The 57,671-nt window shown below is 71.0% G+C and carries 50 protein-coding genes and 2 tRNA genes (1 of these 52 running past the window's edge); 30 read left to right on the forward strand and 22 right to left on the reverse strand.

The genetic code is table 11. From position 1 onward, the window contains the following. Both B8W67_RS12110 and B8W67_RS12115 read right to left on the reverse strand, forming a co-directional pair. A partial coding sequence (locus B8W67_RS12110; protein ID WP_109561781.1) for a transglycosylase domain-containing protein occupies positions 1 to 2,461 on the reverse strand: 2,461 nt, incomplete at its 3' end. Positions 2,462 to 2,483: 22 nt separating this feature from the next. After that, entirely contained in the window at positions 2,484 to 2,909 is a 426-nt protein-coding gene (locus B8W67_RS12115; protein ID WP_069391615.1) for a DUF5318 domain-containing protein, read from the reverse strand. A 195-nt stretch (positions 2,910 to 3,104) separates the two neighbouring features. Between B8W67_RS12115 and B8W67_RS12120 the strand changes: the two genes are divergently transcribed. From B8W67_RS12120 to B8W67_RS12150, 7 genes are all read left to right on the forward strand, one after another. Then, on the forward strand, positions 3,105 to 3,647 hold the full coding sequence (locus B8W67_RS12120) for a PadR family transcriptional regulator (RefSeq protein ID WP_069391616.1): 543 nt from the start codon (positions 3,105 to 3,107) through the stop codon (positions 3,645 to 3,647). A 94-nt stretch (positions 3,648 to 3,741) separates the two neighbouring features. Next, entirely contained in the window at positions 3,742 to 4,836 is a 1,095-nt protein-coding gene (locus tag B8W67_RS12125) for an inositol-3-phosphate synthase (RefSeq protein WP_069391617.1), read from the forward strand. A gap of 99 nt (positions 4,837 to 4,935) precedes the next feature. Further along, positions 4,936 to 5,751, forward strand: coding sequence for an LLM class F420-dependent oxidoreductase (locus B8W67_RS12130; protein ID WP_069391618.1), 816 nt, complete (start codon positions 4,936 to 4,938; stop codon positions 5,749 to 5,751). Between the two features lie 55 nt (positions 5,752 to 5,806). Further along, complete coding sequence (locus B8W67_RS12135) at positions 5,807 to 7,516, forward strand: ABC transporter substrate-binding protein/permease (RefSeq protein WP_085304232.1); 1,710 nt, start codon at positions 5,807 to 5,809, stop codon at positions 7,514 to 7,516. Beyond that, on the forward strand, positions 7,513 to 8,244 hold the full coding sequence (locus B8W67_RS12140; RefSeq protein WP_069391619.1) for an amino acid ABC transporter ATP-binding protein: 732 nt from the start codon (positions 7,513 to 7,515) through the stop codon (positions 8,242 to 8,244). The genes B8W67_RS12135 and B8W67_RS12140 overlap by 4 nt, the downstream gene beginning before the upstream one ends. Before the next feature lie 149 nt (positions 8,245 to 8,393). Continuing rightward, positions 8,394 to 8,912, forward strand: a complete 519-nt coding sequence (locus tag B8W67_RS12145) for a MarR family winged helix-turn-helix transcriptional regulator (protein ID WP_069391620.1) — start codon at positions 8,394 to 8,396, stop codon at positions 8,910 to 8,912. 5 nt (positions 8,913 to 8,917) lie between these two features. Next, positions 8,918 to 9,589: an SDR family oxidoreductase gene (locus B8W67_RS12150; RefSeq protein ID WP_085304181.1), complete on the forward strand. Its 672-nt coding sequence runs from the start codon at positions 8,918 to 8,920 to the stop codon at positions 9,587 to 9,589. A 40-nt stretch (positions 9,590 to 9,629) separates the two neighbouring features. On the opposite strand, the gene leuS is transcribed toward B8W67_RS12150, so the two are convergent. Continuing rightward, the gene (leuS, locus tag B8W67_RS12155) at positions 9,630 to 12,518 is read right to left on the reverse strand and encodes a leucine--tRNA ligase (protein WP_085304183.1); all 2,889 of its coding nucleotides are present in this window, start codon (positions 12,516 to 12,518) and stop codon (positions 9,630 to 9,632) included. A gap of 208 nt (positions 12,519 to 12,726) precedes the next feature. On the opposite strand from leuS, the gene B8W67_RS12160 reads away from it, so the two are divergent. The 3 genes from B8W67_RS12160 to B8W67_RS12170 are packed head-to-tail and all read left to right on the forward strand — an operon-like array spanning position 12,727 to position 15,033. Continuing rightward, the gene (locus B8W67_RS12160; protein ID WP_085304234.1) at positions 12,727 to 13,692 is read left to right on the forward strand and encodes an LpqN/LpqT family lipoprotein; all 966 of its coding nucleotides are present in this window, start codon (positions 12,727 to 12,729) and stop codon (positions 13,690 to 13,692) included. Positions 13,693 to 13,717: 25 nt separating this feature from the next. Next, positions 13,718 to 14,065 carry a hypothetical protein gene (locus B8W67_RS12165; RefSeq protein ID WP_069391623.1) on the forward strand — a complete coding sequence of 116 codons (348 nt, stop codon included), beginning with the start codon at positions 13,718 to 13,720 and terminating at the stop codon, positions 14,063 to 14,065. 5 nt (positions 14,066 to 14,070) lie between these two features. Continuing rightward, positions 14,071 to 15,033, forward strand: coding sequence for a bile acid:sodium symporter family protein (locus B8W67_RS12170; protein ID WP_085304185.1), 963 nt, complete (start codon positions 14,071 to 14,073; stop codon positions 15,031 to 15,033). 132 nt (positions 15,034 to 15,165) lie between these two features. Here B8W67_RS12170 and B8W67_RS12175 read toward each other — a convergent pair whose 3' ends face one another. Next, a complete protein-coding gene (locus tag B8W67_RS12175; protein WP_069391625.1) occupies positions 15,166 to 15,771 on the reverse strand; it encodes a YqgE/AlgH family protein in 606 nt (201 codons plus the stop codon). A 118-nt stretch (positions 15,772 to 15,889) separates the two neighbouring features. Between B8W67_RS12175 and B8W67_RS12180 the strand changes: the two genes are divergently transcribed. Both B8W67_RS12180 and B8W67_RS12185 read left to right on the forward strand, forming a co-directional pair. After that, positions 15,890 to 17,164, forward strand: coding sequence for an MFS transporter (locus tag B8W67_RS12180; RefSeq protein WP_085304236.1), 1,275 nt, complete (start codon positions 15,890 to 15,892; stop codon positions 17,162 to 17,164). Between the two features lie 19 nt (positions 17,165 to 17,183). After that, positions 17,184 to 17,972 (forward strand): TIGR03084 family metal-binding protein, encoded by a 789-nt coding sequence (locus tag B8W67_RS12185; RefSeq protein ID WP_085304187.1) that lies wholly within the window; start codon positions 17,184 to 17,186, stop codon positions 17,970 to 17,972. An 18-nt stretch (positions 17,973 to 17,990) separates the two neighbouring features. Here B8W67_RS12185 and B8W67_RS12190 read toward each other — a convergent pair whose 3' ends face one another. Next, on the reverse strand, positions 17,991 to 19,442 hold the full coding sequence (locus B8W67_RS12190; protein WP_085304189.1) for a CCA tRNA nucleotidyltransferase: 1,452 nt from the start codon (positions 19,440 to 19,442) through the stop codon (positions 17,991 to 17,993). 80 nt (positions 19,443 to 19,522) lie between these two features. Between B8W67_RS12190 and B8W67_RS12195 the strand changes: the two genes are divergently transcribed. The 6 genes from B8W67_RS12195 (at position 19,523) to B8W67_RS12220 (ending at position 28,768) form a co-directional block, all read left to right on the forward strand. Next, positions 19,523 to 20,242, forward strand: coding sequence for an NUDIX hydrolase (locus tag B8W67_RS12195; protein ID WP_085304191.1), 720 nt, complete (start codon positions 19,523 to 19,525; stop codon positions 20,240 to 20,242). Further along, positions 20,239 to 22,599 (forward strand): hypothetical protein, encoded by a 2,361-nt coding sequence (locus B8W67_RS12200; protein WP_085304193.1) that lies wholly within the window; start codon positions 20,239 to 20,241, stop codon positions 22,597 to 22,599. Before B8W67_RS12195 ends, B8W67_RS12200 begins: the two co-directional genes overlap by 4 nt. Then, complete coding sequence (murJ, locus tag B8W67_RS12205; RefSeq protein ID WP_234806738.1) at positions 22,596 to 26,009, forward strand: murein biosynthesis integral membrane protein MurJ; 3,414 nt, start codon at positions 22,596 to 22,598, stop codon at positions 26,007 to 26,009. Before B8W67_RS12200 ends, murJ begins: the two co-directional genes overlap by 4 nt. A gap of 88 nt (positions 26,010 to 26,097) precedes the next feature. Then, positions 26,098 to 27,084, forward strand: a complete 987-nt coding sequence (gene trxB / locus B8W67_RS12210) for a thioredoxin-disulfide reductase (protein WP_085304195.1) — start codon at positions 26,098 to 26,100, stop codon at positions 27,082 to 27,084. After that, entirely contained in the window at positions 27,077 to 27,409 is a 333-nt protein-coding gene (gene trxA, locus B8W67_RS12215) for a thioredoxin (protein ID WP_085304197.1), read from the forward strand. Before trxB ends, trxA begins: the two co-directional genes overlap by 8 nt. Positions 27,410 to 27,553: 144 nt before the next feature. Continuing rightward, a complete protein-coding gene (locus B8W67_RS12220; protein ID WP_085304199.1) occupies positions 27,554 to 28,768 on the forward strand; it encodes an N-acetylmuramoyl-L-alanine amidase in 1,215 nt (404 codons plus the stop codon). On the opposite strand, the gene B8W67_RS12225 is transcribed toward B8W67_RS12220, so the two are convergent. The 9 genes from B8W67_RS12225 to rpmH all read right to left on the reverse strand — a co-directional run bounded on the left by B8W67_RS12225 (position 28,765) and on the right by rpmH (position 35,022). Next, complete coding sequence (locus B8W67_RS12225) at positions 28,765 to 29,547, reverse strand: acetyltransferase (protein WP_234806739.1); 783 nt, start codon at positions 29,545 to 29,547, stop codon at positions 28,765 to 28,767. The two genes, B8W67_RS12220 and B8W67_RS12225, sit on opposite strands and share 4 nt — an antisense overlap. A 230-nt stretch (positions 29,548 to 29,777) precedes the next feature. After that, positions 29,778 to 30,791, reverse strand: a complete 1,014-nt coding sequence (locus B8W67_RS12230; protein ID WP_085304200.1) for a ParB/RepB/Spo0J family partition protein — start codon at positions 30,789 to 30,791, stop codon at positions 29,778 to 29,780. Beyond that, positions 30,788 to 31,786 carry a ParA family protein gene (locus B8W67_RS12235; RefSeq protein ID WP_085304201.1) on the reverse strand — a complete coding sequence of 333 codons (999 nt, stop codon included), beginning with the start codon at positions 31,784 to 31,786 and terminating at the stop codon, positions 30,788 to 30,790. The genes B8W67_RS12230 and B8W67_RS12235 overlap by 4 nt, the downstream gene beginning before the upstream one ends. Next, positions 31,783 to 32,478 carry a 16S rRNA (guanine(527)-N(7))-methyltransferase RsmG gene (gene rsmG, locus B8W67_RS12240; RefSeq protein WP_085304240.1) on the reverse strand — a complete coding sequence of 232 codons (696 nt, stop codon included), beginning with the start codon at positions 32,476 to 32,478 and terminating at the stop codon, positions 31,783 to 31,785. Before rsmG ends, B8W67_RS12235 begins: the two co-directional genes overlap by 4 nt. 46 nt (positions 32,479 to 32,524) lie before the next feature. Then, the gene (locus B8W67_RS12245; RefSeq protein ID WP_085304242.1) at positions 32,525 to 33,073 is read right to left on the reverse strand and encodes a Jag family protein; all 549 of its coding nucleotides are present in this window, start codon (positions 33,071 to 33,073) and stop codon (positions 32,525 to 32,527) included. Between the two features lie 50 nt (positions 33,074 to 33,123). Next, on the reverse strand, positions 33,124 to 34,209 hold the full coding sequence (gene yidC / locus B8W67_RS12250; RefSeq protein ID WP_085304202.1) for a membrane protein insertase YidC: 1,086 nt from the start codon (positions 34,207 to 34,209) through the stop codon (positions 33,124 to 33,126). A 4-nt stretch (positions 34,210 to 34,213) separates the two neighbouring features. Next, complete coding sequence (gene yidD / locus B8W67_RS12255; RefSeq protein WP_207567703.1) at positions 34,214 to 34,447, reverse strand: membrane protein insertion efficiency factor YidD; 234 nt, start codon at positions 34,445 to 34,447, stop codon at positions 34,214 to 34,216. Positions 34,448 to 34,512: 65 nt separating this feature from the next. Next, entirely contained in the window at positions 34,513 to 34,875 is a 363-nt protein-coding gene (gene rnpA / locus B8W67_RS12260; RefSeq protein ID WP_085304204.1) for a ribonuclease P protein component, read from the reverse strand. A 3-nt stretch (positions 34,876 to 34,878) separates the two neighbouring features. Next, entirely contained in the window at positions 34,879 to 35,022 is a 144-nt protein-coding gene (gene rpmH / locus B8W67_RS12265) for a 50S ribosomal protein L34 (RefSeq protein ID WP_019735309.1), read from the reverse strand. Positions 35,023 to 35,627: 605 nt separating this feature from the next. Here rpmH and dnaA point away from each other — a divergent pair. From dnaA to B8W67_RS12310, 9 genes are all read left to right on the forward strand, one after another. After that, positions 35,628 to 37,073 carry a chromosomal replication initiator protein DnaA gene (gene dnaA / locus B8W67_RS12270; protein ID WP_085304205.1) on the forward strand — a complete coding sequence of 482 codons (1,446 nt, stop codon included), beginning with the start codon at positions 35,628 to 35,630 and terminating at the stop codon, positions 37,071 to 37,073. A 487-nt stretch (positions 37,074 to 37,560) separates the two neighbouring features. After that, complete coding sequence (gene dnaN, locus B8W67_RS12275) at positions 37,561 to 38,757, forward strand: DNA polymerase III subunit beta (protein WP_069391638.1); 1,197 nt, start codon at positions 37,561 to 37,563, stop codon at positions 38,755 to 38,757. A 17-nt stretch (positions 38,758 to 38,774) separates the two neighbouring features. Then, positions 38,775 to 39,938 carry a DNA replication/repair protein RecF gene (recF, locus tag B8W67_RS12280; protein WP_085304206.1) on the forward strand — a complete coding sequence of 388 codons (1,164 nt, stop codon included), beginning with the start codon at positions 38,775 to 38,777 and terminating at the stop codon, positions 39,936 to 39,938. Positions 39,939 to 40,006: 68 nt separating this feature from the next. After that, complete coding sequence (locus tag B8W67_RS12285; RefSeq protein ID WP_234806743.1) at positions 40,007 to 40,504, forward strand: DUF721 family protein; 498 nt, start codon at positions 40,007 to 40,009, stop codon at positions 40,502 to 40,504. A gap of 227 nt (positions 40,505 to 40,731) precedes the next feature. Beyond that, complete coding sequence (gyrB, locus tag B8W67_RS12290) at positions 40,732 to 42,759, forward strand: DNA topoisomerase (ATP-hydrolyzing) subunit B (protein WP_085304244.1); 2,028 nt, start codon at positions 40,732 to 40,734, stop codon at positions 42,757 to 42,759. Between the two features lie 68 nt (positions 42,760 to 42,827). Continuing rightward, complete coding sequence (gyrA, locus tag B8W67_RS12295) at positions 42,828 to 45,320, forward strand: DNA gyrase subunit A (protein ID WP_085304208.1); 2,493 nt, start codon at positions 42,828 to 42,830, stop codon at positions 45,318 to 45,320. 11 nt (positions 45,321 to 45,331) lie between these two features. Beyond that, on the forward strand, positions 45,332 to 46,117 hold the full coding sequence (locus B8W67_RS12300; RefSeq protein WP_085304209.1) for a DUF3566 domain-containing protein: 786 nt from the start codon (positions 45,332 to 45,334) through the stop codon (positions 46,115 to 46,117). 75 nt (positions 46,118 to 46,192) lie between these two features. Continuing rightward, positions 46,193 to 46,269 (forward strand) — tRNA-Ile (locus tag B8W67_RS12305). A gap of 140 nt (positions 46,270 to 46,409) precedes the next feature. Continuing rightward, positions 46,410 to 46,485: transfer RNA gene (locus B8W67_RS12310), tRNA-Ala, on the forward strand. 196 nt (positions 46,486 to 46,681) lie between these two features. Here the strand turns inward: B8W67_RS12310 and cwsA are convergent. Further along, positions 46,682 to 47,143 carry a cell wall synthesis protein CwsA gene (gene cwsA / locus B8W67_RS12315; protein WP_085304210.1) on the reverse strand — a complete coding sequence of 154 codons (462 nt, stop codon included), beginning with the start codon at positions 47,141 to 47,143 and terminating at the stop codon, positions 46,682 to 46,684. 155 nt (positions 47,144 to 47,298) lie between these two features. Between cwsA and B8W67_RS12320 the strand changes: the two genes are divergently transcribed. Beyond that, the gene (locus B8W67_RS12320) at positions 47,299 to 47,829 is read left to right on the forward strand and encodes a peptidylprolyl isomerase (RefSeq protein ID WP_085304212.1); all 531 of its coding nucleotides are present in this window, start codon (positions 47,299 to 47,301) and stop codon (positions 47,827 to 47,829) included. Between the two features lie 23 nt (positions 47,830 to 47,852). Here the strand turns inward: B8W67_RS12320 and B8W67_RS12325 are convergent, their stop codons facing one another. After that, positions 47,853 to 48,281 carry a PH domain-containing protein gene (locus B8W67_RS12325; RefSeq protein WP_085304214.1) on the reverse strand — a complete coding sequence of 143 codons (429 nt, stop codon included), beginning with the start codon at positions 48,279 to 48,281 and terminating at the stop codon, positions 47,853 to 47,855. A 126-nt stretch (positions 48,282 to 48,407) separates the two neighbouring features. Then, a complete protein-coding gene (crgA, locus tag B8W67_RS12330; RefSeq protein WP_069391646.1) occupies positions 48,408 to 48,689 on the reverse strand; it encodes a cell division protein CrgA in 282 nt (93 codons plus the stop codon). Between the two features lie 107 nt (positions 48,690 to 48,796). On the opposite strand from crgA, the gene B8W67_RS12335 reads away from it, so the two are divergent. Next, a complete protein-coding gene (locus B8W67_RS12335; RefSeq protein WP_085304216.1) occupies positions 48,797 to 49,570 on the forward strand; it encodes a DUF881 domain-containing protein in 774 nt (257 codons plus the stop codon). A 44-nt stretch (positions 49,571 to 49,614) separates the two neighbouring features. After that, entirely contained in the window at positions 49,615 to 50,301 is a 687-nt protein-coding gene (locus tag B8W67_RS12340) for an aminodeoxychorismate/anthranilate synthase component II (RefSeq protein WP_085304218.1), read from the forward strand. Here B8W67_RS12340 and pknB read toward each other — a convergent pair. The 5 genes in view from pknB to B8W67_RS12365 are tightly spaced (each overlapping or abutting the next) and all read right to left on the reverse strand, a layout consistent with a single transcriptional unit that may run on beyond the window. Then, positions 50,279 to 52,159 carry a Stk1 family PASTA domain-containing Ser/Thr kinase gene (gene pknB, locus B8W67_RS12345; protein WP_085304220.1) on the reverse strand — a complete coding sequence of 627 codons (1,881 nt, stop codon included), beginning with the start codon at positions 52,157 to 52,159 and terminating at the stop codon, positions 50,279 to 50,281. The genes B8W67_RS12340 and pknB overlap by 23 nt on opposite strands. Continuing rightward, positions 52,156 to 53,433 carry a serine/threonine-protein kinase gene (locus B8W67_RS12350; protein WP_085304222.1) on the reverse strand — a complete coding sequence of 426 codons (1,278 nt, stop codon included), beginning with the start codon at positions 53,431 to 53,433 and terminating at the stop codon, positions 52,156 to 52,158. The genes pknB and B8W67_RS12350 overlap by 4 nt, the downstream gene beginning before the upstream one ends. After that, entirely contained in the window at positions 53,430 to 54,905 is a 1,476-nt protein-coding gene (gene pbpA, locus B8W67_RS12355; RefSeq protein WP_085304224.1) for a D,D-transpeptidase PbpA, read from the reverse strand. The genes B8W67_RS12350 and pbpA overlap by 4 nt, the downstream gene beginning before the upstream one ends. Beyond that, the gene (locus B8W67_RS12360; protein WP_085304226.1) at positions 54,902 to 56,314 is read right to left on the reverse strand and encodes a peptidoglycan glycosyltransferase RodA; all 1,413 of its coding nucleotides are present in this window, start codon (positions 56,312 to 56,314) and stop codon (positions 54,902 to 54,904) included. Before B8W67_RS12360 ends, pbpA begins: the two co-directional genes overlap by 4 nt. After that, on the reverse strand, positions 56,311 to 57,671 hold the 3' portion of the coding sequence (locus tag B8W67_RS12365) for a PP2C family protein-serine/threonine phosphatase (RefSeq protein ID WP_085304228.1). It continues 115 nt past the right edge of the window; the window shows 1,361 of its 1,476 coding nt (coding positions 116-1,476); its start codon lies off the right edge, out of view; the stop codon is at positions 56,311 to 56,313. The genes B8W67_RS12360 and B8W67_RS12365 overlap by 4 nt, the downstream gene beginning before the upstream one ends.

Below are 57,671 nucleotides of genomic sequence, written 5' to 3' on the forward strand. Positions count from 1 at the left end.
GCTCGTCGCTGGGCGGCGGGGGCGGCGGCGGTGCGGCCGGCACCCCGGCGTAGCCGCCGACTTCCTCCGGCGTCGGGAACGACTCGGTGTCGGTGCCCTGCAGGGCGCCGTCCATGGTCGCCTTCCAGATGTCCGACGGCAGGCTCGACCCCCAGACCGGGGAGCCCCACTGGTTGACCAGCGGCTCGTCGTCCTTGACGGTGCCGACCCACACCGCGGTGGACAGCGACGGGGTGTAGCCGACCATCCAGGCGTCCTTGTTGTCCTTGCTGTCGCCGAGCTGCACGGTGCCGGTCTTGGCCGCCGAGGGCCGCCCGCCGGCCAGGTTGTGTCCGCGGGAGTACCCGGCGATCGGCACCATCGCGGCGGTGACGTTGTCGGCGACGGCCTTCTCGATGCGCTCCTCACCGGGGTTGTCGGCGGTCAACGCGTCGAAGAGCACCTGCCCGTCGGCGTTGACGACCTTCTCCACGAAGTGCGGGGCGTGATAGGTGCCGGAATCGGCGAGGGTGGCATAAGCCGACGCCATGTCGATGACCCGGGTCTGGTACTGGCCCAACACGATCCCGTTGTTCGGCGGCCCGCCCTCGCCGTCCTCGGACAGCGTGTGCGCCACCCCGGGGAAACTCTCGGCGATGCCGGCCCGGTGGGCGGCGTCGGCCACATCCTGCGGACCGTTCTTCAGCTTGAGCATCAGCCGGTAGTAGGAGGTGTTCAACGACCGCTTCAGCGCCTCGGCGATGTTGCAGGTGCCGCAGCCCTCGTTCTCCACGTTGGTGATCTCGATGCCGTTGACCGTCAGCGGGGAGCTGTCCACCTGGTAGCCCAGGCCCATCCCCTGCTCCAGCGCGGCCACCAGTGCGAACACCTTGAACGACGAGCCGGTCTGCAAGCCGGCCTGGGCGAAGTCGTAGCCGGTGGCCTCCGAGCCACCGTAGTAGGCGCGCACCGCCCCGTTGCGCGGATCGATGGAGACCACCGCCGCGCGCATGTCGGGGTCCTGACCGTCGAGATACTTCTCCACCGCGTCCTCGGCGGCCTGCTGGGCCTGCGGATCGATGGTGGTGGTGACCTGCAGCCCCTCGGTGTTGAGGGTCTGCTCGTCGATGTCGAACAGGTCGAGCAGCTCGGCGATGACCTGCCGTTCGATCAGGCCGTTGGGTCCGGTGGTCTGGTCCTCCGAGCGGGCCATCCCCGGCGGGATCGTCTCGGGGAACTGCTGGGCGGCGCGCTGCTCGGGGGTGAGCGCCTTGATCTGCACCATCCCGTCGAGCACCCAGCTCCACCGGTCCAGGGCGCCGTCGGGGTCGATCGCGGGATCCAGGGTGGAGGGCCGCTGGATCAGCGCCGCCAGCAGCGCCCCCTCGGCGACGGTGAGCTGTTCGACCGGCTTGTTGAAGTACGCCTTGGACGCCGCGGCGATCCCGTAGGAGCCGCGTCCGAAGTAGATGATGTTCAGGTAGGCCTCCAGGACGTCGTCCTTGGACCACTGGCCGGACATCTTGGTCGCGATGACCAGTTCCTTGGCCTTGCGGGTCAGCCCGCCCATCCCGGTGCGCTGGGCACCGACGAGCGCGTTTTTGACGTACTGCTGGGTGATCGTCGACCCACCCTGGGTGTAGCCGCCGAACAGGTTGTTCTTGATGGCCCGGCCGAACCCGCTGAGCGAGAAGCCCGGGTTGGTGTAGAAGTTGCGGTCCTCGGCGGCGATCACCGCGTTGCGGACGTGCTGGGGCACCTGGTCGATGTCGATGTCGACCCGGTTGCCCTCCGGCGGCACGATCTTGGCCAGTTCGCTGCCGTCGCTGGCCAGGATCGTCGACACCTGGTTGGTGCGGATGTCGCCGGGCTGGGGCACCTGCACGATCAGGTACGCCATCGCGAACGTCACGATCGGCAGCAGCACCGCCGCGGCCACCGCCAGATAGCAGGCCCGCCGGACCCAGCGCCACCGCACCCGCGCCCGCGACGGCGCCGCGCGCCGGCGATGCGGCGCCTCCCGCGGCGGCTCCCGGTCGTCGTCGGTGCGTCGGGACCGCCCGCGCGACGGCGGTGGCTCGTCGGGCGTGGGCGTAGCGGAGCGCGCGGCGCCCGCGGGGCGCCCCCCCGACACCGCATCGCGCGCCTCGCGCGCCTCCCGCGCCTCGCGCGTCGCGCCGTCCTCGGTGCGCGGTTCCTCCCGCGCGCCGGTGCGCCCGGCGGCACGGTGACGCTCGGCCAACGAGGGGGCGTTCAGCGCGGCGGTGACCGCCTCGATCGGGTCGCGCAGCTTCTCCGGCACCTCGTCGCCGACCCGCGGGATCAGCGAGGTCGGCCGGTCTTCCGGGGCGCGCCCGCGCGCGTGGTCCGGCCCCGGGGACCTGGACGGTCCGGTCGGCTCCGGTGGCTCGGGGGCCCGGTGGGCGCCGCCGCGGGGCTGCTCCCGGGGTCGGCGCGGCGGGGGCCGGTCGTCATCGTTCACTGGCGGGTCATTCGGTGGCGGGTTATTCACTGGCGGTACGCGCCCCGTTGCGGGCGGTCCGGGTGGTGCGCGAACCCTTCGGTGGCCGTACCGCGCCCAGCACGTACGACTTCACCAGATGATTCCAGCTGCACGTTCGGCATACCTCCACCACATGTACCGAGAACTCCGAGAATCGGGTCGCCAGCAACACCAACTCCTCGGCGCTGCGGGCCGAGCCCGACACCGCCCCGAGATGATCGCCGAACACCCAGGACACCAGCGTCAACTGCTCCTTGCGGCAGATCGGACAACTGACCGAGCTGGTCTTGCCGTGAAACTTCGCCGCCCGCAACAGGTAGGGGTTGGCGTCGCAGACGTCGGACACCCCGGTCCGCCCGGAGTACACCTCGGCCAGCAGCGCGCGCCGTTGAAGCGCGTAGTCCACCACCTGTCGCTGCAGTCGCACGCTGACTAGAGTACGTCGGTCACCGCCGTCGGGGATGCGGACCGCGGCGGTCCAGCGATGACGGCGCGCCGCGGCCCGGCTCAGCGGGACGCCGGCTCCCCACGACTTGGCTCGGGATATATCGGGGCGATACTATGGCGCGAGCTGTCGGGCGCACGGTGGAGCGCGGCAGCGGCGAATCAGGGAGGTGACTCGATGCTGGAGCTGGCCATTTTGGGCCTGCTGCTGGAGTCACCGATGCACGGCTACGAGCTACGCAAGCGGCTCACCGGCCTGCTGGGGGCGTTCCGCGCCTTCTCCTACGGCTCGCTGTACCCGGCGTTGCGCCGGATGCAGGCCGACGGGCTGATCGCCGAGAATGCTGCCCCCGCGGGCACCCCGGTGCGCCGGGCACGGCGGGTGTACCGGCTCACCGACGCCGGCCGGCAGCGATTCTCCGAGCTGGTGGCCGACACCAGCCCACAGAACTACACCGACGACGGCTTCGGCGTGCACCTGGCGTTCTTCAACCGCACGCCGGCGGAGGCGCGGATGCGCATCTTGGAAGGCCGGCGCCGCCAGGTGGAGGAACGCCGGGAAGGTCTGCGCGACGCCGTGGCGCGGGCCAGCGGCTCATTCGACCGCTACACCCGCCAGCTACACCAGCTGGGGTTGGAGTCGAGTGAACGCGAGGTGCGATGGCTCAACGAGCTGATCGCCGCCGAACGGGTTGCCCAGGGTCACGGCGATCAGCCCTGACCCGACCGGGCACCCGCCCGGCGCAACCGCCAACAACACAAGCAACGGTCGAGACCACCGGCCGCACGCAGAAGGTAGGAGAAGGAGAACGTCCATGAGTGAGCAAACCGGCGCGGTGGCGTCGACGGAGGTGCGGGTCGCCATTGTGGGCGTCGGTAACTGCGCGTCCTCGCTGGTGCAGGGCGTCCAGTACTACCGCGACGCCGACGAGAACTCCACGGTTCCCGGCCTGATGCATGTGCGGTTCGGTGCCTACCACGTGCGCGACGTGAAATTCGTCGCCGCGTTCGACGTCGACGCCAAGAAGGTCGGGTTCGACCTGTCCGAAGCGATCTTCGCCTCGGAGAACAACACCATCAAGCTGACCGACGTGCCGCCCACCGACGTGATCGTGCAGCGCGGCCCCACCCTCGACGGCATCGGCAAGTACTACGCCGACACCATCGAGCTCTCCGACACCGAACCGGTCGACGTGGTCAAGGCGCTGCGCGACGCGAAGGTCGACGTGCTGGTGTCCTACCTGCCGGTGGGCTCGGAGGAGGCCGACAAGTTCTACGCCCAGTGCGCCATCGACGCCGGGGTGGCGTTCGTCAACGCGCTGCCGGTGTTCATCGCCTCCGACCCGGAGTGGGCGGCGAAGTTCACCGAGGCGGGTGTGCCGATCGTCGGTGACGACATCAAGAGCCAGATCGGCGCCACCATCACCCACCGGGTGATGGCCAAGCTGTTCGAGGACCGCGGCGTGCAGCTGGACCGCACCATGCAGCTCAACGTCGGCGGCAACATGGACTTCCTGAACATGCTGGAGCGCGAGCGCCTGGAGTCGAAGAAGATCTCCAAAACCCAGGCGGTCACCTCCAACCTGCAGCGCGAGTTCAAGACCAACGACGTGCACATCGGCCCGAGCGACCACGTCGGCTGGCTCGACGACCGCAAGTGGGCCTACGTGCGCCTGGAGGGCCGCGCCTTCGGTGACGTGCCGCTGAACCTGGAGTACAAGCTCGAGGTGTGGGACTCGCCGAACTCGGCCGGGGTGATCATCGACGCGGTGCGCGCCGCCAAGATCGCCAAGGACCGCGGCATCGGCGGCCCGATCGTGCCGGCCTCGGCGTATCTGATGAAGAGCCCGCCGAAGCAGCTGCCCGACGACGTGGCCCGCGCCCAGCTCGAGGAGTTCATCACCGGCTGAGCCGGACCGCCGCGCGACCATCGGACGCCGGGTGCCCGTCGGGCGCCCGGCGTTCGTCGTCTGTTCGTGTCTGGGCGTGTCTGCTCGTACCGTGGGGACATGGTTTCTCCCGTGCCCGGCCCCCGGCCGCCCCGCATCGGGGTGCAGCTGCAGCCCGAGCAGGCCCCCGACTACGGGCTGATCCGTGACGCGGTGCGCCGCTGCGAAGACCTCGGCGTGGACGTCGCGTTCAACTGGGATCACTTCTTCCCGCTCTACGGCGACCCCGACGGCGCGCACTTCGAGTGCTGGACGATGCTGGCCGCCTGGGCGGAGCAGACCTCGCGCATCCAGATCGGCGCGCTGGTGACCTGCAACTCCTACCGCAACCCCGATCTGCTCGCCGACATGGCCCGCACCGTCGACCACATCAGCGGCGGGCGGCTGATCCTGGGGATCGGCGCCGGCTGGAACCACCGCGACTACCGCGAGTACGGCTACGAGTTCGGCACCCGGGGCAGCCGGATCGCCGACCTGGGGGCGGCGCTGCCGCGGATCACCGCACGGCTGGGCCGGCTCACCCCGGCGCCGGCCGGGCCGCTGCCGGTGCTCATCGGCGGCGACGGGGAACGCAAGACGCTGCGGCTGGTGGCCGAGCACGCCGACATCTGGCACAGCTTCGCCGACGCGACCCGGCACCGCCACAAGGCCGCGGTGCTCGCCGACCACTGCGCGGCGGTCGGGCGCGATCCGGCCGCCATCGAGTTCTCCGCGGCGGTCGGCGGCGACGTCGGCAGCACCGACGCGGCGGCGGTGACCGCCGAGGCCGACGCCCTCGCCGACGCGGGGGTCAGCCTGCTGACGATCGCGACCGCCGGGCCCGACTACGACCTGACCGGCGCGGCCGCCCTGTGCCGCTGGCGTGACCGCCGCTAGGCGGGCGCGCGCCCTGGCCGCGGTGGCGGCGGTGGCCGGGACGCTCGCCGCGCTGATGGCCGCGCCGGCCGCGCTCGCCGCGCCGGACCAGTGCGTGCCGCCCGGCGTGGCGAACGCCACCGCGGTGCCCCCCAACCTCACCGCCACCCCCGGCGAGCCGCACCGCGACACCCACACCACCGCCACCACCGTCGCCGTGGACTCCGTCGACGTCGCCGCGCTGGGACTGACCACCCCCGGCACGCTGACCGTCGGCAGCCTCTCGGATGCCCCGCCGACCAGCTGCATCGACGGCACCGGCCGGTTCAGCGGCTTCGACGACGAACTGCTGCGCGCGGTCGCGGCCAAACTGGGGCTGCGGGTGTCGTTCGTGGGCACCGATTTCGCCGGGCTGCTCGCCCAGGTCGCCGCGGGGCGCTTCGACGTCGGCTCGGCGTCGATCGCGGCCACCGAGGCCCGCCGGCGCACCGTCGGGTTCACCAACGGCTACGACTTCGGCTACTACGCGCTGGTGGTGCCGCCGGGCTCGGCGCTGACCGCGATGGACGACCTGCGGCCGGGCCTGCGGATCGGGGTGGTGCAGGGCACCATCCAGGACGCCTACGTCACCGACACCCTGGGGTTGGCGCCGGTGAAGTTCCCCGACTTCAACACCGTCTACGCCAGCCTGAAAACCGGTCAGCTCGACGCGTGGGTGGCCCCCGCCCAGCAGGCCGGGCAGTTGGTGCGCCCCGGCGACCCGGCGGTCATCGCCGCCACCACCGTCAGCGTCGACACGTTCGTGGCGTGGGCGGTCGCCGCGGGCAACCGCCCACTGATCGAGGCGCTCAACGCCGGGCTGGACGCGGTCATCGCCGACGGCACCTGGGCGCGGCTCTACACCGACTGGGTGCCGCGCGAACTGCCGCCGGGCTGGCGGCCGGGGTCGCGGGCCGCCGCGGCGCCGGCACTGCCGGACTTCGCCGCGATCGCCGCGCAACGACCGCACCGCGAACCCGGGGCGACGGCCCCCTCGACGCTGCGCCAGCTGCGCGACTCGTTCTTCGACTGGCAGCTCTACCGGGAGGCGTTCCCGGTGCTGCTGACCACCGGGCTGCCCAACACGCTGATCCTCACCGGGGCGGCGGCGGTGATCGGGCTGGTCGCCGGGCTGATGTTGGCTCTGGCCGCGATCGCCCCGACCCGCTGGCTGCGCTGGCCGGCCCGGATCTACACCGACATCTTCCGCGGCCTGCCCGAGGTGGTGATCATCCTGCTGATCGGGTTGGGGCTGGGCCCGGTGGTGGGCGGGCTGACCCACCACAACCCCTACCCGCTGGGCATCCTGGCGCTGGGGCTGATGGCCGCCGCCTACATCGGGGAGATCTTCCGCTCCGGGATCCAAAGCGTGGAGCCCGGCCAGATGGAGGCCGCCCGCGCCCTCGGATTCGGCTACGTCGGCGCGCTGCGGTTCGTGGTGGTGCCCCAGGGCATCCGCCGGGTGCTGCCCGCACTGGTCAACCAGTTCATCGCCCTGCTCAAAGCCTCCGCACTGGTGTATTTCCTGGGACTGTTGATCGAGCAGCGGGAACTGTTCCAGGTCGGCCGGGACCTCAACGCCGCCACCGGCAGCCTCTCCCCGCTGGTGGCCGCCGGCCTGTTCTATCTGGCGTTGACGATCCCGCTGACCCACCTGGTCAACGTCATCGACACCCGGATGCGCCGCGGCCGGCCGCGGGCACCGGATCCGGTGGCGCTGACGCCGGCCGGCCAGGAGATGACGTGAGCGCGGCGGTCTCGGTGAGCGGGCGCGACCTGCATCTGCGGCTGGGCGGGGCGGCGGTGCTGTGTGGGGTCGACATCGAGGTGCCCGCCGGCACCACCGCCGCGGTGATCGGGCCGTCCGGGTCGGGCAAATCCAGCCTGCTGCGCACCCTGAACCGGCTGCACGAACCCGACCGCGGCGACATCCTGCTCGACGGGCGCTCCGTGCTCGCCGAGAACCCCGACCGGCTGCGTCGGCGCATCGGGATGGTGTTCCAGCAGTTCAACCTCTTCCCACACCGCAGCGTGCTGCACAACGTCGCCCTCGGCCCGCGGCGCCTGCTCGGCCTGGACGCCGACGCCGCCGCCGAGCGGGCCCTGACCCACCTGGAGCGGGTGGGGTTGGGCGCCTATGCGTCGCGGCGCCCCGCGGCGCTCTCCGGCGGCCAGCAGCAGCGGGTGGCGATCGCGCGGGCCCTGGCGATGGACCCGCAGGTGATGCTCTTCGACGAGCCGACCTCGGCGCTGGACCCGGAGCTGGTCAAAGGGGTCCTGGCGCTCATCGCCGATCTCGCCGCCGACGGCATGACGATGATCGTGGTCACCCACGAGATGGGGTTCGCCGCCTCCAGCGCCGACCAGGTGGTGTTCATCGACGCCGGCCGGGTGGTGGAGGCCGGCGAGCCCGACGAGCTGTTCAGCCACGCCCGCACCGACCGGCTGCAGCGGTTCCTGTCCCAGGTGCTGTGAGCGTCACCGGGTACCGCCGGGCGCGACCCCAGCGCGACACCAGCGCGTCCCCAGCAGGTGACGGCGCGCCGTTGATCACCGTGAATACCGTCGGGCGCCTTTGAACACCTTGGCCCCGGGGCGGCCACCACCGGTTAAACTGGCTCATTATGGCAATGAGCGATGCCGCCCCACCGGAGGTGGCGGAGCTGGCCGAGGGACTGCACCGCACCCTGACCAAACTGTTCGCGATCCTGCGCCGCGGTGACACCAACCGCGACGCCACCGGGGATCTCACCTTGGCGCAGTTGTCGATCCTCTACACGCTGCTCGGCCAGGGCCCGATGCGGATGACCGAACTGGCCGCCCACGAACGGGTACGCACCCCCACCACCACCGTGGCGATCCGCCGCCTGGAGAAGATCGGCCTGGTCAAACGCTCCCGGGATCCCTCGGATCTACGGGCGGTGCTGGTCGACATCACCCCGGAGGGCCTGGCGGTGCACCACGAGTCGCTGGCGAACCGGCGCGCCGCGCTCTCGGCGATGCTCAGCCAGCTCAGCCAGGACGAGGTCGACGCGCTGGTCAACGCGCTGGCGCCGCTGGAGCGCCTCGCGGCCAGTGAGCCGACCCGCGGCGGGGTCGCCGGCTGCGACGAACCGGTGCGCCCCGACGCGCTCGGCGGCTAGCGGCGATGTCCCGGCCGACCGCGCTGATCACCGGTGCCAGCAGCGGCATCGGCGCCGCGATCGCCGCGGCGCTGGCCCCCACCCACGCCCTGGTGCTCGCCGGGCGGCCCTCGGCGCGGTTGAGCGCGGTCGCCGAGCGCCTCGACGCCGCGACCGTCGCGGCGGACCTCGCCGCGGTGGACTCCGGGATCGACCCGGCGACGCTGCCCGCCGACCTCGACGTGCTGGTCCACAACGCCGGGGTGGCGCTGCCGGCCCGGGTCGCCGAATCCGATGTGGCGCAGTGGCGCACCACGATGGAGGTCAACGTCGTCGGCGCCGTCGGGTTGACGCTGGCGCTGCTGCCGGCGCTGCGCCGCGCGGGCGGGCAGGTGGTGTTCATCAACTCCGGGTCGGGGCTGCGGTCCTCCCCCGGTCTGGCGTCGTACTCGGCGAGCAAGGCGGCGCTGCGGGCGTTCGCCGACTCGTTGCGCGAGGACGAACCGGCACTGCGGGTCACCAGTGTGCACCCGGGTCGCACCGACACCGCCATGCAGCGCGGGCTCGTCGACTACGAGGGCGGCGACTACGACCCGCAGCGGTTTCTGTCCCCGCAGACCGTCGCCGAGGTGGTGGCCAACGTCGTGGCCACCCCGCCCGACGGGCACGTGCACCAGGTGGTGCTGCGACCCCGCTGATGGTTTCACGGGAAACCGGCCCCCGGGGGCCGTGCGGTGGCTACACCACCAGGTTGACCAGTCGGCCGGGCACCACGATCACCTTCTTCGGGTCGGCGCCGCCCAAGAATCCCTGCACCTTCTCATCGGCGAGGGCGGCGGCCTGCACGGTGGCGGCGTCGGCGTCGGCGGCCACCGTGATCAGTCCCCGCTTCTTGCCGTTGACCTGCACCGGGTAGTCGACGGTGTCGGCCACCAGATACGCCGGGTCGGCCTGCGGGAACGGCCCGTGGGCCAGCGAGGTGTCGTGGCCCAGCCGCGCCCAGAGTTCCTCGGCCAGATGCGGGGCCAGCGGGGCCAACAGCAGCACCAGCGGTTCGATTGCGGCGCGGGCGTGCACCGCCTGCTTGGTCAGGTGGTTGGTGTACTCGATGAGCTTGGCGGCGGCGGTGTTGTTGCGCAGCGCCAGATAGTCCTCGGTGACCCCGGCGATGGTGCGGTGCAAAAGCCGCAGCGTCGCCTCGTCGAGGGCCTCCTGGGCGCCGCCGCGGGTCTCGCCGGTCTGCTCGTCGACGACCAGGCGCCACACCCGCTGCAGGAACCGGAACGCCCCGACGACGTCCTTGGTGGCCCACGGCCGGGACGCCTCCAGCGGACCCATCGACATCTCGTAGACCCGCAGGGTGTCCGCGCCGTAGTCGTCGCAGATCTGGTCCGGCGAGACCGAGTTCTTCAAACTCTTGCCCATCTTGCCGAACTCCTGGCGCACCGGGATCTCGCCGTCGGGGCCGGGGTAGACGAACCCGTCGTCGCGGGCCACGACGTCGTCGGCGGGCACGTACGTCCCGCGGGCGTCGGTGTAGGCGTAGGCCTGGATGTAGCCCTGGTTGACCAGCCGGCGGTACGGCTCGCGGGAGCTGACGTGGCCGAGGTCGTGGAGCACCTTGTGCCAGAACCGGGCGTAGAGCAGGTGCAGCACCGCGTGCTCGACCCCGCCGACGTAGAGGTCGACCCCGCCGGGGTCTGCCCCACCGTGTTCGGCGGGCCGCGGGCCCATCCAGTACGCCTCGTTCTCCGGGGCGCAGAACCGCTCGGTGTTGAGCGGGTCGACGTAGCGCAGCTCGTACCAGGAGCTGCCGGCCCACTGCGGCATCACGTTGGTGTCGCGGGTGTAGGACCGCAACCCGTCGCCGAGGTCGAGTTCGACGTGCACCCAGTCGGTGGCCTTGGCCAGCGGCGGGGCGGGCTCGCTGTCCGGGTCGTCGGGGTCGAACTGCACCGGCGCGTAGTCGGGGACCTCGGGCAGTTCCACCGGCAGTGCGGCGTCGTCGAGCGGGTACGGCCGCCCGGTGTCGTCGTAGACGATCGGGAACGGCTCGCCCCAGTAGCGTTGCCGGGCGAACAGCCAGTCGCGCAGCTTGTAGGTCACCCGCGGCCGCCCGCGGCCGGCCTGCTGCAGCCGCTCGGTGACCGCCGCCTTGGCCTCGGCGACCGTCATCCCGTCGAGGTAGCCGGAGTTGACCAGGGTGCCGTCGCCGGGGTGCGCGGCGGTGGCGACGTCCCCGCCGGTGATCACCTCGACGATCGGCAGCCCGAACGCGGTGGCGAACTCCCAGTCGCGCTGGTCGTGGCCGGGAACGGCCATGATCGCCCCGGTGCCGTAGCCGAGCAGCACATAGTCGGCGATGAAGACCGGGACCGACGCACCGTTGACCGGGTTGGTGGCCATGGCGCCGAGGAACACCCCGGTCTTGGTCTTGTTCTCCTGGCGCTCCAAGTCGGATTTCGCCGCGACGGCGCGCCGATAGGCGGCCACCGCCTCGCCCGGGGTGGCCGCCGAATACGTCCACGCCGGGTTCACCTCGTCGGGCCACGACTCGGCGGTGAGCTCGTCGACGAGCGGATGTTCCGGCGCCAGAACAAGATAGGTCGAACCGAACAGTGTGTCGGGTCGGGTGGTGAACACCTCGACGGCCCCGGCGGCGGTGTCGAAAAGCACCTCCGCTCCCGAGGAGCGGCCGATCCAGTTGCGCTGCATCGTCTTGACCTTCTCCGGCCAATCCAGGACGTCGAGGTCCTCCAGCAGCCGTTCGGAGTAGGCGGTGATGCGCATCATCCATTGCCGCAGCCGTTTCCGGAACACCGGGAAGTTTCCGCGCTCGCTGCGACCGTCGGCGGTGACCTCCTCGTTGGCCAGCACGGTGCCCAGCCCCGGGCACCAGTTCACCAGCGAGTCGGCGCGGTACACCAGCCGGTAGCCGTCGATCACATCGTGGCGCTCTTCGGCCGACAGCGCCGACCAATCCCGTCCGTCATCGAGAGCCCTTGTCCCGGAGTCCAGTTCGTCGATGAGGTCAGCGATCGGCCGGGCCTTGCCGACGGAGGTGTCGAACCAGGCGTTGTAGATCTGCAGGAAGATCCACTGCGTCCACCGGTAGAACTCCACATCGGTGGTCGACACGCCGCGGCGGGTGTCGTGACCGAAGCCGAGGCGGCCCACCTGTCGGCGGAAGTTCACGATGTTGGACTCGGTCCGGATGCGCGGGTGGGTGCCGGTCTGAGCGGCGTACTGCTCAGCGGGAAGACCGAAGGCATCGAATCCCAACGTGTGCAACACGTTCCGGCCGGTCATCCGGTGATAGCGGGCGTAGACGTCGGTGGCGATGTACCCGAGTGGATGTCCGACGTGCAGACCGTCGCCGGACGGGTAGGGGAACATGTCCTGGACGAACATCTTGTCCGCAGGCAGCGGCGCACCGTCGGCCGGCGCCAGCGCGCCCACCGGGTTGGCGACGTGGAACGTGCCGCGCCGGTCCCACTCCTGCTGCCAGGTCCGCTCGATGCGACCGGCCAGCTCCGCGGTGTAGCGATACGGCGGGGCCGCGGGGTCACTGGACGCGCCGGGGTCCGCTGCTGCGGCGTCCGGGCCCGTGCTCGACGATTCGGTCACGTCCCACAGGGTATAAGGGTCCCGCGAACGCCCCGGCGGGCCACGGGGGTCTCGATCCGGTTGCGGTCCGGTTCCCGGCCGATTCCGGGTTGATACCGGCTCGGTTCCAACCGCGGCGGACCCCTGCCGCCGCCGGCGCGGGCTGGTTAGCCTCGGCGCAGAACCCGGGGTGTCGGCCCCGATTCCGTTCGGAAGGACCGATGTCGAGATGTTGCACACCGCCCGCCGCTGGTCGGCCTCGACCGGGGTGCTCACCGCCGCGCTCGCCGCGACGCTGACGTTCGGCGGTATCGCCGCCGCCGATCCGGTGCCGGCACCCGTGCCGCCGCAGCCGGCCCCGTTGACCCCCGATCCCCTCGCCCAGCACACCCCCGCCACGGCGCCGGCCGCGCCGGCCGCACCGTCGCTGCCGCAGGGCGCCACCCCGGCCGCCCCGAAGATCCAGCCGCTGGTGCCGGCCACCTCCGACACGTTGCGCGACTACTTCGCCGGCCACGGGGTGGAGTTGCAGGTGCAGCAGGCCACCGGCTTCGACGCCCTGGACATCACGCTGCCGGTGCCGACCGGCTGGACCCGGGTGCCCGACCCGAACGTGCCGGACGCGTTCGTGGTGATCGCCAACCGCAACAGCGACTCGCTGTACACCTCCAACGCCGCGCTGGTGGTCTACCGCCTCGTCGGCGACTTCGATCCCCGCGAAGCGATCACCCACGGCAACATCGAGGCCCAGCAGCTGCCCGCGTGGCGCACCACCGACCAGGCGATCGCCGACTACGCCGGGCAGCCCGCGGCCCGCATCGAGGGCACGTTCCGCCAGAACGACATGACGTTGAACACCGCCCGGCGCACCATCATCGCCACCTCCGGGGCCGACCGGTATCTGGTGTCACTGTCGGTGACCAGCGCGGCCAACCTGGCGGTCGCCGACGCCACCGCCGCCGAGGCGATCCTCACCGGGTTCTCGGTGCGCCCGCCGGCCGACGCGACACCCGGCCCGGCGACCGCGCCCGGACCCACCGCACCGGCGGCGGCCGTACCGGGACCCACCGCACCGGCGGCGACGGCACCGGCGGCGGCCGTACCGGGGCACACCGCACCGGCGGCCGTACCCGCCGCCCCAGCGGCCCCAGCGGTAGCACCGGCCACGGTGCCGATGCCCACCCCGTCGCGCTAGGCGGCGGGCCTTCTATCCTTGGGTCATGCTGATCGCCACCGTCGTGTGCTGCGTTGCGGCGCTGCTGGTGGCCGCGCGCGGCGTGTGGACGTTGACCCGTCCGGACACCGGTGACCCCGTCCAGCGGGTGCTGCGGGCGGTGGCTCCCACCCAACTGGCCGCCGCCAGCATGCTCGCCATGGCCGGGGTGACCGCCGCGGTGGCCCCGACCGGCACCGCGGTGGCGGCGCTGGTCGTCGGGGTGCTCGGCGCCGCCGGCACCGTCGCGGCCGGTATCTGGCACTCCGCCCGCTACGCCGCGGCCGCCGAGGCCCGCCAGCAGGCCGACGGCTGTGCGGGGGCCTGCAGCGCCTGCACTCAGCCCTGCCACTAGCGCCGATGCGGTGGCTTCGGGCACTGCCCGTCGACACCTTCCTGCTGGCGCTGTTGGCCACCGTCGCGGTGGCCACCGTGGCGCCGGCCTCCGGCACCGCCGCCAGCGTGCTCGGCGGGGTCACCAAGGGCGCGATCGCACTGCTGTTCTGGCTCTACGGCACCCGGCTGTCCCCCGCCCAGGCCTGGCACGGCCTGCGGCACTGGCGGCTGCACCTGCTGGTGCTGGCGATCACCTTCGGGGTGTTCCCCGCGCTCGGGCTGGCCGCCGCGGTACTGGCGCCCACCGTGCTCACCGCCGAGCTCTACACCGGGCTGCTGTTTTTGACGCTGGTGCCCTCCACGGTGCAGTCCTCGATCGCGTTCACCTCGATCGCCCGCGGCAACGTGTCGGCCGCACTGGTGGCCGCCTCCATCTCCAACATCGTCGGGGTCGTCGCCACCCCGGTACTGGTGATGGCGCTGATGCACACCCGCGGCGCCCCGATCGATCCCGGCGTGCTCGGCGACATCGTGGTGCAGTTGCTGGTGCCGTTCGCCGCCGGTCAGCTGATGCGGCCGGCGGTGGCCGGCTGGATCGGCCGGCACGCGGCGATCACCAAACTGGTCGACCGCGGATCGATCCTGCTGGTGGTCTACACCGCGTTCTCCCTCGGCATGACCCGCCACATCTGGAGCAGTGTCGGGCCGTGGCGGGTGGTCGCCGTCGCGGTGGTGGCCACCGCCCTTTTGGCGGTGGTGCTGGCGGTGAGCACCGCGGCGGGACGGCTGGCCGGCTTCGACCGCGCCGACCGGATCGTCGTGCTGTTCTGCGGATCGAAGAAGTCGCTGGCCTCCGGGCTGCCGATGGCGCTGGTGCTGTTCCCGGCCGCCACGGTGGGCATCACGATGCTGCCGCTGATGCTGTTCCACCAGATCCAGCTGGTGGTGTGCGCGGTGATCGCCGCCCGGTTGGCCCGCCGCGCCTGAGCCCCCGGCGGCGCCAGGTGGCGGGGGCTAGCGGCGGGGGCTATCGGGGGGTGTGTGCAACCACGGCGGCGACACGCCCACGCCGATCACCGCCAGTGCACAAACCCCGCCCGGTCTGCCGACCGCGCGCGCTCAGTTGCGGCTGATGTCGATCGGGTGGCTGGCCAACAGCGCCAACGGCATCGGCTGACGGCGCAGCACCCGGGCCCACAGATCGGTTCCCGGCCCGACCAGCACATCCGCCGGCAGCGCCGAGAGCACGATCCAGTCGTCGCGGTGGATCTCATCCTCGAGTTGACCGATCGTCCAGCCCGCGTAGCCGGCGTAGATGCGGACCCCTTCGACCAGCGGGCCGATGGTCTCCGGGTCACTGTCGAGGTCGACCATCACCATCCGCCCGGCCACCGGCCGCAGGCCGGGCACCCCGGTGGCGTCGAGTCCGACCCGCAGCGTCGCCAGGCACAGCGCGGCGTCCCGTTTGACCGGCCCGCCGATGAACATCGTCTTCGGTTTGGCCACCAGATCCACCCACTGCGGCAGCACGTTGTACACCGCGGTCTCCGACGGCCGGTTGAGCACCACGCCCAGGGTGCCGCCGTCATTGTGTTCGACGATGTAGATCACGCTGCGCCGAAACGTCGGCTCCAGCAGGTCGGTGTTGGCCAGCAGCAGGGTGCCCGCCCGGATGCGTTGCGCCGCCGGCGCGACATAGTCCTCGGGGTCTTCGGGCTGGGCCACCTCCCCATAATGACATTGCCGGACCGTCGCGGCGGACAACCGGGCGCGTCCGATCGGGATAATTTGTACGGTGATTCCGGGCGGCCCCGCCCCGGCCCACATCGGAAGGCAGGTTCGGTTGACCCAGCCCCGCACCCCCGCCACGTTGTGGCGCACGGTGCGCGGCCTCGGCGACTTCTGGCGGCTGCTCAAACTGCGTGCCGCCAGCCAGTTCGGTGACGGACTGTTCCAGGCCGGGCTGGCCGGGGCGCTGCTGTTCAACCCCGAACGGGTCGCCGACCCCTGGGAGGTCGCCGGGGCGTTCGCGGTGCTGTTCCTGCCGTATTCGCTGCTCGGCCCGTTCGCCGGGGCACTGCTGGACCGGTGGGACCGGCGGTTGGTGCTCATCGGCGCCAACGCCGCGCGGCTGGTGCTGGTCGCCGGGATCGCGGTGCTGCTCGCCGTCGGGGCCGGTGAGGTGGCGGTGCTGTGCACCGCGCTGCTGGCCAACGGGTTCACCCGGTTCGTCAGCTCCGGGCTGTCGGCGGCGTTGCCGCACGTGGTGCCGCAGCGGCTGGTGGTGACGATGAACTCGGTGGCGGTGGCCACCGGAGCGGTCGCGGCGTTCCTCGGCGCCTATTTCATGCTGGTGCCCCGCCAGCTGATCGGCGCCGGCGACGCCGGCGCGGCCACCGTGATCGTCCTGGTCACCGTGCCGGTGGCCGCCGCACTGATCCTGGCGCTGCGGTTCCCGCCGCGGGTGCTCGGCCCGTTGCCGCTGACCGCCCCCGACACCCGGTCGGTGGTCTACGCGGTCGCGACCGGCTGGCTGGCCGGACTGCGCACCCTGCGGATCTACCCCACCGTGGCCGCCACCCTCTCCGGGCTGGTCGCCCACCGGATGGCGTTCGGGATCAACACCCTGCTGGTGCTGGTGCTGGTGCGCCACAGCGGCCCGCAGGCCACCGCCGGGCTCGCCGGGCTGGGCACCGCGGCGCTGTTCGGGGTCGCCACCGGCGGCGGCTCGTTCACCGCGACGCTGCTCACCCCGGCGATCGTCGGCCGGGTCGGGCGCTACGCCACCGGCAACGGCGCGCTGGCGGTGGCCACGGTGGTGCAACTGGCCGCCGTCGGCCTGCAGCTGCCGGTGTTGCTAAGCTGCGGTTTCGCCCTGGGGATGGCGGGGCAGACGGTGAAACTCTGCGCCGACTCGGCGATGCAGATCGACGTCGACGACACGCTGCGCGGCCACATCTTCGCCGTCCAGGACGCCCTGTTCTGGGTGGCGTTCGTCACCGCTATCGCCGCCGCCGCCTCGGTGATGCCCGCCGACGGTCACGCCCCGGCCCTGGTGGTGGTGGCCAGCGCGATGTACCTACTCGGGTTGGCCACGCACGCCGTGTTCGCCCGCTGACGGTGGTTAAGCTGACCCGATGGCAGGCCCCACCGTCTCCCCCGCCGCCGCCGTCGTCGCCGATCTGCGCGCCGAGAGCGACGACCTCGACGCACTGGTCGCACCGCTGACCGCCGCGGACTGGGCACAGCCGACCCCCGCACCCGGGTGGACGATCGCCCACCAGATCGGGCATCTGCTCTGGACCGACCGGGTCTCGGTGCTGGCCATCAGCGACGACGCCGCGTTCAACGACCAGCTGGCGGCGGCGATGGCCAACCCGACCGGCTTCGTCGACGACGGCGCCGCCGATGCGGCGGCGATGGCCCCCGACCGGCTGCTGCGGGCGTGGCGCGACACCCGCGCGCGGCTGCACGAGCTGCTGACCGGGGTGCCCGACGGACGCAAGCTGCCGTGGTTCGGCCCGCCGATGAGCGCGGCGTCGATGGCCACCGCCCGGTTGATGGAGACGTGGGCGCACGGGCTGGACGTGGCCGACGCCCTCGCGGTGGTGCGCCCGCCGACGGCGCGGCTGCAGTCGATCGCCCGGCTGGGGGTGCGGACCCGCGACTACGCCTACACCGTCAACGGGCTGGCCCCGCCGGCCGAGCCGTTCCACGTCGCGCTGCGCGGCCCCGACGGTGAGCTGTGGGCCTGGGGGCCGCCGGACGCCGCCCAGAAGGTCACCGGCTCCGCGGCGGATTTCTGTGCGCTGGTCACCCAGCGCCGGTCCCGCGCGGCGCTGGATCTACACGCCGAGGGCACCGACGCCGAGACGTGGCTGGGCATCGCCCAGGCGTTCGCCGGCCCGCCCGGGCCGGGACGCTGAGCCGGCGGCACACACGCTTTAGCCGGAATCGCGCTGGGCCCACCACGCCCGCAGCTCGGCGATCGCCTCGTCGCGCTGAAGCGGCCCGCGTTGCAGGCGCAGCTCCTTGAGGTGCCGCCACGCCTGCCCGACCTGCGGGCCGGCCGGGATGTCGAGGATCGCCATGATCTCGTTGCCGTCGAGGTCGGGGCGGACCCGCTGCAGATCCTCGGCGGCCGCCAGCGCCGCGATCCGCTGCTCGAGCTCGTCGTAGTTGGCCTGCAGCCGCGCCGCCCGCCGCTTGTTGCGGGTGGTGCAGTCGGCGCGCACCAGCTTGTGCAGCCGCGGCAGCAGCGGGCCGGCATCGGTGACATACCGCCGCACCGCCGAGTCGGTCCAGGCACCGTCGCCGTAGCCGTGGAACCGCAGATGCAGATACACCAGCTGGGAGATGTCGTGGATCATCTGCTTGGAGTATTTCAGCGCCCGCAGCCGCTTGCGGGCCATCTTCGCCCCCACCACCTCGTGGTGGTGGAAGCTCACTCCCCCGTCGGGTTCGTGGCGGCGGGTGGCCGGTTTGCCGATGTCGTGCAGCAGCGCCGCCCACCGCAGCACCAAATCGGGACCACCCTCGGGCCCGTCGTCCTCCAGGTCGATCGCCTGGCGCAGCACGGTCAACGAATGCTGGTAGACGTCCTTGTGCTGGTGATGCTCGTCGATCGCCATGCGCATGCCGCCGATCTCGGGCACCACCACATCACCGAGCCCGGTGCTGACGACCAGGTCGATACCGGCGACCGGATCCGCCCCGGCCAGCAGCTTGTCCAGTTCGGCGGCGACCCGTTCGGCGGTGATCCGGGCCAGTTGCGGGGCCATCGCGGTGATCGCCGCCCGCACCCGCGGGGCCACGGTCAGCCCCAGCTGGGAGACGAACCGGGCCGCACGCAGCATCCGCAGCGGGTCGTCGCCGAACGACTGCTCCGGCGCGGCGGGAGTGTCGAGCACCCGGGCGCGCAGGGCGACCAGCCCGCCCAACGGGTCATGGAAGTCCCCGGCGCCGTCGGCGGTGATGCGCACCGCCATCGCGTTGACGGTGAAGTCGCGGCGCACCAGGTCATCGTCGAGGCTGGTGCCGAAACGCACCTGCGGGTTGCGGGAGACCTGGTCGTAGCTGTCGGCGCGGAACGTGGTGATCTCCAGCCGTGCCGGACCCTTGCCGACCCCGACGGTGCCGAACTGGATGCCGGTGTCCCACAGCGCGTCGGCCCAGCCGCGCACCGCGGCCTGGATCTGCTCCGGGTGGGCGTCGGTGGTGAAATCCAGGTCGGGGCTGAGCCGGCCCAACAGCGCGTCGCGCACCGATCCCCCCACCAGGTACAGCTGGTGGCCCGCGGCGGCGAACCGCGCCCCCAGCTCCCGCAGCAGCGGGGCGTGCCGGTTGAGCGCGACGGCCGCGGCCAGCAGGTCGTCGTCGTGGGTGGGGTCGGACACGGGCTGAAAGCCTAGCCGGGCCTGCCGGGCGGCGGCGAGCGTCCCGGGTGGCGCCGCGGCGAACAGCTAATATCGCTGGGGTGTCGGAGGGCGAACAGGCGAAACCACGACGGCGCCGCAACCGGCGTCGCCGTCGTCGGCCCGTCGCTCCAGCCACCCCGGAGGCCACCGTCGAGAACAGCACCGTGCACCCGCGTGTGACGCGGCGGCGCGGCGAACGGTTGCGCACCGTGCACGAGACCTCCGCCGGCGGGCTGGTGGTCAACGGCATCGACCGGCCCCGCGCCGAACAGGTCGCCGCACTCATCGGCCGGCTCGACCGCCGCGGGCGGATGCTCTGGTCGTTGCCGAAGGGCCACATCGAGGTCGGCGAGACCGCCGAGCAGACCGCGATCCGGGAGGTCGCCGAGGAGACCGGCATCCAGGGCCGGGTGCTGGCGGCGTTGGGCAAAATCGACTACTGGTTCGTCACCGACGGGCGCCGGGTGCACAAAACGGTGCACCACTACCTGATGCGGTTTCACGGCGGGCAACTCTGCGACGACGACGTCGAGGTGGCCGAGGTGGCGTGGGTGCCGATCGCCGAACTGCGCAGCCGACTGGCCTACGCCGACGAACGCCGGCTCGCCGACGTGGCCGACCGGCTGCTCGACGCCCTGCACAGCGACGGGCAGGCCGCGCTGCCGCCGCTGCCGCCGTCGGCGCCGCGGCGGCGCCCGCAGACCCACTCCCACGCCCGCAGTCATCGTCCCGACAACCGCACCCCGCGCCGGAAGAGCGGTCGCGGTCCCAGCCCGTGAGGCGCCCCGCCTGGCTGCGTCTCGCCGTGATCGCCGGCATCGCGATCGGCCTGTTCGGTGTCGCCGCCGCCCCGGCGGTCGCCGACGACGCCCCCGACGCGATGTCGTTCGTGCAGGTGCAGATCGACACCGTCACCCCCGCGGTCGTCACCGCCGACAGCGGCCCGGAGCTCACCGTCGCCGGTCACGTCACCAACACCGGGGACCGACCGGTGCGCGACGTGATGGTCCGGCTCGAGCAGGCCGCCGCGGTGGGCACCGCCGCGGGCCTGCGCACCCCGCTGCGCGGCCAGCACGACCAGTTCGAGCCGGTCGCCGGGTTCCGCACCGTCGCCGCCGAACTGCAACGCGGCCAGAAGGCGTCCTTCACGTTGACCCGCCCGCTGGCCGCCGCCGACGGGGCCGTGCCCGACATCACCGACCCGGGCGTCTATCCGCTGTTGGTCAACGTCAACGCCACACCGGACTTCGGTGCGCCGGCCCGCCTCGACGACGCCCGGTTCCTGCTGCCGGTGCTCGCGGTGCCCACCGGCGGGGGCGCCGAACCCGACTCTTCGGCGTCCACCGGCGAGGACACCGGCGGGGCCGACACCGCGCACCCGGTGGCGCTGACCATGCTGTGGCCGCTGGCCGATCGGCCCCGGCTGGCGCCCGGGGTGCCCGGCGGCACTGTGCCGGTGCGGCTCACCGACGACGAGCTGGCCGCCTCGCTGGCACCCGGCGGTCGCCTCGACATCCTGCTGTCGACGGTGGAGTTCGCCACCAGTGCCGGCGCCGACCCGGGCGGCGCGGTCACCCGCAGCCTGTGCCTGGCGATCGACCCGGACCTGCTGGTCACCGTCAACGCCATGACCGGCGGCTACGTGGTGTCCGACCCCGACGATCCCGCCGCGACCCATCCGGGCGCCGGGCAGGCCGCGGCCACCGACTGGCTGACCCGGCTGCGGGCACTGGCCGGCCGGCTCTGCGTGACCCCGCTGCCCTACGCCCAGGCCGACCTCGGCGCCGTGCAGCGCGCCGGGGACAGCGGCCTGGCCACGATCGCCACCGCCGGCACCGCTGCGCTGGTCGACCAGCTGCTCGACATCACCACGGTGCGCGGGGCGATGCCGTTCAGTCAGGCGCCGTTGACCCGCGACGCCGCCGACCTGCTCGCCGGACAGGCCGAGACGGTGGCGCTGGCCGCCGCCCCCGACACCACCGGCACCGACACCACCGGCACCGACACCGCCGACGAGGGCGGCGCGCCGGCCGATCTGCACCCGCGGCGGCTGTCCCCGCGGGTGACGCTGGCCCCGTTCGACCCGGCGGTCGGGGCGGCGCTGGCCGCCCTCGGCACCACCCCGACCGCACCGACCTACCTCGACACCGCCGCCAACCGGGGGTTCAAACAGAACCTGCGCCACGACTCGGCGGTGGCCCGCCGCCAGGACAGCCTCGGCGCGCTGCTGTGGCGGATGCTGGCCACCGGGGTGACGCCGCGCACCGAACTGCTGGTGCCGCCGGCGAACTGGACGCTGCACCCCGACGACGCGCACGCGTTGCTGTCGACGCTGGCGATGGCGCTGCGCTCCGGGCTGGCGGTGCCGCGCCCCCTGCCGGAGCTGCTCACCGCCGCCCAGGCCACCACCGCCGCCCCGGGGGCGGCCGCGGTGCTGCCCGCGCACGTCGACCGGGGCCGTTTCGACACCGCGGTCACCGCCGCCATCGGCGAGCAGTCCCGTCGGCTGTGGGGCCTGACCGGGGCACTGACCACCGACCCGCGCACCGGGCTGACCGGGGTGGCCTACACCGCCCCGCTGCGCGAAGACATGCTGCGGGCGGTGAGCCAGGCCGTCCCGCCGGCGGCCCGGAACGAGCTCGCCCACCGTCAGTTGGGCGCCGTCACCGAGACGGTCACCAACCTCATCGGCGGGGTGACCGTGGTCAACCCCGGCGGCTCCTACACCCTGGCCACCGAGCACAGTCCGCTGCCGTTGGCGCTGCGCAACGATCTGGCGGTGCCGGTGCGGGTGCGGCTGCACCTGGACACCCCGCCGGGCATGACGGTCACCGACCTCGGCGAGATCGACCTGCCGCCGGGCTACCTGCCGCTGCGGGTGCCCATCGAGGTGCGGTTGAACCAGCGCGTCGCCGTCGATGCCGCGCTGAGCACCCCCGACGGGATGCCGCTGGGCCAGACGGTGCGGTTGTCGGTGCACGCCAACGCCTACGGCAAAGTGCTGTTCGCGATCACCCTGTCGGCCACCGCGGTGCTGGTGGTGCTGGCCGGGCGGCGGCTGTGGCACCGGTTCCGCGGCCAGCCCGACCGCGCCGACCTGCCCGAGCCGCGCCGCGGAAACGGCGCCCGGCCGTGACCGCCGCCACCCCCGCCGGGCAACCCCGCGCCGGAGCGCGCCCGGAGCTCACCGACGCGGCGGTGGTGTCGCGCTCCTGGGGCATGGCGCTGGCCACCCTGGTCAGCCGGATCACCGGGTTCGTCCGGATCGTTCTGCTGGCCGCGATCCTGGGGGCGGCGCTGTCCAGTGCGTTCTCGGTGGCCAACCAGCTGCCCAACCTCATCGCCGCGCTGGTGCTCGAGGCCACCTTCACCGCGATCTTCGTGCCGGTGCTGGCGCGCGCCGAACGCGATGACCCCGACGGCGGGGCCGCGTTCGTGCGTCGGCTGGTCACCGCGGCCACCGCCCTGCTGCTGGTCACCACGGTGGTCTCGGTCGCCGCCGCCCCGCAGCTGGTGCGTTTGATGCTCGGCGGCGACCCCCAGGTCAACGCCGCGTTGACCACGGCATTCGCCTATCTGCTGCTGCCGCAGGTGATCTTCTACGGGCTGTCGAGCGTGTTCATGGCGATCCTGAACAACCGCAACATTTTCGGCCCGCCCGCCTGGGCGCCGGTGCTCAACAACGTGGTGGCGATCGCCACCCTGGTGGCCTACCTGCTGGTGCCCGGGGAACTGTCGGTGGACCCGGTGCGGATGGGCAACCCCAAACTGTTGGTGCTCGGGGTGGGCACCACCTTGGGGGTGGTCGCCCAGGCGGTGGTGCTGCTGGTGGCGATCCGGCGCGAACACATCAGCCTGCGCCCGCTGTGGGGCATCGATGACCGGCTCAAACGGTTCGCCGCCATGGCCGCGGCGATGGTGGCCTACGTCCTGATCAGCCAGATCGGGCTGGTCGTCGGCAACCAGATCGCCAGCACCGCCGCTGCCTCCGGCCCGGCGATCTACAACTACACCTGGCTGGTGTTGATGCTGCCGTTCGGGATGATCGGGGTGACGGTGCTCACCGTGGTGATGCCGCGGTTGAGCCGCAACGCCGCCGCCGACAACATCCCCGCGGTGCTCGACGACTTCTCGCTGGCCACCCGGCTGACGATGATCACGCTGATCCCGATGGTGGCGGTGATGACCGTCGGCGGACCGGCGATCGGCAGCGCGCTGTTCGCCTACGGCAACTTCGGGTCCGTCGACGCCGGCTATCTGGGCGCGGCGATCGCGCTGTCGGCGTTCACACTGATCCCCTACGCGCTGGTGCTGCTGCAGCTGCGGGTGTTCTACGCCCGCGAACAGCCCTGGACACCGATCGTGATCATCGTGGTGATCACCACCGTGAAGATCCTCGGCTCGCTGGCCGCCCCGCACGTGACCACCAACCCCGACATGGTGGCCGGGTTCCTCGGGCTGGCCAACGGGCTGGGGTTCCTCGCCGGGGCGGTGATGGGCCATCTGCTGCTGCGGCGCCGGCTGCAGCCCCCCGACGGGCGGCTGCTCACCCCGACCGTGGTGCGCACCGTGTTGGTCACCATCGCCGCCTCGCTGCTGGCCGGCACCGTCGCCTACGCGGTCGACCGGCTGCTCGGGCTGGCGCGCCTCACCGAGCACGGCGGGCCGGGCTCGCTGCTGCGGCTGACGGTGCTGACCGCGCTGATCCTGCCGCTGGTGGCGCTGGTGTTGATCCAGGCCCGGGTGCCCGAGGCGGAGGCCGCGCTGCTCACCGTGCAGCGCCGGCTGCGGGGGCGGCGATCTTTTCCCGCCGAGCGGCGGGCCGCGCCCGCGCCGGTCACGTACCCTATGCACAGCATGAGGCCATCGCCGGACATTCGGCGCGGAGCCGCCGACCCACCGGTCGACGCCGGAGAACCGAAAGGACCGGAGGTGATCGAGAGTTCCTCCACCCCGTCGGGCGGCGCGCCGAGCAGCGGGGGCGGGCCGGACGCCGAGACGTTCCAGCCCGACGCGCTGCACTCCGAGGTGGCGCCGTCGGCGTCGTCACCGGATGAGTCGGTGCTGGTGCCCGGAACCAGCATCGCCGGTGGCCGCTACCGGCTGCTGGTGTTCCACGGCGGCCCGCCGGGGCTGCAGTTCTGGCAGGCTCTCGACACCGCGCTGGACCGCCAGGTCGCGCTGACCTTCGTCAACCCCGACCGCAGCCTCTCCGACGAGGCCGTCGACACCATCTTGTCGCGCACCCTGCGGCTGACCCGCATCGAGCACGCCGGCATCGCCCGGGTCCTCGACGTCGCCCACACCGGGGCCGGCGGCATGGTGGTCGCCGAATGGATCCGCGGCGGGTCGCTGCGGGAGGTCGCCGAGACCGCACCGTCCCCGATCGGCGCGACCCGGGCCGTGCAGTCGTTGGCCGCGGCCGCCGAGACCGCGCACCGCAGCGGGGTGGCGCTGGCGATCGACCATCCCAGCCGGGTGCGGGTCAGCATCGACGGCGAAGTGGCGCTGGCCTTCCCGGGCACCCTGCCGGAGGCCACCCCGGCCGACGACATCGCCGGGATCGGGGCGGTGCTCTACGCGCTGCTCGTCGACCGGTGGCCGCTGGCCCACGCCGGCGGGCCCGGCGGGCTGCCGCCGGCCGACCGGGACCGCTCCGGCCAGCCGGTGGAACCGTCGACGGTCAACCCCGACATCCCGTTCCAGATCTCCACCGCGGCCTACCACTCGGTACGCCAGGACGGCCGGATCCGCAGCGCGGCCACCCTGCTCAACCTGCTGCAGCAGGCGGCGGTGGTCGCCGACGAGACCGACCTGCTCAAACCGCTCGACGTCGACGCCGAACCGGCTCCGCGCCGGGAGCGCCGTCCCGCCGACGACGACGCCGAGGCGATGGCCCGCCGGCGCCGCATGGTGCTCATCGGCGCCGGCATCGGTGTGGCCATCATCACGGTGTTTCTGCTGGTGCTGGCCTCGGTGCTGGGGCGCATCTTCGGCGACGTCGGCGGCGGGTTGGACAAGGACCGCCTCGGGCTCAACACCCCGTCGTCGTCGGCGCGCAGCCAGAGCTCCCCCACCCCGCCCGGGCAGGTGGTCACCCCGGTGCGCGCGAGCGTGTTCTCCCCGGACGGCGGCGCGGACAACCCCGGCGACGCCGGGCAGGCGATCGACGGCAAGTCCTCCACCGGCTGGAAGACCGACATCTACACCGACCCGGAGCCTTTCCCCAACTTCAAAAGCGGTGTGGGGCTGCTGCTGGAGCTGCCCGAACCGACCGTGGTCGGCGCGGTGACGATCACCGTCTCCAGCACCGGCACCGAGGTGCAGCTGCGGTCGGCCTCCGACCCGTCGCCGGCCAAACTGTCCGACACCACCGAGCTGAGCCCGGTCACCCCGATCCACCGCGGCGAGAACACCGTCAAGGTCGACACCGGGGAGTCCGACGAGCCCACCTCCACGCTGCTGGTGTGGATCACCAAGCTGGGCACCACCGGCGGGGAGAACCGCACCACCATCTCCGAGATCACGGTGCGCGCCGCCGGCTGAGCCGGGAACACCGCCGTTTAGGCTGGCGTTGCTAGCCCTGGACACCGGGCGGCCCGCCGGGGCCGCGAGTTCGAGCTGAAAGGCACACATGACTTCCTCCCCCGCCGGGACTGACGCCGTGCACGACGTGATCATCGTCGGCTCCGGGCCCGCCGGCTACACCGCCGCGATCTACGCCGCCCGCGCCCAGCTCGCCCCGCTGGTGTTCGAGGGCACCTCCTACGGCGGGGCGCTGATGACCACCACCGACGTGGAGAACTACCCCGGGTTCCGCGACGGCATCCTGGGCCCGGAGCTGATGGACCAGATGCGCGAGCAGGCGCTGCGGTTCGGCGCCGATTTGCGCATGGAGGACGTCGAGTCGCTCAGCCTGCGCGGGCCGGTCAAGACGGTCACCACCGCCGACGGCCAGACCCACCGGGGTCGCGCGGTGATCCTGGCGATGGGGGCCGCCGCCCGCTACCTGCAGGTACCCGGCGAGCAGGAGCTGCTCGGGCGCGGGGTCAGCTCGTGCGCCACCTGCGACGGATTCTTCTTCCGCGACCAGGACATCGCGGTCATCGGCGGCGGGGACTCGGCGATGGAGGAGGCCACGTTTTTGACCCGGTTCGCCCGCAGCGTGACGATCGTGCACCGTCGCGAGGAGTTCCGGGCCTCCCGGATCATGCTGGAGCGTGCCCGCACCAACGACAAGATCCGGTTCCTCACCAACGCCGTCGTCACCGCGGTCACCGGCACCGACACCGTCACCGGCCTGCAGGTGCGCGACACCGTCACCGGCGAGGACAGCACCCTGGCGGTCACCGGGGTGTTCGTCGCGATCGGCCACGACCCGCGGTCGCAGCTGGTGCGCGACGCCCTCGACGTCGACCCCGACGGCTACGTGCGGGTGGCCACCCCCACCACCGCGACCTCGCTGCCCGGGGTGTTCGCCGCCGGCGACCTCGTCGACCGCACCTACCGGCAGGCGGTGACCGCCGCGGGCACCGGCTGTGCGGCCGCCATCGACGCCGAACGCTGGCTGGCCGAAGCCGCCCACCCCGACGCCGACCTGATTGGAGCCCCCCATGAGTAGCGCCACCACGATCCCGGTCACCGAGGCGACCTTCGCCGAGACGGTGCTCGGCGCCGCCACCCCGGTGCTGGTGGATTTCTGGGCCGACTGGTGCGGGCCGTGCAAGATGATCGCGCCGGTGCTCGAGGAGGTCGCCGCGGAGAAGGCCGGGGCGCTCACCGTGGCCAAACTCGACGTCGACGCCAACCCCGAGACCGCCCGCACCTACCAGGTGGTCTCGCTGCCCACCCTGCTGCTGTTCGTCGACGGTGAACCGGTCAAACGGATCGTCGGCACCAAGGGCAAGGCGGCGTTGCTGCGCGAACTGGCCGACGTGGCGCCCTAGCGGGTCGCCGCGGGCCCGCTGGTCGCGACACCGCGACCCGGGATTTTTTCGCAGACGGCCCCCATCTGCGACAATGACAGGCAGCCAGCCTGCATCCGTCGGCGCCACCGGGCCGCTGACGCCATCTGACCGGAGGGTTCTGCCATGTCGAGTGCTCGCGGCGGCGACGCTCTGCGACTCGGGGACCGTGGCGCCGCGGTGACCGAGATCCGGGCCACGCTGATGACGCTCGGGTTCGTCGAGAGCCCCGATGCGGACCTGTCGACCGGACAGCGGGTCGCCCTCGACGTGTTCGACGCCGAACTCGACCAGGCGGTGCGGGCGTTCCAGCAGCGCCGCGGGCTGCTCGTCGACGGGATCGTCGGCGAGGCCACCTACCGGGCGCTCAAAGAGGCGTCCTACCGGCTCGGGGAACGGACCCTGCACCACCAGTTCGGCGCACCGATGTACGGCGACGACGTGGTCACCCTGCAGGCCCGGCTGCAGGATCTGGGTTTTTACACCGAACTCGTCGACGGCCATTTCGGGTTGCACACCCACAACGCGCTGATGTCCTACCAACGCGAGTACGGGTTGCGCGCCGATGGCATCTGCGGTCCGGAGACGTTGCGGTCCTTGTACTTTCTGGGCTCGCGGGTCACCGGTGGTTCACCGCACGCGATCCGCGAGGAGGAGCTGGTCCGCAGCTCCGGTCCCAAACTGTCGGGGCGGCGCATCGTCATCGACCCCGGTTGCGGCGGTTCGGATCACGGGATGATCGTGCAGACCGCTTCGGGTCCGGTCAGCGAGGCGGAGTTGTTGTGGGACTTGGCTCGTCGCCTCGAAGGGCGGATGACCGCGATCGGCATGGAGACGTTCTTGTCCCGACCGGTCGACCACGGGCCGTCGGACACCGAACGGGCCGCCACCGCCAACCACATCGGCGCCGACCTGATGATCAGCCTGCGCTGTGCCACCCACCCGACCGCCGCCGCCACGGGGATCGCGTCGTTCTACTTCGGCAACGCCCACGGGTCGGTCTCGCCGCTGGGACGCAACCTGTCCGATCTGATCCAGCGGGAACTGGTGGCGCGCACCGGATTACCGGATTGCCGTAGCCACAGCCGCACCTGGGATCTGCTGCGGCTGACCCGGATGCCGACGGTACAGATCGACATCGGCTACCTGACCAGTCCGCGCGATCTGGCCCTGCTGACAGCACCGCACACCCGCGACGCTATCGCCGAGGGGGTCCTCGCCGCGGTCAAGCGGCTCTACCTGCTCGGCAAAAACGACCGGCCCACAGGCACATTCACCTTCGCCGAGCTGTTGGCCCACGAGATGTCGGTGGAGCAGGCCGGTCGGATCACCGGCTCTTAGTCCTTAGCTCCCCCAGCCCTTAGCTCCCCCGGCTTCTGGCTCCCCCCGCCGCCGACTCCGCCGCCGACTCCGGCGCCGACCGGTTGGGTCAGCTCCGCGTTTTCCAGCAGCCTCTCCAACGCCGCCTCCACATCGGCCTTCCAGCCCAGCCCCTTGTCCAGTTCCAGCCGCAGCCGCGGGAAGTACCGGTGTGGGGCCACCACGACGAACCCGGCGTCCTGCAGCGCCTGGGCGTCGATGATGCAGTGCTGCAACGGGCACTCGTCGATGCCGGCGAGCACCGACCGGATCTGCGGATCGCCCACCGCCCCGGCCGGCCCGGCGAGGTCGACGGCTGCCGCCTCGGTGCGCCCGAACGCCTCGAGCGCGCGCACCCCGCGGCGCACCAGATCCTCGACGGCCCCGGCCACCAACCGCGCGGCCAGCCCGGTGCTCTGCCCGCCGGGCTCCACCGCCATCGACGTCAGCAGCACCGCGTCCGCCGAGACCGGTCCGGTCGGGAACCGTCGCGCCCGCGGCACCACCCGGGGCGGGGCGTAGAAGACATAGCCCAGGCACCGCTGCCGGAGCGCGTCGGCGGGCGGCAGCGCCAGTTGACCGCACGAACCCCACTCGAGCATGACCATCGACAGCCACGCTTCCTTCTCGAACTCCGGGTCGGCGAGCCGCTCCCCCGCATCGAGGGTGCCCGGATCGACCTCCCAGAACACGCAGCGGCGCGCGGTCTTGGGCAACTGGTCGAATGCCTCGAGTCGCAGCGGGGTGATTCGAGCAGACACTAGACTTCCGGGCCTCCGTGCGTCGCGGCCGGCGAATTGCGGCACCTCCAGAATAAGAGAGAGGCCCGCGGCGGTGCCACCGCCGTCACCGGCGGCGCCGACGGCGCCGTCGAAGCTCGTAAACCGTTGATCCGCAACAAGTTTCACTCGCAAAGCGGTGTCGGACCGCTGGATTCAGCGTTGATCGGACACCGTTGTGTCACAGTGACGGAACGTCCCGGTGTCTCCGGTCAGGGCTTCGCAGCGATCATCAACCCCGCGATGCGCTGCAGATCGTCGACCGAGGCGAACTCGACGACGATCTTGCCCTTGCGTTTGCCCAGGCTCACCGTCACCCGGGTGTCGAACGCATCGGAGAGCTGCTCGGCGACATCCTGCAGCCCCGGCATCTGGATCGGCTTGCGTTTCGGCGCCGGCGGGGTGTCGGGGCCGGCCCGGTTGGCCAGCGTGACCGCCTCCTCAGTGGCGCGCACCGAGAGCCCCTCGGCGACGATCCGGGCGGCGAGCTCCTCCTGGGCTTCGGCGCCGGCCTCCAAGGACAGCAGGGCGCGGGCGTGCCCGGCGGAGAGCACCCCGGCGGCCACCCGCCGCTGCACCGCGATCGGCAGCCGCAGCAACCGAATCATGTTGGAGATCAGCGGGCGGGACCGCCCGATCCGCGCGGCGAGTTCGTCGTGGGTGACCCCGAATTCGTCGAGCAGTTGCTGATAGGCGGCGGCTTCCTCCAGGGGGTTGAGTTGCACCCGGTGGATGTTCTCCAGCAGCGCATCGCGCAGCAGCGTGTCGTCGCCGGTGTCGCGGACGATCGCCGGGATCACGTCCAGGCCCGCCTTCTGGGCGGCGCGCCACCGCCGCTCCCCCATGACCAACTGGTAGCGCGGCCCGCCGGCGTCGGCCTTGCCGGCCTCGCGCACCACGATCGGCTGCATCAGGCCGAACTCGCGGATCGAGTGCACCAGCTCGGCCAGCGCCTCCTCGTCGAAGACCTGGCGCGGCTGGCGGGGATTCGGTTCGATCTGCGCCAGGGCGATCTCGCGATACACCGCACCGAGATCCTGACCATCGTGCCCCTGCGCGGGGTCGGGAGCGGCGGCGCGGGCGCCGCCGAGCACGATGTCGGCCGCGGACTCCCCCATCCGCGGGCCCAGCTGCGCCGGATCGGTCTCCCCCGGCGCCGGACCGGTGGGGATCAACGAGGCCAGGCCCCGGCCGAGGCCACCCCGTTTGCGCGCCTGTTGACTCATCGTGGTCCCTTCCCCTGGCCGTCGGCGGGCCGGGTGCGCTCGGCGAGCTCCCGGCTGGCGTCGAGGTAGCTCATCGCGCCCCGTGACCCCGGATCGTAATCGATGATCGTCATGCTGTACCCGGGCGCTTCGGAGACCTTGACGCTGCGGGGCACCACGGTGCGCAGCACCCGGTCGCCGAAGTAGCGCCGCACCTCGTCGGCCACCTGGTCGGCGAGTTTGGTGCGGCCGTCATACATGGTCAGCACGACGGTGCTCACCGCGAGATGCGGGTTCAGGTGGGCCTTGACCATCTCGATGTTGCGCATCAGCTGCGACACCCCTTCCAGCGCGTAGTACTCGCACTGGATCGGGATCAGCACCTCCGCCGCGGCCACCAGCGCGTTGATCGTCAGCAACCCCAGCGACGGCGGGCAGTCGATGAAGACGTAGTCGAAGTCGAGCCCGTCGAGGTCGGTCAGCGCTCTCGCGAGCCGGTTCTCCCGGGCCACCATCGACACCAGTTCGATCTCGGCGCCGGCGAGGTCGATCGTGGCGGGGATGCAGAACAGCCGCGGGCTGTGCGGGCTCTGCCGGACCGCGGCCCGGGCCGGGATCTCGCCGAGCAGCATCTCGTAGGAGGACGGGCTGCCGGACTGACGGTCACTGATGCCCAGCGCGGTGCTGGCGTTGCCCTGCGGGTCGAGGTCGATCACGAGGGTCTTGAGTCCCTGCACCGCGAGGGCGGCGGCGAGGTTCACCGCTGTCGTGGTCTTGCCCACGCCGCCCTTCTGGTTGGCCACGGTGAGCACCCTCCGCCGTGCCGGACGGGGCAACTGGCCCTGCGTGGTGTGCAGCACCCGCATCGCCCGTTCCGCGGCCGCGCCGATCGGAGTATCGATGCTCGGCGGTGTTTCACGTGAAACCGGGCGCGGCGGTGTTTCACGTGAAACCGGCCCTCCCCCGACCTTCGGCGCCGGCGGCACCGGCTCCCGGGGACCGTTCGGCACGTTCATCTCGATCTCCTGCCCGCTCGTTTCGCCGGCCGCGGCCGGCCGCCGCTGCTGCGTCCGCGCACCGCGATCACCACGGTCGCGGGAACCGTCAAAAAGGCCTCGCCACATTTCACCACCCTGACATCCTCGGCGCCTAGCGCCGCCATCCCACGCCGGTGCTCGGCGACCTCCCCGGCCGCCTGCTCGCCCTTGATCGCCAGCATCCGTCCGCCGTCGCGCAGCAACGGCAGGCTCCACCCGGTCAGCCGATCGAGCGGGGCCACGGCGCGCGAGGTGACCACGTCGGCGCCGCCGACCTCGTCCCGGACCGCGGCGTCCTCGGCCCGTCCCCGCACCACCGCAACCGCCACTCCCAACTCGGCCACCGCCTCGCGCAGAAACGTACTGCGGCGCAGCAGCGGTTCCACCAGCGTCACGGTCAGGTCCGGCCGTGCGATCGCCAGGGCCAAGCCGGGCAGTCCCGCCCCGCTGCCGATGTCGACGACACGCTCCCCGGGTTCGATCAGCTCGGCGACCACCGCACAGTTGAGGAGGTGGCGCTCCCACAGCCGGCCCACCTCGCGCGGTCCGAGCAGACCACGCTCGACCCCGGCGCTCACCAACAGTGCGGCGTACCGCTGGGCCGTGCCGAGCCCCGCGCCGAAGACCTCGGCGGCGCCGTCGGGGACATCGGCCGGCTCGGCCTGTTTCACGTGAAACATCCCCTCTTGAAGAACTACATCGATGTAACTCCGGAGGTCAGTCCGGCAGGACGACCACGCGCCGCGCGGGCTCCACGCCCTCGCTCTCGCTGTGCACGCCGTCGACCGCCGCGACCGCGTCGTGGACGATCTTGCGTTCGAACGGCGTCATCGGCGCCAGTTCCTCGCGCTCCCCGGTCTCGGCAACCCGCCGGGCCACCGTGTCGCCGAGGGCGGCCAGCTCGGTGCGCCGGTCGCGTCGCCAGCCGGCGATGTCGAGCATGAGCCGGCTGCGCTCCCCGGTCTTCTGATGCACGGCCAGCCGGGTCAGCTCCTGCAGGGCGTCGAGCACCTCACCGGTGCGACCGACCAGCTTGGTCAGATCGTCGCCACCGTCGATGCTCACCACCGCCCGGTTGCCCTCGACGTCGAGATCGATGTCGCCGTCGAAGTCGAGCAGATCGAGCAACTCCTCGAGGTAGTCCCCGGCGATCTCCCCCTCGGCGACCAAGCGGTCCTCCCCCTCATCGATCCGCTCGACCGCGTCGGCGTCGGTCGCCGTGGTGGTCTCGTCGGTGGCCCCGTCGGCCGTGGTGGCATCGGTCATCGTCGTGTTCTCCTTCTCCCCCGGGTCGGCGCACACCGCGCCGCTCCCGTTCACTGCTTCCGTTTCTTCGGCTTGCGGCCGGGTTGCGGTTTCTTCCCGGCCCTGGCCGCGGCGCTCCCGGCGGTGTCGGTGGCGGCCTTGCTCGGCGCATCGGTGGCGGTGTCGGTCGCGGCGGGACCCTCATCCGCGCCGGTGTCCTCGGCGTCCGGCGCGCCGGCGCGCTTGCCCTTGGCGGGCCGGGTCGGCTTGGCACCGGGGGCCGGCGCGTTGGCCGAGCGACGCTCGAGCACCTCTTGCTTCTTCGCCGCTTCCTCCTCTTCGATCTTGCCGAAGACGTAGTGCTGCTGGCCGAAGGTCCAGATGTTGTTGGAGAACCAGTAGAAGATGATCGCCAACGGCAGGAACGGACCCCCGACCACCACACCGAGCGGGAAGACGTAGAGGGCGAGCTTGTTCATGATCGCGGTCTGCGGGTTGGCGGCGGCCTCCGGGCTCTGCCGGGCCACCGACGCACGACTGTTGAAGTAGGTGGCGATGCCGGCGAGGATCATCACCGGCACCCCGACCGCGATCAACGCGCCCCGACTGAAGTCGTCGCCGAACGCCTCCAGCGTGGGACCGCGCTGGGTCATCGTGGCCCCCAGCGGCGCTCCGAAGAGTTTCGCGTTCAGGAAGTTGCCGACGTCCTCGGCGCTGAAGACGTAGTTGCCCAGCGACGCGTTCTCCTGCACCGACAGGCCGAGTTGCCCGATGCCGGTGCCGGTGCGGTTGAACGACCGCAGCACATGGAACAGGCCCAGGAACACCGGCACCTGGGCAAGCATCGGCAGGCAGCCCAGCAGCGGGTTGAAGTCGTGTTCGCGCTGCAGTTTCTGCATCTCCAGCGCCATCCGCTGGCGGTCCTTGCTGTACTTCTTCTGCAGCGCCTTGATCTGCGGCTGCAGTTCCTGCATCTTGCGGGTGGTGCGGATCTGCCGCACGAACGGCTTGTAGAGGATGGCGCGCAGGGTGAACACCAAAAACATCACCGCCAGCACCCAGGTGTAGAAGCTGGCCGGGCCCAGCACCACGCCGAACAGCTTGTACCAGACCCACATGATCGCGGAGACCGGGTAATAGACGTAGTCGAGACTCATCGGATCAAAGGACAAGGGATTCACTCTCCGCTCGCTGGCCGGTCGCAACGTCGTCGTCGGATTCGGTGGTGCCGGGCACCGGGTCCCAGCCGCCCGGATGCCAGGGCCCGCATTTGAGGAGCCGCCACACCGCGAGCGCCCCGCCGCGCACCAACCCGTGCCGGGTCAGGGCCTCGACCGCGTACTGGCTACAGGTGGGCGTGAACCGGCACGTCGGCAACCGCAGCGGTGAGATCATCCCCCGGTAGCCCTCGATCAGGGCGATCACCACCCGCACCGGGACGCTGCGCCACCGCCGGGCGTTCACCGCCAGCTCCCGGGCCGCGCCGCCGTTCGCGTCAGCGCGGCGCGCAGCTGGGCCGCCATCGCCGCCGAGGACGTCCGGTGGCTACCGGGGCGCGCGCGGATGACCAGCCGGACGTCGGGGTCGAGGTCGTCGATGACGGAGCGGGCCACGTGGCGTAGTTGCCGGGACACCCGGTGACGGACCACGGCGTTGCCGACCGCCTTGCTCACCACCAGCCCAACCCGTGGGCCGGGCGCCGATGCCCCCGGCGTCGCCCGGTGGGCATGCAGGACCAGGGCGGGGTGAGCGCTACGGCGACCGTTTTTGATCGTCGCGGCGAACTCCGCGGAGCGCCGCATCCGATTCCGCGCGGCAAGCACGGATCACGCGGTCAGCGACCGACGGCCCTTACGGCGCCGACCGGACACGATGGCGCGTCCCGCCCGGGTGCGCATCCGCAACCGGAACCCGTGCACGCGGGCACGGCGACGGTTGTTCGGCTGGAAGGTCCGCTTGCCTTTGGCCACGGCTCTCTCTCCTCGCTATGTGTGGCTCACCCGGTGTCCAGTGCATAGCGGTTGGACGCGATGGCCGTTAGGTAGGTCTCATGTGCTGCTGGTAACCGGCGCGGTCCCCACCTGGGTCGCAGCCGTATCGCCGACGTTCGGGCGACTGTTTGAGGGTACTGACCGCGCGTTCCCGGGTCAAACCTCGCCCCGGCCGCCCAGGCCGGCTCCCGGCGGGGCTTCCCGCCGTCCGCCGTGCCCGCGCCGTTCGGATCCCCCGCGTCGACGCCGGCGCACGCGGCCACCACATCAGTCCCATCGATCACAGCCCACCTCGGGTTCTGCGCGAATCTGCCGAAACGATTGGTTGTCGGGGTCCAAAGCTGTTAGCTTCTGGCCGTGTCGTTTCCGGCTGGAACGGCGCCTGACAACGAAGCGCGGATGGCTCGTCGATTGCCCGTCCTCACGACCCTGACGGACCGTCTTGCGCGCCGAACAGGGATGTCGCAGCCTCACTACTGCGGCATCGAACGCTCGTTCCCTCCACAACTGTGGATAACCTCTGTGGAGAGCGGGCGCCGTTCGACGACGCCCGCGACATCACCTCATAGGAGGGGGCTGCTTCGTTGACCGAGGATCCGGGCCGGACATTCGCCGTGGTCTGGCGTGAGGTCGTCGCCGAACTCAACGGCGAGACCGGCCGCCCACCCAACCCCGGTGACCCTCCCCCGTTGAGCCCGCAGCAGAAGGCCTGGCTCAATCTCGTCGAACCGTTGACGATCGCCGAAGGCTTCGCGCTGCTGTCGGTGCCAAGCAGTTACGTCCAGAACGAGATCGAACGCCACCTGCGCAGCCGCATCACCGACGCCTTGAGCAACCGGCTCGGCCAGCCCATCGAGTTGGGGGTGCGCATCGCTCCGCCGACCACCGAGCAGCCCGAGGATCCCGCCGACGACGACCAGGAGACCCTGGTCAGCGGCGAGAACTGGCCGTCGTATTTCGCCGAGCGCCCCATCGGCACCGACTCCACCCAGACCGACGAGACCAGCCTCAACCGGCGCTACACGTTCGAGACGTTCGTGATCGGGTCGTCCAACCGGTTCGCCCACGCGGCGGCGCTGGCGGTCTCCGAAGCCCCGGCGCGCGCCTACAACCCGCTGTTCATCTGGGGCGAGTCCGGTCTGGGCAAGACCCACCTGCTGCACGCCATCGGCAACTACGCCCAGCGGCTGTTCCCGGGCATGCGGGTCAAATACGTCTCCACCGAAGAGTTCACCAACGACTTCATCAACTCGCTGCGCGACGACCGCCGGGTGGCGTTCAAGCGCAGCTACCGCGACATCGACGTGCTGCTCGTCGACGACATCCAGTTCATCGAGGGCAAGGAAGGTATCCAGGAAGAGTTCTTCCACACCTTCAACACGTTGCACAACGCCAACAAACAGATCGTCATCTCCTCCGACCGTCCTCCCAAACAGCTTGCGACACTGGAGGAAAGGCTGCGAACCCGCTTCGAATGGGGCCTGATCACCGATGTGCAGCCCCCGGAGCTGGAGACCCGGATCGCGATCTTGAGCAAGAAGGCCCAGACCGACCGTCTCGATGTTCCCAGCGACGTACTCGAGTTGATCGCCAGCAGCATCGAACGCAACATCCGCGAGTTGGAGGGCGCGCTGATCCGGGTCACCGCGTTCGCGTCGCTGAACAAAAGCCCCATCGACACCGCGCTGGCCGAGATCGTCCTGCAGGACCTGATCACCCATCCCAGCTCGATGCAGATCAGCTCGGCGACGATCATGGCCGCCACCGCGGAGTACTTCGAGACCACCGTCGAGGAGTTGCGCGGGCCCGGTAAGTCCCGGGCACTGGCCCAACCCCGCCAGATCGCGATGTATCTGTGTCGGGAGCTCACCGACCTGTCGCTGCCGAAGATCGGTCAGTCCTTCGACCGTGACCACACCACGGTGATGTACGCCCAGCGCAAGATCCTCGCCGAGATGGCGGAGCGTCGTGAGGTCTTCGAACACGTCAAAGAACTCACCACCCGCATCCGTCAGCGCTCCCGCCAGTAGTTTCCGGCCGGCCCAGCGAAACAACTTGGGCAACACCTGTCCCAGCCGGCGTTGTGGACAACCTGGGGATGAAACCGCCAAACCTTCGGACCGACGTGGGACCGTTGTCCCCAACCACCGACGGTCCCCAGCCCTCCACAGCCGTGCGCTGATCGGTCCACCGGGTTGTCCCCACCGTGGTACCCGCGTCGACCAGCGGCGATGGGCGGTTATACCCAGCTTCCACAGGACCTATTACTGATACTGAATTATCTCTTGATTCCTTCAACAGAAAACAGCACCTGGGGACGGTCTCATCCACACCGGCCCGTTGCCCGGTCCGTCGGCGCTTCGCAGCGCCGGTGACCAACTTTCCAGAACTCCCGGAAAGCTCTACGGTTGTCACGCGAGGCCGTTACGGTCGTCGTGGCGTCGCACGCCCGCTGGTGTTCGTCACCGAGGTGGCCGCCGGTCGGGAGCTTGTCATGAGGGGTGATGAAGGGACGCTATGGACGGGGCAACGAACGTTGATCTCGGTGATCTGAAGTTCCGTGTTGTTCGCGACGACTTCGCCGACGCGGTGGCCTGGGTGGCCAAGAACCTCCCGTCGCGACCGCCGAACCCGGTGCTGGCCGGGGTGCTGCTCACCGGCACCGAGGACGGTCTGACGATCTCCGGATTCGACTACGAGGTCTCCGCGGTGGTGCGGCTTCCCGCCGAAATCGCCGGTACCGGAAGCGTTTTGGTGTCCGGTCGGCTGCTGTCCGACATCACCCGAGCCATGCCGGCCAAACCCGTCGACGTTGCTGTCGACGGCACCCGGGTGGCGTTGACCTGCGGCAACGCCAAGTTTTCGCTGCCCACCATGGCCGTCGAGGACTATCCCACGCTGCCGAACCTGCCGGCGGAGACCGGGACGTTGCCGGCCGACGTGTTCGGCGAGGCCATCGGGCAGGTCGCCGTCGCCGCCGGCAAGGACGACACGCTGCCGATGCTCACCGGCATCCGGATGGAAATCTCCGGCGAGACTGTCGTTTTGGCGGCCACCGACCGGTTCCGCCTCGCTGTGCGCCAGGTGACGTGGTCGGCCGGATCCAGTGACATCCAGGCCGCGGTGCTGGTGCCGGCCAAGACCCTGTCGGAGGCGGCGAAGTCCGGCACGCACGGCGCTGACGTGCACCTGGCCCTCGGCGGTGGAACCGACGTCGGCACCGAGGGCCTGCTCGGCATCAGCGGCGACGGCAAGCAAAGCACGACCCGGCTGCTCGACGCGGAGTTCCCGAAATTCCGCCAGTTGCTGCCGGCCGAGCACGCCGCGGTCGCCGTGGTCGACGTCGCCGAACTCACCGATGCCATCAAGCGTGTCGCGCTGGTCGCCGACCGGGGCGCGCAGGTGCGCATCGAGTTCTCCGAAGGGACCCTGCAGTTGTCGGCCGGTGCCGACGACGTCGGGCGTGCCGAGGAACATCTCGCCGTCGACTTCGTCGGTGAACCGTTGACGATCGCGTTCAACCCGACCTACCTCAGCGACGGGTTGAGTTCGCTGCACTCCGATCGGGTTTGGATGGGATTCACCACTTCCAACAAACCCGCGGTGCTGCGGCCCGCGGCCGCCGAGGACACCGCGCCCGAGGGTTCGGGGCCGTTCCCGACCGCCGAGACCGACTACGTCTATCTGCTGATGCCGGTGCGGCTGCCCGGCTGAGGACGCCTGGAGCGCCGATGTACGTTCGCCAGCTCGGGTTACACGACTACCGCTCGTGGGACACCGTCGACATCGACTTGGAACCCGGTTGCACCGTCTTCGTCGGCAAGAACGGCTTCGGTAAGACCAATCTCCTTGAGGCGCTGTGGTATTCATCCACGTTAGGGTCTCACCGCGTCGCCACGGATGCGCCGCTGATCCGGGCGGGTGCCGAGCGTGCGGTGATCTCGACCATCGTGGTCAACGACGGCCGTGAGCTCGCCGTCGACCTCGAGATCGCCGCAGGGCGGGCCAACAAGGCGCGGCTGAACCGCTCCCCGGTGCGCAGCCCGAGGGAGATCCTCGGGGTCCTGCGGTCGGTGCTGTTCGCCCCCGAGGACCTGGCGCTGGTGCGCGGCGATCCCGGCGATCGGCGCCGGTTCCTCGATGACCTCGCCGCTCAGCGCCGCCCCCGGCTGGCCGCGGTGCGCGCCGACTACGAGCGGGTGCTGCGCCAGCGCACCGCGCTGCTGAAAACCGCGGCCGGCGCGCGCCACCGCGCCGACGCCGGGGTGCTCGACACCCTGGAGGTGTGGGACGGCCACCTCGCCGAACACGGGGCGGCACTGATGGCCGCACGCATCGGGCTCATCGACGACCTCACCCCGCAGGTCGCCAAGGCCTATCACCTACTGGCACCGTCGTCGCGCCCGGCGGCCATCGCCTACCGCGGCAGCGTCGAGGTCGACACCGCCGCGCTGCCCGCCGACCCCACCGCACGTCAGGACGCGTTGCGCGACGCGCTGCTCGACGGACTCGCGTCGCGGCGCAGCGCCGAGCTCGACCGCGGGGTCTGCCTGGTCGGCCCACACCGTGACGACCTGGAATTACGCCTGGGCGATCACCCGGCCAAGGGTTTCGCCAGCCACGGCGAATCCTGGTCGATGGCGTTGTCGTTGCGGCTGGCCGGGTTCGAGTTGCTGCGCACCGAGGGCAGCGACCCGGTGTTGTTGCTCGACGACGTGTTCGCCGAGCTCGACACCGCGCGCCGCGGCGCCCTCGCCGACGTCGCCGGGGACGTCGAGCAGGTCCTGATCACCGCCGCGGTCGCCGAGGACATTCCCGAGCCGCTGCGGGCCCGCCAGTTCGGGATCACCCTCGTCGACGGCCCCGAGGGGCCGGTCTCGGTGGTGGCCGCGTGAGCGACGAACCCCGCGAGGAACCCCGCGACGGATCCCGGCCCCCCGAGCACCTTGCCGGGCTGCCCGGCATGGATCTGGTGCGCCGCACCCTGGCCGAGGCCCGCGAGGCGGCCCGCAGCCAGGGCAAGGACATCGGCCGTCAACAGCGCGCCCCGCTGCCCGGGCGGGTGACCGGCCGCCGGCGGCGCTGGTCGGGGCCCGGCCCCGATCACCGGGACCCGCAGCCCCTCGATGACGCCGCGGCCGATTTGGCGCAGCGGCGCGGCTGGACCGCACGGGTCGCCGAGGGATCGGTCTTCGCCCGCTGGGCGGCACTGGTCGGTGACGACATCGCCCAGCACGCCCACCCCACCGCGCTGCGCGACGGGGTGCTGGCCATCGCCGCGGAATCGACCGCCTGGGCCACCCAACTGCGGATGATGCAGGCCCAGCTGCTCGCCAAGATCGCCGCGGCCGTCGGCGACGGAGTGGTCACCGCGGTCAAGATCTCCGGGCCGGTCGCCCCGTCCTGGCGCAAGGGACCGCGCCATATCCGCGGCCGCGGACCCCGCGACACCTACGGCTGAGACCGGATGACGAGAACACTGGTCTCAACGCCCCGAGGAGCCCGTGGAGACGTCGCGCCACCGGAAGGACATACCCGAAACAAAAATATCGTCCGCACGGGTCAAATAGATAGGTGGAAACACGCCCAGAAAACCGGTGCTGTCGGTCGATCACGGTAGACTGAACGCACGCCTAGCGGCGGTGACCGTTCCGTCCGCCCGTGACCCCCGAGGAGACCTGTCCGACCGTGGCTGCGCAGAAGAAGAAAAAAGACGAGTACGGCGCCCAGTCCATCACCATCCTGGAAGGCCTGGAGGCCGTCCGCAAGCGCCCCGGCATGTACATCGGCTCCACCGGCGAGCGCGGGCTGCACCACCTGGTCTGGGAGGTCGTCGACAACGCCGTCGACGAGGCGATGGCCGGCTACGCCAGCACCATCGAGGTGGAGTTGCTCGAGGACGGCGGGGTGCAGGTCCGCGACGACGGCCGCGGCATCCCGGTGGCCATGCACGCCTCCGGGGTTCCCACCGTGGACGTGGTGATGACCCAGCTGCACGCTGGCGGCAAGTTCGACTCCGATGCCTACGCCGTCTCCGGCGGGCTGCACGGGGTCGGGGTGTCGGTGGTCAACGCGCTGTCCACCCGCCTGGAGGTCGAGATCTCGCGCAACGGCAGCGAATGGTTCCAGACCTACGACCACTCCGTTCCGGGCACGCTGAAAGAGGGCGGCAAAACCCAAAAGACCGGAACGACCGTCCGGTTCTGGGCCGACCCGGACGTCTTCGAGACCACCGAGTACGACTTCGAGACCGTCTCGCGCCGGCTGCAGGAGATGGCGTTCCTCAACAAGGGCCTGATCATCACCCTCACCGACCGGCGCGTCCGCAAGGAGGAGGTCGTCGACGAGGTCGTCAGCGATGTCGCCGAGGCACCCAAGACCGCCGGCGAGCAGGCCGCCGAGGCCGAGGGGCCGCAGAAGGTCAAACACCGCAAGTTCCACTACCCCGGCGGGCTCGTCGACTACGTCAAACACATCAACCGCACCAAGAAGCCGATCCACAACAGCGTGGTCGACTTCTCCGGCAAGGGTGAGGGCCACGAGGCCGAGATCGCCATGCAGTGGAACGACGGCTACTCCGAATCGGTGCACACGTTCGCCAACACGATCAACACCGCCGAAGGCGGCACCCACGAAGAGGGATTCCGCTCGGCGCTGACGTCGGTGGTCAACCGGTATGCGCGAGACCGCAAGCTGCTCAAGGAGAAAGACAGCAACCTCACCGGCGATGACATCCGTGAGGGGCTCGCCGCGGTGATCTCGGTCAAGGTCAGCGAACCGCAGTTCGAAGGCCAGACCAAGACCAAACTGGGCAACACCGAGGTGAAGTCGTTCGTGCAGAAGGTCTGCAACGAACAGCTCACCCACTGGTTCGAATCGAACCCGTCGGAGGCCAAGTCCGTGGTCAACAAGGCGGTCGCCTCGTCGCAGGCCCGCCTGGCCGCCCGAAAGGCACGGGATCTGGTGCGCCGCAAGAGTGCAACCGATCTCGGTGGATTGCCGGGCAAGCTGGCCGACTGCCGCTCACAGGACCCCACCAAGTCCGAACTGTATGTGGTGGAAGGTGATTCGGCCGGCGGCTCCGCCAAGAGCGGGCGTGACTCGATGTTCCAGGCGATCCTGCCGCTGCGCGGCAAGATCATCAACGTCGAGAAGGCACGCATCGACCGGGTGCTGAAGAACACCGAGGTCCAGGCCATCATCACCGCGCTGGGCACCGGCATCCACGACGAGTTCGACATCGCCAAGCTGCGGTACCACAAGATCGTGCTGATGGCCGACGCCGACGTCGACGGCCAGCACATCGCCACCCTGCTGTTGACGCTGCTGTTCCGGTTCATGCGACCGCTGATCGAGAACGGCCACGTCTTTTTGGCCCAGCCCCCGCTGTACAAGCTGAAATGGCAGCGCGGCGTGGACCCGGAGTTCGCCTACTCCGACCGGGAACGCGACGGTCTGCTCGCGGCGGGCCTCGAAGCCGGCAAGAAGATCAACAAAGACGACGGCATCCAGCGGTACAAGGGTCTCGGGGAGATGGACGCCAAGGAACTCTGGGAGACCACCATGGACCCGACCGTGCGGGTGCTGCGCCAGGTCACCCTCGACGACGCCGCCGCGGCCGACGAGCTGTTCTCGATCCTCATGGGCGAGGACGTCGAGGCGCGGCGCAGTTTCATCACCCGCAACGCCAAAGACGTTCGCTTCCTGGATGTCTGACCGTCCGCCACTTCTGCATCGAGACGCATCAGCTTTCTGAGACTTTCTGACCGAGGAACGGGGACCTTATGACCGACACCACCTTGCCGCCCGACGACCCGGCCGACCGCATCGAACCGGTCGACATCCAGCAGGAGATGCAGCGCAGCTACATCGACTACGCGATGAGCGTCATCGTCGGACGTGCCCTGCCCGAGGTGCGCGACGGCCTCAAACCGGTGCACCGCCGCGTGCTCTACGCCATGTACGACTCGGGGTTCCGTCCCGACCGCGGCCACGCCAAATCGGCGCGGTCGGTCGCCGAGACCATGGGCAACTACCACCCGCACGGCGACTCGTCGATCTACGACACCTTGGTGCGCATGGCGCAGTCCTGGTCGATGCGCTACCCGCTGGTCGACGGTCAGGGCAACTTCGGGTCGCCGGGTAACGACCCGGCTGCGGCCATGCGGTACACCGAGGCACGCCTGACGCCGCTGGCGATGGAGATGCTGCGCGAAATCGACGAGGAGACCGTCGATTTCATCCCCAACTACGACGGCCGGGTCCAAGAGCCCACGGTGTTGCCCAGCCGGTTCCCCAACCTGTTGGCCAACGGCTCCGGCGGCATCGCCGTCGGTATGGCCACCAACATCCCCCCGCACAACCTCAACGAACTCGCCGAGGCGGTGTACTGGGCGCTGGACAACCACGACGCCGACGAGGAGACCACCCTGGCCGCGGTGATGGAGCGGGTCAAAGGCCCCGACTTCCCCACCGCCGGGCTGATCGTCGGATCCCAGGGCATCCACGACGCCTACACCACCGGGCGCGGCTCGATCCGGATGCGTGGCGTCGTCGAGATCGAAGAGGACGCCAAGGGGCGCAGCTCGCTGGTGATCACCGAGCTGCCCTATCAGGTCAACCACGACAACTTCATCACCTCGATCGCCGAGCAGGTCCGCGACGGCAAACTCTCCGGCATCTCCCACATCGAGGACCAGAGCAGCGAGCGGGTCGGCCTGCGCATCGTCATCGACATCAAACGTGACGCGGTCGCCAAGGTGGTGCTCAACAACCTCTACAAGCACACCCAACTGCAGACCAGTTTCGGGGCCAACATGCTGTCGATCGTCGACGGCGTGCCGCGCACCCTGCGCCTGGACCAGATGATCCGGCTCTACGTCGAGCACCAACTCGACGTGATCGTGCGCCGCACCCGCTACCGGCTGCGCAAAGCCAACGAGCGGGCCCACATCCTGCGCGGGCTGGTCAAGGCCCTCGACGCCCTCGACGAGGTGATCGCGTTGATCCGGTCGTCGCAGACCGTCGACGACGCCCGCACCGGCCTGATCGAGCTGCTCGACATCGACGAGATCCAGGCCCAGGCCATCCTCGACATGCAGCTGCGGCGCCTGGCCGCGCTGGAGCGGCAGAAGATCGTCGACGATCTGGCCAAGATCGAGGCCGAGATCGCCGACCTCGAGGACATCCTGGCCAAACCGGAGCGCCAGCGCACCATCGTGCGCGACGAGCTGCGCGACATCGTCGAGCGCCACGGCGACGAACGGCGCTCGCGGATCATCCCCGCCGACGGCGACGTCAGCGACGAGGACCTCATCGCCCGCGAGGACGTGGTGGTCACCATCACCGAGACCGGATACGCCAAACGCACCCGCACCGACCTGTACCGCAGCCAGAAACGCGGCGGCAAGGGGGTGCAGGGCGCGGGTCTCAAACAGGACGACATCGTCAAACACTTCTTCGTCTGCTCCACCCACGACTGGATCCTGTTCTTCACCACCCAGGGCCGGGTGTACCGCGCCAAGGCCTACGACCTGCCGGAGGCCTCCCGCACCGCCCGCGGCCAGCACGTGGCCAACCTGCTGGCCTTCCAGCCCGAGGAGCGCATCGCCCAGGTCATCCAGATCAAGGGCTACGAGGACGCCCCCTACCTGGTGTTGGCAACCCGCAACGGCCTGGTCAAGAAGTCCAAGCTCACCGACTTCGACTCCAACCGCTCCGGCGGCATCGTGGCGATCAACCTGCGTGACGGCGACGAACTGGTCGGCGCGGTGCTCTGCTCCGCCGACGACGACCTGCTGTTGGTGTCGGCCAACGGTCAGTCGATCCGGTTCTCGGCCACCGACGAGGCACTGCGGCCGATGGGCCGGGCCACCTCCGGTGTGCAGGGCATGCGGTTCAACGAGGACGACAAGCTGCTCTCGCTCAACGTGGTGCGCCAGGACACCTACCTGCTGGTGGCCACCTCCGGCGGTTACGCCAAACGCACCGCGATCGAGGAATACAGCCCCCAGGGCCGCGGCGGCAAGGGCATCCTGACGATCATGTACGACAAGCGTCGCGGCCGCCTCGTCGGTGCCCTCATCGTCGACGACGACAGCGAGGTCTACGCCATCACCTCCGGTGGCGGGGTGATCCGCACCCGCGCCAAACAGGTCCGCAAGGCCGGCCGCCAAACCAAGGGTGTGCGGTTGATGAACTTGGGTGAGGGCGACACACTGTTAGCGATCGCTCGCAACGCCGACATCGTCGACGATGACACCGACACCGAAGCCTAAGGAGCCCCCCGGTGACAACGCCTAAACAGCCGGAGCAGCCCGGGCCGGCCGCCGACACCGCGGCCTCCCCGTCCCCCGACGGGCCGCCCGCGGCGCCGACCCGGTCGGCGCCCTCCGGTGAGGTGCCCCCGCCCTGGCAGCGCGGGGTCACCAAGCCGCGCCCGGCTCCCGGCGCGCACGCCGCGGCGCCGAAACCGGCCGCCCCGGCCGCCCCCCCGCCGGCCAAACCCACCGAGGTGACCCGCGTCGAGCCCACCCCGGTGGCCGCGGAGTCCTACGCCAGCGAACTGCCGGACCTGTCCGGGGCGGGCCGCACCGGCGCACACAAGCCGACGGGCCGGACCGCCGAGGGCACGGCGGCGGCGCCGAGCACCACCGGCACCGCGCGCCCCGCCCGCACCACCCGTGCGGTCCAGGTCAGCCGGCACAACGGTCCCCTGCGGGCCAGCATGCAGCTGCGCCGGGTCGACCCGTGGACCACGTTGAAAGCCTCGCTGATCCTGTCGGTGGCGCTGTTTTTCGTGTGGATGATCGCGGTGGCGTTCCTCTACCTGATCCTCGGCGCGATGGGGGTGTGGAGCAAACTCAACAGCAACGTCGGTGACCTGCTGCACCAGACCAATGTCGGCGGCGGCGGCGACATCATCTCCGCCGGCACGATCTTCGGCGGGGCCACGCTGATCGGGCTGGTCAACATCGTGTTGCTGACCGCGATGGCGGCCCTCGGCGCCTTCGTCTACAACCTCACCGCCGACCTGGTCGGCGGGGTGGAGGTCACCCTCGCCGACCGGGATTGACCACCGGGAGCACCGCGCGTTTGGGGGCCGGTGCCCCGGTGCGGTAATCTCGGCGCTCGATCAGATCGGTTTCCCGGGCCTATAGCTCAGGCGGTTAGAGCGCTTCGCTGATAACGAAGAGGTCGGAGGTTCGAGTCCTCCTAGGCCCACCACAGGGGTGAGAAAGGGACGGCATGCGACGGGTGATCGTGGTGGTGGCCGCGCTGAGCGTGGCCGCTGCCCTCGCGGTGCGCGAGCGTCGGCAGGCCGCCGTGTGGCACACCCTCGCCGACCGGCACGGCTAGATCGTCACGGGGACTTAGCTCAGTTGGTAGAGCGGTAGCTTTGCAAGCTTCAGGTCAGGGGTTCGATTCCCCTAGTCTCCACCAAAACACTGGTCACTGCTGACCCGGCAGCCCCAGGGGTTTCCCGGCGGGCGGGCGATCGGGGCGGCGGGGACCGGATGCGTGACTGAGATCGACAGCGGAGCGGACACACTCCCCCAGATTTGGGGCCCGTATGTCCACTGGGACGTCGATCTCAGCAGAACCCCGGCGGTTTCCGGCCGCTAAGGCGTAGTTTCCGCTACGGCCGCGGCTGCACGTCCACACTCGGCGGGCGCGGCGAGGACTCCTCGGCGGCGCCCGCCGAGCGGCGGATCAGCACCACACCGGCGATCCCGCCGGCCACCGCCGCGGTGGCCGCCCCGGCGATCAGCCACGGCCGCCGGCTGCGGCGCTGTTCGCGGCGGGCATCGCGGAGCGCCTGCGGCAGGCCGGCGACGACCTGCTGGGCGGCGGCGAACTCATCGGCGAGGGTGTCGCCGGCGGCACTGACCTCCCGGGCCAGCCGACCCTCCTGGTAGCGGCGGCGCAACCCGGTCGCGCCGGCACGGGCGGTGTGCAGCCCGAGGCCCACCACCCCGCGGGTCACATCGACCGGGCCGAGCGCGGTGTAGGCGAGCCCGCGGGTCAACCGCTGGCGCGGGGTGAGGCCCTCGGCATCGGCGGGGGCGTCCCGCAGTGCCGTCGCGGATTTCCTGCTCATCTCTCACCTCTCGCCGGGCGGACAGCAATACGTCCCTAGCCTGCCATCTCCGCTGTCGCCGTGCGGGCAGTTGTGGCCGGGTCGGTGTGGCGCCCGCCCCCAACGGGGACCCCGGGGGTGCCCGCGGGTCTCGGCATCGGGCAGACTGTTCAGTCGTGACCAACAGCCCTATTCAGACCGGCAGCGCGACCCTGCACACCAACCGCGGTGACATCACGATCGCGCTCTTCGGCAACCACGCCCCCAAGACCGTCGAGAACTTCGTCGGCCTCGCGCAGGGGACCAAGGAGTACCGCACCACCAACGCCTCCGGCGGATCGGACGGCCCGTTCTACAACGGCGCGATCTTCCACCGGGTGATCGCCGGGTTCATGATCCAGGGCGGCGACCCCAGCGGCACCGGCCGCGGCGGGCCGGGCTACCAGTTCGCCGACGAATTCCACCCCGAGCTGGCGTTCGACAAGCCCTACCTGCTGGCCATGGCCAACGCCGGCCCCGGCACCAACGGCTCGCAGTTCTTCATCACGGTCGGGCCGACCCCGCACCTGACCCGCCGGCACACCATTTTCGGTGAGGTCGTCGACCCCGCCTCCCGCCAGGTGGTCGACACCATCGCCAACACCGTCACCGACGGCAATGACCGCCCGACCGATGCGGTGGTCATCGAGTCGATCACGATCGACTAGACCGCATCGACTAGACCGCGCTGTCAGGAACCGGCGCCGGCGTAGCCGGCGTCGGTGAGCGCATCGAGCACCGCCACCGGGTCGGTGCCCAGATCCCAGCGCGACAACACCCACAGCCGGTCCTGTGTCGCCTCGATCTCCAGCAGCCGGGTGGTGCGCCCGATCCGGGCGAACTCGGTGACCCGGATCAGCGTGATCTCGGTGCGCGGCACCCGGTGCACCCGCAGCCAGCCGCGCACCACCAGCGCGCCGTCGTCGACGGCGAGGCGGGGCCGCGCGCGCCAGGACACCGCGGCGAACACCGCCAGCCCCGCCCCGGCCAGCGTGACCAGGATCCGGCCCGGCGGATCGGTGACCACCGCCAGGCCCACCACCAGCAGGATCATCCCCGCCAACCCGGCCCCGGCGATGCCGGCCGGCGGCGGCGACCACTGCCTGACCGCGGCGCTCATCCCCACCCCCACGACACGTTATCCACAGGCGTTATCCACAGTGGGGATAAATGACATGGATGTGATTGGGTCACGAAACGGTGATCGGCGGGGTAACGACGCGATAACAGCACCCGACGATCCGGGTCACCGCCACCGCATCGTCAACAGCAGACCGCTGATCATGAACGCGAACGCGATCGCGTAGTTCCAGGGGCCGAGATCGGCCATCCACACCAGCGCCGGGGGCACGTCGTAGCCGGTGGCGGCCAGCTGGTAGACCATCAGCCAGACCAGCCCGAACAGCATCAGCCCCACGAACAGCGCCACGAACCACACACTGGACGGCCCGGCCTTCACCTTGACCGGGGTGCGGCTCACCGCGCTGGCGGCGAAGTCGTTTTTCTTACGGACTTTGGACTTGGGCATCGATACCTCAGATACTGAAGATACTGCGCGGTCGGGGTGAGCCCCCGGCGAACATTCGTCGGGTACGAGCCTAACGCAGCGGGTCGGTGGAGAAGAATGGAGAGCCGATGGTCTCGAGCGAGCCGGTGGTCGCGAGCGACGCCGAGCGCCGCCACCCGCTGTGGTCGGCGGGGGTGCCGGCGGTCTGCCTGGCCGCCGGGCTGCTGCTGGCCACCACCCACGGGGTGTCCGGGGGCGGGGAGATCCGCGGCAGCGACGCGCCGCGCCTGGTCGACATGGTGCACGCCGCCGAGCAGCACGTCGACGACTTGGCCGCCCGCCGCGACACCCTGACCGACCAGATCGACTCGGTGCACGGCGCGTCGGCCGACGCCGCCCTGACGGCGATGCTCACCCGCGCCGCCACCCTGTCCGCGCAGGCCGGGCTGGACCCGCTGCGCGGGCCCGGGCTGGTGGTCACCCTCACCGACGCCCAACGCGACGCCGACGGCCGCTTCCCCCGCGACGCCGCCCCCGACGACCTGGTGGTCCACCAGCAGGACATCCAGGGCGTGCTCAATGCGTTGTGGAGTGCCGGCGCCGACGCCATCCAGGTCCAAGACCAGCGGATCATCGCCACCTCGGCGGTGCGGTGCGTGGGCAACACGCTGCTGCTCAACGGCCGCACCTACAGCCCGCCCTACACGGTGACCGCGATCGGCGACGCCGAGGCGATGCGCGCCGCCCTCGCCGTGTCGCCGCGGGTGATCCTGTACCGGCAGTATGTGGTCCGTTTCGGCCTCGGCTACAGCGAGGAGGTGCGCTCCGAGGTCGAGGTCGCCGGGCACACCCAGCCGCTGCGGCTGCGCTACGCCCAGCCCAGCGGGCCGGTCGGGTACTGACCGCGCACCCGGGGGGCCGCCGCGACGGGCGGTAACCTGACACGATGCGGGTTCTGGTCGTCGACAACTACGACAGCTTCGTGTTCAACCTGGTGCAGTACCTGGGCCAGCTGGGGGTGTCGGCGACGGTGTGGCGCAACGACGACCCGCACCTGGCGGACCCGGCGGCGGTGGCCGCCGACGTCGACGGGGTGCTGTTGAGTCCCGGGCCGGGCACCCCGCAGCGCGCCGGGGCCTCGATCCCGCTGGTGGCGGCCTGCGCCGAGACCGGCACTCCCCTGCTGGGGGTGTGCCTGGGCCACCAGGCCATCGGGGTCGCCTACGGCGCCACCGTGGACCGCGCCCCGGAGCTGCTGCACGGCAAGACCAGCAGCGTCCACCACGACAACACCGGGGTGCTGCGCGGGCTGCCGGAGCCGTTCACCGCCACCCGGTACCACTCGTTGACGGTCCTTCCCGACACGCTGCCCGATGCGCTGCGGGTCACCGCCCGCACCGACGGCGGGGTCATCATGGGGGTCGCGCACCGGGAGCTGCCGATCCACGGCGTGCAGTTCCACCCCGAATCGATCCTCACCGAGGGCGGGCACCGGCTGCTGGCCAACTGGCTGGCGGTGTGCGGTCAGGGCACCGACGCCGCCCTGCTGGCCACCCTGGAGGCGCAGGTGGCCGCGGCGCTGGGGCCGGTGCAGCCGGCCGACGCGACCGTCAGCGACCGAACGTCAGCGTGATGTTGCCGTCGGTGTTGACCCCCTGACCGGCCGACGGGCTCTGCGAGATCACCCGGTTGCGGCTGTCGCCGCCGGCGTCGACGTCGGGGCCCTTCACCAGCACCCCGGTCCACCCCAGCGCCCGCAGCAGCGGCTCGGCGTCGGTCCAGAACATCCCCTTGACGTCGGGCATCACGAACTGGTTGCCCTTGGAGACCTGCAGCTCGATGACGGTGTCGACCGGCACGTTCTCCCCCGCCGCCGGGCGGGTGCCCACGACCTGGCCGCGCGGTTCGGTGCTGTCCACCGAGACCGGGTTGACCTTGGTGAACCCGGACAGCGTCAGGGTCTTCTCGGCCTCCTCGACGGTCTGACCGGAGACCGCGGGCACGTCCTTGGTCTCCGGGCCGGTGCCGATGATCACGGTGATCTCGTTGGTGATCGCCGAGGTGGAGTTCACCGGCGGGTTGGTGCCGACCACCCGGTCCTTGAGCTCGGGGGTCGACGGTGACTCGCTGCGTTTGAACTTGCTGAACCCGCGGTCCTCGAGCTTTTTGATCGCCGCGTCGTAGCTCAGCGACGCCACGTCGGGGATCTGGCGCTGCTCGGGCCCGTAGGACACCTTGACGGTGATCACATCGCCCTTGTGGGCGGTGCTCTCGGCGGCCGGTTCGGTGGAGATCACATGGTCCGGCGGCACCACCGAGTCGGCCTTCTGCTCGGTGCGCACCTCGAAGCCCTTCTTCTGCAGCTCGGCGACCGCGTCGGCGGACACCATGCCCTGCACGTCGGGGACGGCCAGCTCGTGGGCGCGCCCACCGCCGCTGAACATGTTGATCACCACGGTGACCGCGACGGTGAGCACGGCGAGCACCGCCACCGCGACCAGCCAGCGGGTCACCGAACTGGCGTTGCGGTCGCCGCTGAAATCCAGCGGCTGACGCGGCAGCGGATCGGTGTGCGGGCCGGCCCCGGCGGCCGAGGCGCTGCGCAGCATCGCGGTGCGGTCGGCGTCGGTGAGCACCTTCGGCGCCTCGGGGGTGTCGCCGTTGTAGACCCGGATCAGGTCGGCGTGCATCTCCGCGGCCGTCTGATAGCGGTTGTCGGGGTTTTTCGCCAGCGCCTTGAGCACGACCGCGTCCAGCCCCGGGGACAGTCCCGGTTTGCGCTGCGACGGCGCCACCGGGTCCTCGCGCACATGCTGGTAGGCCACCGCGACCGGGGAGTCCCCGACGAACGGCGGCTCGCCGGTGAGGATCTCGTAGAGCACGCAGCCCAGCGAGTACACGTCGGAGCGGGCGTCGACCGGCTCCCCGCGGGCCTGCTCCGGGGAGAGGTACTGGGCGGTGCCGATGACCGCGGCGGTCTGGGTCATGTTGCCGCTGTCGGCCAGTGCACGGGCGATCCCGAAGTCCATCACCTTGACCGCGTTGGTCTTGCTGATCATGATGTTGGCCGGTTTGACGTCGCGGTGGATGATGCCGTGCTGGTGGGAGAAGTTCAGCGCCTGGCAGGCGTCGGCGATGATCTCGATCGCGCGCTGCTCGGCCAACGGGCCGTCGTTGTGCACCATGTCGCGCAACGTGACCCCGTCGACGTACTCCATGACGATGTAGGGCAGCGGACCGGACTCCGTCTCGGCCTCACCGGTGTCGTAGACCGCGACGATCGCCGGGTGGTTCAGCGCCGCGGCGTTCTGCGCCTCCCGGCGGAACCGCAGATAGAAGCTGGGGTCGCGGGCGAGGTCGGCGCGCAGCACCTTGATCGCGACGTCGCGGTGCAGCCGCTGGTCGCGGGCGAGGTGAACTTCCGACATGCCGCCGAAGCCGAGGATGTCACCGAGTTCGTAACGGTCGGAGAGATGCGGTGGGGTTGTCATCGTGGTATCCCGACTTGGTGCTGGGGCGTCACTACGACAACCCGGTTCGGCGCTTGCGCTTGCGGTGTGGCGGGTTCGGAGCCCTCCGGGGCGGGGGACTCGGGGGGCTCCTGCTGCTCGGAGGTCGGTGTGCCGGGGGTGTCGGTGACGGTCGGCGGCGACGACGGCGTGGAGTCGTGGGCGTTGAGCACGATGAGCACCGCGGAGACGATCGCCAGCGCCACCAGCACCCCGGCGGCCCACAGCAGGGCGCGTTGGCCCGAGGAGAAGGTGCGCCGCGGCGGCGGCGGCGGGCGGTGGCTGCCGGCGGTGCGGGCGCGGGCGGCGCGCGCGGGGGCGGCGCGCTGCACGCTGGGTGCGGCGCGGGTCTTGCCGGTCGCCGAGATCGCGGTCGGGGCGGCCCGCCCGGCCGACGGCAGCTGGCTGGGCCGCGGTGGGCGGTGCCCGGAGCGCACCGCGGCGACCGCGTCGGCGAACGGGCCACCGCTGGGGTAGCGCATCCCCGGGTTTTTCACCAGCGTGATCTCGATGAGCTCACGCACGTTGGCCGGCAGGTCCGCCGGCAGCGGCGGCGGCGGCTCCTTGATGTGCTTCATCGCCACCGTCAGCGCGCCGTCCCCGGTGAACGGCCGTTTGCCCGACACCACCTCGTAGCCGACCACCCCGAGCGAGTAGACGTCGCTGGCGGCGGTGGCGTCGTGGCCGAGGGCCTGTTCGGGGGCGATGTACTGGGCGGTGCCCATCACCATCCCGGTCTGGGTGACCGGGGCCGCATCGACGGCTTTGGCGATGCCGAAGTCGGTGATCTTCACCTGCCCGGTGGGGGTGATCATGATGTTGCCGGGTTTGACGTCGCGGTGCACCAGCCCGGCGGTGTGGGCCACCTGCAGCGCCCGGCCGGTCTGCTCCAGCATGTCCAGGGCGTGGCGCAGCGAGAGCCGGCCGGTGCGTTTGAGCACCGAGCTCAGCGGCTCGCCGTTGACCAGCTCCATCACCAGGTAGGCGGTGCGGCCCTCGTCGCCCATCTCGGTTTCGCCGTAGTCGTGCACGCTGGCGATCCCCGGGTGGTTGAGCATCGCGGTGGTGCGCGCCTCGTTGCGGAACCGTTCGATGAACTCCGGGTCGGAGGAGAACTCGGCCTTGAGCACCTTGATCGCGACACGACGGCCCAGCCGGTTGTCGACGGCCTCCCACACCTGGCCCATGCCACCGGTGGCGATGAGCCGCTGCAGCCGATAGCGGCCGGACAGCGTGGCGCCTACTTTCGGGCTCATGATCCTCCCTGCAGCGCTGCCTCGATCACGGCCCGTCCGATCGGCGCGGCCACCGCCCCGCCCGTCGCCGCGAGCCGGTCGCCGCCGTTCTCCACCAGCACCGCCACCGCCACCGTCGGGTTCTGCGCCGGTGCGAACGCGATGTACCACGCGTGCGGCGGGGTGCTTCGGGGGTCGGTGCCGTGTTCGGCGGTCCCGGTCTTTGACGCGATCTGCACGCCGGGAATGGCTCCTTCCTGTTGTGTCCGTGCCTCGGCGGCGATCATCAGTTCCGTTAGCTTAGCGGCGACCTCCGGGGAGACCGCACGGCGCTGTGTTTGCGGGGTGGTCGTGGCGATGTCGGCCAGATCCGGACCCTGCAGGTGGTTCACCAGGTAGGGGCGCATCATCAGCCCCTGATTGGCCACCGTCGCGGCGATCAGCGCGTTTTGCAGCGGGGTCAGCGCGACGTCCTTCTGCCCGATGCTGGAGATGCCGAGCGCGGTGGCGTCGGTGATCGGGCCGACGGTGGATTCGGCGACCTGCAGCGGGATCGCCGGTGGCGCCTCGTCGAGCCCGAACGAGTGCGCCGCGCTGCGCAGCGCCGCCGCCCCGGTGTCGATGCCGAGCTGCACGAACGCGGTGTTGCAGGACCGGGCGAACGCCTCCTTGAGGGACACCGTCGCCGCGTCGCCGCAGGGGGTGCCGCCGAAGTTCTCCACCGTGGCGGTGCTGTCGGGCAGCTCGCGGCGGGCCGAGGCGTCGAGTTGCTCGTCGAGTTCGGCCCCGGCGGCCAGGGCCGCGGCGGTGGTGATCACCTTGAACGTCGAGCCGGGCGGATAGGTCTCGGCCAGCGCCCGGTTGCTCAGCGGGGAGTCCGGATCGTCGCGCAGCTGCTGCCAGGCGTGCAGCTGGGCCTCGGTGTCGTGCGAGGACAGCAGGTTGGGGTCATACGACGGGGCGGACGCCAGCGCCAGCACCCGGCCGGTGGCCGGCTCGAGGGCGACCACCGCGCCCTTGCAGGCCGGTTCGCAGCCGCGTTGCAGCCCGTCCCAGGCGGCCTGCTGCACCGCGGGCTTGATCGTGGTCTCCACGGTGCCGCCGCGCGGGTTGCGTCCGGTGAAGAAGTCGGCGAGGCGGCGGCCGAACAGCCGCTCGTCGGAGCCGTTGAGGATGGAGTCCTCGGCGCGCTCCAACCCGGTCGAGGAGTAGCGCAGCGAATAGAACCCGGTGATCGGCGCGTTCACCAGCGGGTTGGGGTAGGTGCGCAGATACCGGAACCGGCCGTCGACGGCCTCGGAGTAGGCCAGCAGCTGGCCGTCGGCGGTGATCTGGCCGCGCTGACGGGAGTACTCGTCGAGCAGGATCCGCTGGTTGCGCGGGTCGGCGCGCAGGCCGTCGGCGGCGAACACCTGGGTGAAGGTGGCGTTGAGCAGCAGCACCACCACCAAAGCCAGGACCGCCATCGCGACGCGGCGCAACGAGGTGTTCATACGCGCTCGATCACCTCGGTGCCGGCGGTGGCGATCGGCGTCGACGACGGGTCCGGGACGGTGACCAGCGGCCGGCGCGCGGCGTGGGAGATGCGCACCAGCAGCGCCAGCAGGATGTAGTTGGCCACCAGCGACGACCCGCCGTAGGAGAGCCACGGGGTGGTCAGCCCGGTCAGCGGGATCAGCTTGGTCACCCCGCCGACCACGATGAACAACTGGATCGCCAAGGTGGCGGCCAGCCCGGCGGCGAGCAGCTTGCCGAAGCTGTCGCGCACCGCCAGCGCGGTGCGCAGCCCCCGCATGATCACGATGGTGTAGAGCATCAGCAGCCCCGCCAGCCCGACCAGGCCGAGCTCCTCGCCGAACGCGGCGATGATGAAGTCGGTGGAGGCCGCCGGGACGTAGTCGGGTTGGCCGTTGCCCAGCCCGGCGCCGAAGACCCCGCCGGTGGCGAAGCTGAACAGCGACTGCACCATCTGGTAGCCGCCGCCCTCGGGGTCGGCGAACGGGTCCAGCCAGGCCTGCACCCGCACCCGCACGTGGCTGAACAGGAAGTAGGCGACGGTGCTGCCGGCGACGAACAGCGCCAGCCCCAGCGCCACCCAGCTGATCCGGTGGGTGGCGATGTACACCATCACCAGAAACGACGCGTACAGCAGCAGCGAGGTGCCCAGGTCCTTCTCGAAGACCATCACCCCGACCGACACCACCCAGGCCACCAGCAGCGGCGCCAGATCCCGCGGGCGGGGCAGGTTCACCCCGAGGACGTGTTTGCCGGCGCTGGTGAACAGGTCCCGTTTGGCGACCAGCACCGCGGCGAAGAAGATCAGCAGCAGAATCTTGGAGAACTCGGCCGGCTGGATGGAGAAGCCGGGGAACCGCATCCAGATCTTCGCCCCGCCCTGTTCGGAGAACCGGGCGGGCAGCAGTGCGGGGATCACCAGCAGCACCAGCCCGGCCAGCCCGCACAGATAGCCGCTGCCGGCCAGCTCGCGGTGATCGGTGAGCGCGGCGAGCACCGCGGCCAACGCGAGCACCCCGACCAGGGTCCACAGCACCTGTTGGGTGGCCCCGGAGTGGGCCTGTTCGGCCGGCTCGGCGAGATCCAGCCGGTGGATCATGACCAGCCCCAGCCCGTTGAGCAGCGCCACCACCGGCAGCAGCAGCGGGTCGGCGTAGGCGGCGTAGCGGCGGATGGCCAGGTGGGCCACGCCGAACAGCGCCAAAAACGCCACCGTGTAGCCGAGGATCTTCCAGCCCAACGCCCGGTGCTGGTCGGCTTCCACGATGATCAGCGCGATCGTGGTCAGCGCTGCGGCGAAGCACAGCAGGCCCAGCTCGGCGTTGCGCCGCGTCGACAGCGTGGGAGCCGGCGCCGCCGGGATCGCGGGCTGGGGCTGGGTGGTCATGCCGCGTCCCGGCAGTCGGTTCCTGGTTGCAGTGGCGGCGGGGGCAGATTCGCCGAGGTGGTGGTCAAGGTGGTGGTGGGGGCGGTGGTGCTCAGGGTGTTCGACGCCGTGGTCGTGGTGGTGCCTGTGGTGCTCGAGGTGCCCGGGGTGGGGCGGGAGGGGGTGATCGGTTCGAACGTCTCGCGGACCGGCGGGGGAGTTTGAGCCTTCCGCAGTGTCGAGCAGAGCGGCAGCACCGATCCGGTCAGCTTCTCCAGCTGGTCGGTGGCGTTCTCGCGGGTGCCGGCGGGCAGTCCGTCGAGGAGTTGTTGGCGTGCCGAGGGCACCAGGTCGTCGACGACCAGGGCGCGGCAGGTGACGGGCTCGTCCCACCGGATCTGGGAGAGCCGGTTGTCGGGGCTGACGCAGATCCGCTCGAACGGCTTCTGCAGTTGCTTACCCAAAAACGAGCCCTGCACCCCGCGCATGACCGCGACGGTGCCGTCGTGGACGCCGACGAAATAGTTGCTGTAGACCATCGCTTTGCCGATGGCGAGTCCGGCGAGTACGACCAGCACCAGCAGGATTCCGGCGAGGATCAGCCGGGAGCGGGAGCGCGGCCGGGCGGTGAACGCCTCGACCTGGGGCAGCTTGCGTTTGACGACCGGGGGGCGGGGGTTGATCGCCGAGGCCCGCCCGGCGGACAGGTCCAGGCGGGTCGGGCGGTCCCCGTCGTCGGAGACCGCCCCGGCCAGTATCGGGCGGGTCTGGCCGTAGTCGGTGTCGACGACGTCGGCGACCACCACGGTGACGTTGTCGGGTCCGCCGCCGCGCAGCGCCAGCTCGATGAGCCGGTCGGCGCATTCGGTGACGTCGGGGATCTGCAGCGCCTCCAGGATGGTCTCGGTGCTCACCGGATCGGAGAGCCCGTCGGAGCAGAGCAGGTAGCGGTCGCCGACGCGGGCTTCCCGCATGGTCAGGGTGGGCTCCACCTCCTGGCCGGTGAGCGCGCGCATGATCAGCGACCGCTGCGGGTGGGAGTGGGCGTCCTCGGCGCTGATGCGGCCCTCGTCGACGAGGGTCTGCACGAACGTGTCGTCCTTGGTGATCTGGGCGAGTTCGCCGTCGCGCAGCAGGTAGCCGCGGGAGTCCCCGATGTGCACCAGTCCGATGCGGTCCCCGGCGAACAGGATCGCGGTCAGTGTGGTGCCCATGCCCTCGAGGTCGGGTTCGGCCTCGACGTGGGCGGCGATCGCGGTGTTGCCCTGGCGCACCGCGTCGTCGAGCTTGCTGAGCAGGTCGCCGCCGGGTTCGTCGTCGTCGAGGGGGGCCAGCGCGGCGATCACCAGCTGGGAGGCCACCTCCCCGGCGGCGTGAC

Source organism: Mycolicibacillus koreensis (assembly GCF_002104795.1).
GTDB lineage: Bacteria > Actinomycetota > Actinomycetes > Mycobacteriales > Mycobacteriaceae > Mycobacterium > Mycobacterium koreense.

Bases quoted from the DNA above. Each gene is read 5' to 3' on its own strand.
- B8W67_RS12325 (WP_085304214.1), bottom strand. From the start codon at position 48,281: ATGAGCGCCGCGGTCAGGCAGTGGTCGCCGCCGCCGGCCGGCATCGCC.
- crgA (WP_069391646.1), bottom strand. From the start codon at position 48,689: ATGCCCAAGTCCAAAGTCCGTAAGAAAAACGACTTCGCCGCCAGCGCG.
- B8W67_RS12170 (WP_085304185.1), top strand. From the start codon at position 14,071: ATGCGGTGGCTTCGGGCACTGCCCGTCGACACCTTCCTGCTGGCGCTG.
- yidD (WP_207567703.1), bottom strand. From the start codon at position 34,447: ATGATCTCACCGCTGCGGTTGCCGACGTGCCGGTTCACGCCCACCTGT.
- recF (WP_085304206.1), top strand. From the start codon at position 38,775: ATGTACGTTCGCCAGCTCGGGTTACACGACTACCGCTCGTGGGACACC.
- B8W67_RS12285 (WP_234806743.1), top strand. From the start codon at position 40,007: ATGGATCTGGTGCGCCGCACCCTGGCCGAGGCCCGCGAGGCGGCCCGC.
- B8W67_RS12235 (WP_085304201.1), bottom strand. From the start codon at position 31,786: ATGAACGTGCCGAACGGTCCCCGGGAGCCGGTGCCGCCGGCGCCGAAG.
- B8W67_RS12120 (WP_069391616.1), top strand. From the start codon at position 3,105: ATGCTGGAGCTGGCCATTTTGGGCCTGCTGCTGGAGTCACCGATGCAC.
- dnaN (WP_069391638.1), top strand. From the start codon at position 37,561: ATGGACGGGGCAACGAACGTTGATCTCGGTGATCTGAAGTTCCGTGTT.
- B8W67_RS12335 (WP_085304216.1), top strand. From the start codon at position 48,797: ATGGTCTCGAGCGAGCCGGTGGTCGCGAGCGACGCCGAGCGCCGCCAC.
- B8W67_RS12145 (WP_069391620.1), top strand. From the start codon at position 8,394: ATGGCAATGAGCGATGCCGCCCCACCGGAGGTGGCGGAGCTGGCCGAG.
- B8W67_RS12135 (WP_085304232.1), top strand. From the start codon at position 5,807: ATGGCCGCGCCGGCCGCGCTCGCCGCGCCGGACCAGTGCGTGCCGCCC.
- pknB (WP_085304220.1), bottom strand. From the start codon at position 52,159: ATGACAACCCCACCGCATCTCTCCGACCGTTACGAACTCGGTGACATC.
- yidC (WP_085304202.1), bottom strand. From the start codon at position 34,209: ATGAGTCTCGACTACGTCTATTACCCGGTCTCCGCGATCATGTGGGTC.
- B8W67_RS12150 (WP_085304181.1), top strand. From the start codon at position 8,918: ATGTCCCGGCCGACCGCGCTGATCACCGGTGCCAGCAGCGGCATCGGC.
- B8W67_RS12245 (WP_085304242.1), bottom strand. From the start codon at position 33,073: ATGACCGATGCCACCACGGCCGACGGGGCCACCGACGAGACCACCACG.
- B8W67_RS12130 (WP_069391618.1), top strand. From the start codon at position 4,936: ATGGTTTCTCCCGTGCCCGGCCCCCGGCCGCCCCGCATCGGGGTGCAG.
- B8W67_RS12185 (WP_085304187.1), top strand. From the start codon at position 17,184: ATGGCAGGCCCCACCGTCTCCCCCGCCGCCGCCGTCGTCGCCGATCTG.
- B8W67_RS12340 (WP_085304218.1), top strand. From the start codon at position 49,615: ATGCGGGTTCTGGTCGTCGACAACTACGACAGCTTCGTGTTCAACCTG.
- cwsA (WP_085304210.1), bottom strand. From the start codon at position 47,143: ATGAGCAGGAAATCCGCGACGGCACTGCGGGACGCCCCCGCCGATGCC.
- B8W67_RS12125 (WP_069391617.1), top strand. From the start codon at position 3,742: ATGAGTGAGCAAACCGGCGCGGTGGCGTCGACGGAGGTGCGGGTCGCC.
- B8W67_RS12220 (WP_085304199.1), top strand. From the start codon at position 27,554: ATGTCGAGTGCTCGCGGCGGCGACGCTCTGCGACTCGGGGACCGTGGC.
- gyrA (WP_085304208.1), top strand. From the start codon at position 42,828: ATGACCGACACCACCTTGCCGCCCGACGACCCGGCCGACCGCATCGAA.
- B8W67_RS12230 (WP_085304200.1), bottom strand. From the start codon at position 30,791: ATGAGTCAACAGGCGCGCAAACGGGGTGGCCTCGGCCGGGGCCTGGCC.
- B8W67_RS12165 (WP_069391623.1), top strand. From the start codon at position 13,718: ATGCTGATCGCCACCGTCGTGTGCTGCGTTGCGGCGCTGCTGGTGGCC.
- B8W67_RS12160 (WP_085304234.1), top strand. From the start codon at position 12,727: ATGTTGCACACCGCCCGCCGCTGGTCGGCCTCGACCGGGGTGCTCACC.
- trxB (WP_085304195.1), top strand. From the start codon at position 26,098: ATGACTTCCTCCCCCGCCGGGACTGACGCCGTGCACGACGTGATCATC.
- trxA (WP_085304197.1), top strand. From the start codon at position 27,077: ATGAGTAGCGCCACCACGATCCCGGTCACCGAGGCGACCTTCGCCGAG.
- B8W67_RS12350 (WP_085304222.1), bottom strand. From the start codon at position 53,433: ATGAGCCCGAAAGTAGGCGCCACGCTGTCCGGCCGCTATCGGCTGCAG.
- B8W67_RS12360 (WP_085304226.1), bottom strand. From the start codon at position 56,314: ATGACCACCCAGCCCCAGCCCGCGATCCCGGCGGCGCCGGCTCCCACG.
- pbpA (WP_085304224.1), bottom strand. From the start codon at position 54,905: ATGAACACCTCGTTGCGCCGCGTCGCGATGGCGGTCCTGGCTTTGGTG.